34 protein-coding genes are annotated in these 42,009 nt (G+C 66.9%); 12 read left to right on the top strand and 22 right to left on the bottom strand.

Annotated elements, in window-relative coordinates:
- Positions 1-322 precede the first annotated feature (322 nt).
- On the bottom strand, positions 323-1,648 hold the full coding sequence (locus AC1RQC_RS39100) for an amidohydrolase family protein (protein ID WP_492814912.1): 1,326 nt from the start codon (positions 1,646-1,648) through the stop codon (positions 323-325).
- A gap of 211 nt (positions 1,649-1,859) precedes the next feature.
- Here AC1RQC_RS39100 and AC1RQC_RS39095 point away from each other — a divergent pair, with 211 nt between their 5' ends.
- A complete protein-coding gene (locus tag AC1RQC_RS39095) occupies positions 1,860-2,774 on the top strand; it encodes a LysR family transcriptional regulator (RefSeq protein WP_492372867.1) in 915 nt (304 codons plus the stop codon).
- Positions 2,775-2,795: 21 nt separating this feature from the next.
- Here AC1RQC_RS39095 and AC1RQC_RS39090 read toward each other — a convergent pair whose 3' ends face one another.
- Positions 2,796-3,674 carry an NAD(P)-dependent oxidoreductase gene (locus AC1RQC_RS39090; protein WP_416050550.1) on the bottom strand — a complete coding sequence of 293 codons (879 nt, stop codon included), beginning with the start codon at positions 3,672-3,674 and terminating at the stop codon, positions 2,796-2,798.
- Between the two features lie 58 nt (positions 3,675-3,732).
- Positions 3,733-4,800 (bottom strand): maleylacetate reductase, encoded by a 1,068-nt coding sequence (locus AC1RQC_RS39085; protein WP_492886717.1) that lies wholly within the window; start codon positions 4,798-4,800, stop codon positions 3,733-3,735.
- A gap of 323 nt (positions 4,801-5,123) precedes the next feature.
- On the opposite strand from AC1RQC_RS39085, the gene AC1RQC_RS39080 reads away from it, so the two are divergent.
- Positions 5,124-6,116 carry an alpha/beta hydrolase gene (locus AC1RQC_RS39080; protein WP_492886715.1) on the top strand — a complete coding sequence of 331 codons (993 nt, stop codon included), beginning with the start codon at positions 5,124-5,126 and terminating at the stop codon, positions 6,114-6,116.
- Positions 6,117-6,194: 78 nt separating this feature from the next.
- Here the strand turns inward: AC1RQC_RS39080 and AC1RQC_RS39075 are convergent, their stop codons facing one another.
- Complete coding sequence (locus tag AC1RQC_RS39075) at positions 6,195-6,563, bottom strand: type II toxin-antitoxin system VapC family toxin (RefSeq protein WP_492886713.1); 369 nt, start codon at positions 6,561-6,563, stop codon at positions 6,195-6,197.
- Positions 6,557-6,775, bottom strand: coding sequence for a ribbon-helix-helix protein, CopG family (locus AC1RQC_RS39070; RefSeq protein ID WP_183035296.1), 219 nt, complete (start codon positions 6,773-6,775; stop codon positions 6,557-6,559). The genes AC1RQC_RS39075 and AC1RQC_RS39070 overlap by 7 nt, the downstream gene beginning before the upstream one ends.
- Positions 6,776-7,050: 275 nt before the next feature.
- Here AC1RQC_RS39070 and AC1RQC_RS39065 point away from each other — a divergent pair, with 275 nt between their 5' ends.
- Positions 7,051-8,790, top strand: coding sequence for a nitrite/sulfite reductase (locus tag AC1RQC_RS39065; protein WP_492372919.1), 1,740 nt, complete (start codon positions 7,051-7,053; stop codon positions 8,788-8,790).
- On the top strand, positions 8,783-9,367 hold the full coding sequence (locus tag AC1RQC_RS39060) for a DUF934 domain-containing protein (protein WP_492372872.1): 585 nt from the start codon (positions 8,783-8,785) through the stop codon (positions 9,365-9,367). The genes AC1RQC_RS39065 and AC1RQC_RS39060 overlap by 8 nt, the downstream gene beginning before the upstream one ends.
- Here AC1RQC_RS39060 and AC1RQC_RS39055 read toward each other — a convergent pair.
- From AC1RQC_RS39055 to mdlC, 6 genes are all read right to left on the bottom strand, one after another.
- On the bottom strand, positions 9,333-10,187 hold the full coding sequence (locus tag AC1RQC_RS39055; RefSeq protein ID WP_492886711.1) for an alpha/beta fold hydrolase: 855 nt from the start codon (positions 10,185-10,187) through the stop codon (positions 9,333-9,335). The genes AC1RQC_RS39060 and AC1RQC_RS39055 overlap by 35 nt on opposite strands.
- A gap of 95 nt (positions 10,188-10,282) precedes the next feature.
- Positions 10,283-11,410 (bottom strand): alpha-hydroxy-acid oxidizing protein, encoded by a 1,128-nt coding sequence (locus AC1RQC_RS39050; protein WP_492886709.1) that lies wholly within the window; start codon positions 11,408-11,410, stop codon positions 10,283-10,285.
- Between the two features lie 35 nt (positions 11,411-11,445).
- Positions 11,446-12,828 carry an MFS transporter gene (locus AC1RQC_RS39045; RefSeq protein ID WP_492886707.1) on the bottom strand — a complete coding sequence of 461 codons (1,383 nt, stop codon included), beginning with the start codon at positions 12,826-12,828 and terminating at the stop codon, positions 11,446-11,448.
- Positions 12,829-13,095: 267 nt separating this feature from the next.
- The gene (locus AC1RQC_RS39040) at positions 13,096-14,052 is read right to left on the bottom strand and encodes a ketopantoate reductase family protein (RefSeq protein WP_492886719.1); all 957 of its coding nucleotides are present in this window, start codon (positions 14,050-14,052) and stop codon (positions 13,096-13,098) included.
- A 74-nt stretch (positions 14,053-14,126) separates the two neighbouring features.
- Entirely contained in the window at positions 14,127-15,578 is a 1,452-nt protein-coding gene (locus tag AC1RQC_RS39035) for an aldehyde dehydrogenase (protein WP_492886705.1), read from the bottom strand.
- Between the two features lie 219 nt (positions 15,579-15,797).
- Positions 15,798-17,420 carry a benzoylformate decarboxylase gene (gene mdlC / locus AC1RQC_RS39030; protein ID WP_492814892.1) on the bottom strand — a complete coding sequence of 541 codons (1,623 nt, stop codon included), beginning with the start codon at positions 17,418-17,420 and terminating at the stop codon, positions 15,798-15,800.
- A 141-nt stretch (positions 17,421-17,561) separates the two neighbouring features.
- Between mdlC and AC1RQC_RS39025 the strand changes: the two genes are divergently transcribed.
- On the top strand, positions 17,562-18,464 hold the full coding sequence (locus tag AC1RQC_RS39025) for a LysR family transcriptional regulator (protein ID WP_492372878.1): 903 nt from the start codon (positions 17,562-17,564) through the stop codon (positions 18,462-18,464).
- Between the two features lie 49 nt (positions 18,465-18,513).
- Here AC1RQC_RS39025 and mdeB read toward each other — a convergent pair whose 3' ends face one another.
- The 3 genes from mdeB to AC1RQC_RS39010 all read right to left on the bottom strand — a co-directional run bounded on the left by mdeB (position 18,514) and on the right by AC1RQC_RS39010 (position 23,396).
- Positions 18,514-21,216, bottom strand: coding sequence for an alpha-ketoglutarate dehydrogenase (gene mdeB, locus AC1RQC_RS39020; protein WP_492886703.1), 2,703 nt, complete (start codon positions 21,214-21,216; stop codon positions 18,514-18,516).
- A 31-nt stretch (positions 21,217-21,247) separates the two neighbouring features.
- Positions 21,248-22,210 carry a Bug family tripartite tricarboxylate transporter substrate binding protein gene (locus tag AC1RQC_RS39015; protein ID WP_437341704.1) on the bottom strand — a complete coding sequence of 321 codons (963 nt, stop codon included), beginning with the start codon at positions 22,208-22,210 and terminating at the stop codon, positions 21,248-21,250.
- Positions 22,211-22,379: 169 nt separating this feature from the next.
- Positions 22,380-23,396, bottom strand: a complete 1,017-nt coding sequence (locus AC1RQC_RS39010; RefSeq protein WP_492886701.1) for a 1-aminocyclopropane-1-carboxylate deaminase — start codon at positions 23,394-23,396, stop codon at positions 22,380-22,382.
- A gap of 223 nt (positions 23,397-23,619) precedes the next feature.
- Between AC1RQC_RS39010 and AC1RQC_RS39005 the strand changes: the two genes are divergently transcribed.
- The gene (locus AC1RQC_RS39005) at positions 23,620-24,129 is read left to right on the top strand and encodes an Lrp/AsnC family transcriptional regulator (protein ID WP_492814884.1); all 510 of its coding nucleotides are present in this window, start codon (positions 23,620-23,622) and stop codon (positions 24,127-24,129) included.
- 86 nt (positions 24,130-24,215) lie between these two features.
- Here AC1RQC_RS39005 and AC1RQC_RS39000 read toward each other — a convergent pair whose 3' ends face one another.
- On the bottom strand, positions 24,216-25,814 hold the full coding sequence (locus AC1RQC_RS39000) for an EAL domain-containing protein (protein ID WP_492886699.1): 1,599 nt from the start codon (positions 25,812-25,814) through the stop codon (positions 24,216-24,218).
- Between the two features lie 353 nt (positions 25,815-26,167).
- On the opposite strand from AC1RQC_RS39000, the gene AC1RQC_RS38995 reads away from it, so the two are divergent.
- From AC1RQC_RS38995 to AC1RQC_RS38980, 4 genes are all read left to right on the top strand, one after another.
- Complete coding sequence (locus tag AC1RQC_RS38995; protein ID WP_492886697.1) at positions 26,168-26,488, top strand: hypothetical protein; 321 nt, start codon at positions 26,168-26,170, stop codon at positions 26,486-26,488.
- Between the two features lie 141 nt (positions 26,489-26,629).
- A complete protein-coding gene (gene pdhA / locus AC1RQC_RS38990) occupies positions 26,630-27,742 on the top strand; it encodes a pyruvate dehydrogenase (acetyl-transferring) E1 component subunit alpha (protein ID WP_492886695.1) in 1,113 nt (370 codons plus the stop codon).
- Positions 27,735-28,712, top strand: a complete 978-nt coding sequence (locus tag AC1RQC_RS38985; protein WP_492886693.1) for an alpha-ketoacid dehydrogenase subunit beta — start codon at positions 27,735-27,737, stop codon at positions 28,710-28,712. The genes pdhA and AC1RQC_RS38985 overlap by 8 nt, the downstream gene beginning before the upstream one ends.
- Before the next feature lie 21 nt (positions 28,713-28,733).
- Positions 28,734-29,837 (top strand): dihydrolipoamide acetyltransferase family protein, encoded by a 1,104-nt coding sequence (locus AC1RQC_RS38980; protein ID WP_492886691.1) that lies wholly within the window; start codon positions 28,734-28,736, stop codon positions 29,835-29,837.
- A 43-nt stretch (positions 29,838-29,880) separates the two neighbouring features.
- On the opposite strand, the gene AC1RQC_RS38975 is transcribed toward AC1RQC_RS38980, so the two are convergent.
- The 5 genes from AC1RQC_RS38975 to AC1RQC_RS38955 form a co-directional block, all read right to left on the bottom strand.
- Positions 29,881-30,846, bottom strand: coding sequence for a Bug family tripartite tricarboxylate transporter substrate binding protein (locus AC1RQC_RS38975; RefSeq protein WP_492372887.1), 966 nt, complete (start codon positions 30,844-30,846; stop codon positions 29,881-29,883).
- 91 nt (positions 30,847-30,937) lie between these two features.
- Entirely contained in the window at positions 30,938-32,110 is a 1,173-nt protein-coding gene (locus AC1RQC_RS38970) for a mandelate racemase/muconate lactonizing enzyme family protein (protein ID WP_492886689.1), read from the bottom strand.
- Positions 32,111-32,190: 80 nt separating this feature from the next.
- A complete protein-coding gene (locus AC1RQC_RS38965) occupies positions 32,191-32,892 on the bottom strand; it encodes an SDR family NAD(P)-dependent oxidoreductase (RefSeq protein WP_492886688.1) in 702 nt (233 codons plus the stop codon).
- 137 nt (positions 32,893-33,029) lie between these two features.
- The gene (locus AC1RQC_RS38960) at positions 33,030-33,971 is read right to left on the bottom strand and encodes a dihydrodipicolinate synthase family protein (RefSeq protein ID WP_492372890.1); all 942 of its coding nucleotides are present in this window, start codon (positions 33,969-33,971) and stop codon (positions 33,030-33,032) included.
- A 24-nt stretch (positions 33,972-33,995) separates the two neighbouring features.
- A complete protein-coding gene (locus tag AC1RQC_RS38955; RefSeq protein ID WP_492372891.1) occupies positions 33,996-34,862 on the bottom strand; it encodes an IclR family transcriptional regulator in 867 nt (288 codons plus the stop codon).
- Between the two features lie 574 nt (positions 34,863-35,436).
- Here AC1RQC_RS38955 and AC1RQC_RS38950 point away from each other — a divergent pair.
- A complete protein-coding gene (locus AC1RQC_RS38950) occupies positions 35,437-37,656 on the top strand; it encodes a TonB-dependent receptor (protein ID WP_492886686.1) in 2,220 nt (739 codons plus the stop codon).
- Positions 37,657-38,166: 510 nt separating this feature from the next.
- Positions 38,167-38,949: a COG4705 family protein gene (locus AC1RQC_RS38945; RefSeq protein ID WP_492372893.1), complete on the top strand. Its 783-nt coding sequence runs from the start codon at positions 38,167-38,169 to the stop codon at positions 38,947-38,949.
- Between the two features lie 176 nt (positions 38,950-39,125).
- On the opposite strand, the gene fumC is transcribed toward AC1RQC_RS38945, so the two are convergent.
- The gene (fumC, locus tag AC1RQC_RS38940; protein ID WP_150988940.1) at positions 39,126-40,529 is read right to left on the bottom strand and encodes a class II fumarate hydratase; all 1,404 of its coding nucleotides are present in this window, start codon (positions 40,527-40,529) and stop codon (positions 39,126-39,128) included.
- A 391-nt stretch (positions 40,530-40,920) separates the two neighbouring features.
- The coding region (locus AC1RQC_RS38935; RefSeq protein ID WP_492886683.1) for a methylmalonyl-CoA mutase family protein at positions 40,921-42,009 on the bottom strand (1,089 nt) is incomplete at its 5' end.

Genomic DNA, 42,009 nt, shown 5'->3' with positions numbered 1-42,009 from the left:
AAAGAGCGGCCGGGACCCAAACTCGCATCGCCTTAAGGCGATACTCAGACATGGGTCCCTCTTTTCCGCTCTTTTCGTCGAAGCCCGAGGCGCCCCATACGGCCTTGGCACACCTTGACGGCTCGCTTCGCATCGCGCTTGGGTGATTCCCGCCCCTTCGGGCGGGAAACACGGCCACCACAGTTGGTTGATCTTGCCATCGGTTGGCTCCCCTCTCCCACTTGTGGGAGAGGGGCCGGGGGAGAGGGCGGGCGGTCACTCGAAGTGGCCGTGTTCGCCGCTGCCATCGCCCTTCCTTTTGCCTGCGGGACATCGCTTGCGCTCACCGCCCCGCCGCCAGGCGTTCGCCCGACGCGCGCAGCGCTTCAAGCTTGCCCGGCAGCCCGTCCACCAGCAGCCGGCCGTGGCGCTTGCGCGCCTTGCCGGCCACGAACACGCTGTCGATATTGGCCAGGCTGGCCTGCATCACGATGGCGCTCACCGGGTCGTGCAGCGGCATCATGTTGAGCTTGCGGGCGTCGATCATCACCAGGTCGGCCTGCTTGCCCACGGCCAGCGAGCCGATGCGGTCTTGCATGCCGAGCATCCGCGCGCCGGCCAGCGTGATCCAGTCCAGCGCATCGCGGCAGCTCACCGCGTGCGCGGGAGCGATCTCGCCGTGCTGCTGGCGGTACTCGGCATGGTCCAGCGCGCGCTGGATGCCCAGCGCCATGCGCGCAGCGATGAACATCTCGCCGGACAAACCCGATTCCAGGTCCACGCCGAGCGATGGTGCCGCGCCCAGGCGCGTCAGCCGGCCGGTGATGGGAAAACCATGGCCCTGTGTCAGTTCGTTCTCCGGCGTGACGGAGAAGCTCATGCCCAGCCCGACGAAGCGCGCCAGCTGCGCATCCGTGAGGTTGTTGCCGTGCACGATGTTGATATGGGGGCCAAGCAGCCCGGCCTGCTCCAGCCGCTCCCACCCCTGCGGCGTGCGGGCGCTGCCGCCACCCTGGTGCATGCTGGCCAGCAGGCCAAATTCCCGCGCCAGCGCAAAATCGTGCAGCGCGACTTCCAGCGTCGAGTAATGCGGGCCGAGGATGGCCAGGCCGAGGCTTAGCAAGGACGAGCCTTGCAGCCGCCTGGACAGGCGTTCCACCTCGCTGCGCGGGTGCGGCATTTCCCAGAACGGCAGCGCGCCCGGCTTGGGGTCTGGCTTGGGCGAGCCGTGCAGGAACGCGGCGCGGATGCCGGCATGCTCCAGCGCGTCCAGCGCGGCGTCGCTGTGCGCCGGCGTGGGGTTGTTGTGGCACCAGTCCACCAGCGTGGTGGTACCGCAATCGAGCTGGTTCCAGGCGCCGACGAGCGTGGCGATGCCGATGTCATCGGGCGTGAAGCGCGTGGCCAGCCCGGCATGCATCTGCCGGAAATACTCGGTCAGCGTCCAGCCCGAGGCAACGCCGCGCAGCGCGGTCTGCCAGGTGTGCATATGCGCGTTGACAAAGCCTGGGGCGACGATGAAGCCGCGCGCGTCGATCAGCTCGGCGCCGTGCGCTTCGAGATGCGGTGCGATGGCGGCAATGCGCTCGCCGTCGATCAGCAGGTCGCCGGTGAACTCGCCGAGGGCGGGTTCCATGGTGACCAGAGTGGCCCCGCGTACCAGGATCATGGGTGTGTCTCCGTTGCCTGGCGGCGCTGCCTGTGGCCGGCGCGCCGCTCTGGGTTTTGCAGGCATCCTGTCATGCCTGACAGGCGCTGGAACAAACTCTATACTGCCGGCAAATGGAAAAAAACGACGGATAAGGAAATCTTCTTTCCGCCAGGCGAGAGAATCAAAACAGCTCGTGCGGCGGACCAAGGCACACACGGGGAGACAAGGCATGGACCGTTGGACCGAATTCGAACTCTTCGTCCAGATCGCGGAGCTGGGCAGCATCAGCAAGGCCGCCGAGAGCCTGGACATTTCCAACGCGGCGGCAAGTCGCTACCTCACCTCGCTGGAGCAGCGGCTATCGGCGCGGCTGATCGAGCGCAATACGCGCCGTCTTTACCTGACCGATGTGGGACACGAGTTTTTCCGGCGCTGCAAGGGCGTGCTGACGGAAATGAAGGAGGCGGAAGCCGCGGTCAACGCCAATGTGCTGGAGCCGGGCGGCACGCTGACGGTCACCGCATCGCTGTCGTTTTCCATGAAGCACCTCGCGCCGCTGCTGCCGGATTTCACCAGCCTCTATCCCAAGGTGGACGTGAACATCCTTGCGGCCAACCGCTACTACGACATCATGGACAGTGGCATCGACCTGGCCATCCGCACGCGGGAGTTCGAGCCGGATTCCGGCCTGACCGTGCGCCGGCTGGCCGAGACGCGCCGCGTCCTGGCCGCCTCGCCGCGCTACCTGGACCGCATGGGCACGCCGCGCGAAGTCGACGACCTGCTGCGCCACCACATGCTGATCTACTCGTACGCCAACCGGCCGCACGAGCTGGCCTTCACCCGCAATGCAGAGGAGAAGACGGTCACGGTGCGCAGCAAGCTGGAGTCCAACGACGGACAGGTGATCCGCGCGGCCGCGCTGGAAGGCCTGGGCATCCTGGTGCAGCCCAAGTACATCGTCTACGACGATATCGTGGCGGGCCGGCTGATCCCGGTGCTGGACGACTGGGACCTGCCCCGGCTCACCATCAACATCGCCTTCCAGAGCCGGCGCTACCTGGCCGCCAAGGTGCGCCTGTTCATCGACTACCTGGTGGCGCACTTCGAGCGCATGGACTACGAGCGCAAGTGGACGTCGTGACGGTGCGCTTAAGCGCCCTGCCTAGCCGTTGACGCTGGGCAGCCCGGCGGCGAGCCGCGCGGACTTGATCACCGCGGCGTAGTCGTCGCCGGCCATGCCTTGCGCGGCGGCGCCCTGCAGCATCTGGCCCAGCAGCGCGGTAAGCGACAGCGGCACGCGCAGGTCGGCGCCCGCATCCAGGATCAAACCCACGTCCTTGAGCATCTGGTCCACGGTGAAGGTGGGCGTGTAGTCGTTCTCCACCAGTTGCGCGGACTTGGCCTTGACGATGGGCGCGGCCACTGCGCTGGCGGTGATCACGGACCACATGTCCTGCCATTTGAGGCCACCCTTGGCGCCAAGTGCCAGCGCTTCGGCCAGCATGCCGGAGGTCAGGCCGATCATCAGGTTCACCACCAGCTTCATCAGGCGCGCTTGCTCGGCTTCGCCCAGGTAGAACTGGGCCGGCCCGAGCGCGGCCAGCAGCGGCTTGGCCACTGCATAGGCGGCCGCCGGGCCGGATACCAGCGCGGTCAGCTGCGCCGCCTCGGCCATCTTGTTGTTGCCGGATACCGTCACGCGCAGGTACGGGATGTTGCGCTGCGCCAGCAAGGCGGCCACGCGGGCGGATGCTTGCGGCGACACCGTGCTGGTATCGATATACAGCGTGCCGGGCGCGGCCAGCTCCGCCACTTGCGCGCCCACGGCCTCGAAGGCCGCATCGTGCGGCAGCGAGCTGAACACAACGTCCTTGCCGGCGGTTGCCTGCGCGAGCGAGCCGGTCGTCTTCAGCCCGGCCTGGCGCGCGGCTTCCAGCACAGCGGGCGACAGGTCGAAGCCTTCGACAGCGTGCCCGGCGGCGGCCAGGTGACGCCCCATGGGCAAGCCCATCTTGCCGATTCCGATAAAGCCGATTTGCATTGTTTGTCTCCGGTGCGGTGTGTGTTGTGTGTTGTGTGTTTTGTGTTTGCGGGCCCGCTCAGTCGGGGCGCACGCCTTCAAAGGCGGCCTGCAGCAATTCGCGAATCGGCGCGCGCTCGATCGGGCGCGGATTCCAGTACGGGTTGGCCAAGGCGATATCCGCGGCGCGGTCCAGGTCCTCGGCCTTCATGCCGATATCGCGCAGCGCTGTGGCCGCGCCGTGGCGGGCGGCCAGGTCGTAAAGCGCCGCGGCGGCGGAGATGCCTTCGCCGCCCATGGCCCGGCGGATCCGCGCCATGGCATCCGGCGCGGCCAAGGCGTTGTAGGCCATGGCGTGCGGCAGCACCGCCGTGTGCGTCTCGGCATGGGGCAGGTTGAAACTGCCGCCCAGCGTATGGCACAGCTTGTGGTGCAGCGCCATGCCGACGCTGCCCAGCACCGTGCCGCACAGCCATGCGCCGTAGAGGCAATCGGCGCGGGCATCCAGGTCGGTGGGCGCGGCGAACACGCGGGGAATGCCGCTGGCCAGCGCCCGGATGCCCTCCTGCGCCATCAGCGACGTCACCGGGTTGGCATCCTCGGCGTACAGCCCCTCGGCGGCGTGGGCGATGGCGTTCAGGCCGCTGGTCACGCTCAATGCCACCGGCAGGCCCACGGTCAGCGCGGGATCGTAGATCACGGTGCGCGGCAGCACGCGCGGGTCGCGCCCGGTTTTCTTCAGGCCGGCGTCGGTGAGGCCGTAGATCGGCGTCATCTCGGACCCGGCGTAGGTGGTGGGAATCGCCAGGATCGGCAGGCCGGAGGTCAGCGCGATGGCTTTGCCCAGCCCGGTGGTCGACCCGCCGCCAAGGGCGATCATGCAATCCGCGCCCACTTCCTGCGCGTGCGCAATCGCCGCGCGGGCGGATTCCACCGGCACGTGCATCACCGCGCCAGGATAGATGCCGGCGGACAACGGCCCGAGCGCGTCGGACAGCCGCGTTGCGTCTTCGGCCTGGTTGGGCGTGCACAGCACCAGCGCCCGCCTGGCGCCCAGCCGCTCCAGTTCCTGCCCCACCTGGCTCAGGGTACCCGCGCCAAACAGCACGCGCGTGGGCTGGGCCACGTATAAAAATGACGTTGGCATGGCTTTGTCTTCCTCCGCAAGGATCGGGATCTTTACCCGCTTGTCGTGTGTCTTGTCCGGCGCTAGTGGCCTTGCGCAGCCAGAAACCACCGCCAGCGGACGCGCCAATGCACGTTAGCCTTCCGCCGGGCGGAAAGAAATGCCGCGATGGGAAAACACTCTTGACGCATGCGGAAGAATCCACGCCTTGCACGAACGGATGTCGCTCGGTGCCGGATTCAGTGCTAGCTTCCGGGCTGGACTAGCGCACTTTTCGATTCTGTCCTGCCAGCGCGGTCCCTTCCGCTATTCCACCATTCCACCCCTTGCGCAAAGCGAATACCGTGAAACTCCGAACCGCCACGCTCGCCGTCTCCGCCATTCTCTCCGTGGTGCTCGTGGCCCTTGCCGCGGCACTGGCCGCAGGTGGCCCGACCCGGCCAAAGCCGATGCTGAGCATCAGCGATCCGTTCAAGGACGTGGATTTCTCTGCGCTGGCGGCCCCCGCCCATTACGCGGCACGCGATGGCGCGCAGCTTACCTACCGCCGCTATCCCCCCGCCGGCGGCCTGCCCAGCCGGGGCAGCGTGGTATTGGTGCATGGCTCCTCGGCCAACAGCCAGAGCATGCATCCGCTTGCACAAAGCTTCGCGCAGGCCGGCTTCACGGCCTACGCCCTGGATATGCGCGGCCACGGGGCCTCCGGCCCGCGTGGCGACATTGCCTACATCGGGCAGCTCGATGACGACCTGGAAGACTTTGTGAGCGCCGTTCAGCCCGCCGGCCCGAAGACGCTGGTGGGATTTTCATCGGGCGGCGGCTTTGCGCTGCGCGTGGCCGGTGGCGCGCGCCAGGCCCTGTTCGACAACTACCTGTTCATGGCGCCCTATACGAACCGCCGCGCGCCCACGTTCCGCCCCGATGCCGGCGGCTGGGTCTCGGTCGGCGTGCCGCGCGTGATCGCGCTCACGCTGCTGAACCGGATCGGCATCACCGCCTTCAACCACTTGCCGGTACTGGCCTTTGCCATCAACGACGCACCGCGCGCCGAACTGACGCCGTCCTATTCCTATGCGCTGGCGACGAATTTCCAGCCCGATGAGGACTACCAGCGCGACATTCGCGAGATCCACAAGCCGGCGGCGGTATTGGCCGGGCAGGACGATGAAGTGTTTGTCGCCGCCAGGTTTGCACAGGTGTTCACCGATGCGGGCCGCCCGGATATTCCGGTCACGCTGGTGCCCGGCACCGGCCATATCATGCTCACGGTGTCACCGGCTGCCCGCGCGGCAACGGTGCAGGCCGTGGAGCGGCTGGATGGCTTGGCCGGGAGATGACTGGCACGGCAGCGCCGGGCCGCGAGGAGAAAAAAACGGCTGGCGGCGACGGTAGTGCTCTCGCTCTAGCGCTCTCGCTCATTTGAGTTGATAGGGAATCCGCACACCAGGCTCGCTGGCTGAGAAGACTTTGGTATTGCGCGTGACCAGCAACATGGAATGCGCTTGCGCGGACGCCCAGATAATCGCGTCAGGCAGCTTGATTCGAGCGGTGTTTCGAATCTGGACCGCGCGAGAGGAAACCGCATCATCGACTGCAATCAGCCGGAACCCATTGAGCCACGCGCGCAATGTCTGCTCTTCTTCAGCTGTTGCGCCGGCCATCACCTCCATCCAGGTGATGACACTGATCGCCCTTGACGCGTAGCGGCGCATCTCGATCATGGCCTCTTCGATTCCATTCAAGTGGTCGATCAGGATGTTGGTGTCAAAGAGCGCGTTCACCACTCCTCCCGCAGCTTTTCCTGATACGCAAGGCCATCCACCTCGCGGTGCTTCCAAAGCCCGAAGGTGTCAGAGGCCAGCCCAGGCTTGCGCTGCGCTATATACGCTTGAATTGCCTCGCGAATGACTACCGCCCGAGGGCGCTTTTCTGCCTCGACAATGGCTGCCAGCTCCTGGAGCTGGTCTTCCGCAAGGTCGACCAGGATGCGACTCATGATGAACCCATAACGATATCTGATATACACATCGTATATCATCCAATTTGAAACAACAAGGAACCAGCACGGCAAACCGGACCGGAACACGGTGGCGCTGGAAACCGGGTGACGCGCAGGGCTTCGCGACCGGCAAGGCATCTGCTCCGGCCCGAACGGGCCCCGTCTGCTCCTGTTCGGCGCGCGCAAGGGGCGCTAGCCTCAAGGCTACCCACAAGCCCCTCGCCGGCGGGGCGATCTCCCCCCTCCCCGCACGGCACACCTGGAAGTGCTTCATGTATGTGTATGACACCGTCGACCAGCAACTGGTCGACCAGCGCGTTGCGCAGTTCAGCGGCCAGACCGAACGGTTTCTCAACGGCCAGCTCACCGAGGACGAGTTCCGCGTGCTGCGGCTGCAGAACGGCCTCTACATCCAGCGGCATGCGCCCATGCTGCGCGTGGCGATCCCCTACGGCATGCTGGTGTCGCGGCAACTGCGCAAGCTGGCCGAGATAGCGCGCCGCTTTGACCGCGGCTACGGGCACTTCAGCACGCGGCAGAACATGCAGTTCAACTGGCCGCGCCTGGAGGACGCGCCCGCTATCCTGGCGGAGCTGGCGACCGTGCAGATGCACGCCATCCAGACCAGCGGCAATTGCATCCGCAACACCACCACCGACCACTTCGCCGGGCTGGCGCCGGATGAGATCGTGAACCCCCTGGTGTGGTGCGAGATCATCCGCCAGTGGTCGATGCTGCATCCCGAGTTTGCCTTCCTGCCGCGCAAGTTCAAGATCGCGGTGAGCGGCGCCACCACGGACCGCGCTGCGGTGGGCGTGCACGATATCGGCCTGCAGGCCGTGGAGCGCGATGGCGAGCTTGGCTTCCGCGTGTGGGTGGGCGGCGGCATGGGCCGCACGCCCATGGTCGGCAAGCTGATCAACGCCTTCGTGCACTGGTCCGACCTGCTCACCTACCTGCAGGCCACGCTGCGCGTCTACAACCTGCACGGCCGGCGCGACAACAAGTACAAGGCGCGCATCAAGATCCTGGTCAAGGACCTGACGCCGGGCGTGTTCGCGCAACAGGTGGACGAGCAATGGCAGCGGATCCGCGGCGGCCCGGACACGGTCAGCGCGGACTTCGTGGCCGGCGTGGCGGGCCGCTTCACCATGCCGGACCATGATCCCGCGGCGGCGCACGAGGCCGGCCCGGATCCCGAACTGGCGGCGGCGCATCCGCGCTTTGCCCGCTGGCTGCGCAGTAATGTGCATGCGCATCGCGTGCCCGGCTACGCCGCCGTGACCGTCTCGCTGAAGGCCACCGGCATGCCGCCCGGCGACATCACCGCCGACCAGATGGATGCGGTGGCGGACCTGGCGGAGCGCTTCGGCTTTGGCGAGCTGCGGGTCTCGCACGAGCAGAACCTGATCCTGGCCGACGTGCGCCGGGGCGCGCTGTTTGCGCTCTGGCAGGCGCTGGACGCGCTGAACCTGGCCACCGCCAACATCGGCCTGCTCACCAACATCATTGCCTGCCCGGGCGGGGATTTCTGCTCGCTGGCCAACGCGGTGTCGATTCCGCTGGCCGAGGCCATCCAGCGCCGCTTCGACGACCTGGACTATCTGTTCGAGATCGGCGAGCTGGACCTGAACATCTCCGGCTGCATCAACTCCTGCGGGCACCATCACGTGGGCCACATCGGCATCCTTGGCGTGGACAAGGCTGGCGAGGAGTGGTACCAGGTAACCATCGGCGGGCGCCAGAACGGCGCGGCCGGCCATGCGTTGCTGGATCAGCACAAGGGCGGCGGCGCGGCGATCGGCCGCATCATCGGCCCGTCGTTCGCGCGCGATGAAATCCCGGATGTGGTGGCGCTGCTGATCGATACCTACCTGTCCCTGCGCGACAGCGAGGCGGAGCGGTTTATCGACGTGGTGGAGCGGGTTGGCCCGGAGCCCTTCAAGCAGGCGGTCTACCAGGACCCGAGAATCGTCGCGCGGCGGCAGCAAGCGGAGCAAGCCCGTGCCTGATCTCCAATCATTGCCACCGCTGAACAATGTGATTCGCAACGGCCAGCTGGAAGCGGACATCTGGCGCGCCTTCGTGCCGGACGAGAACGCGCCGGCATCGGCATCGGCAACGCACGCGCTGCCGCCGGACGAAAACGGCTGGCTGGTCACCCTTGCCACATGGCGGGCAGCCCGCGATGCCCTGCGCCTGCGCCGCCACCCGGTGGCCGTGTACCTCGGCCCGGATGCGGACCCTGAAGACCTGCTTGAGGCGGGCTCCGCCACCATCGACCCCACTGGCATCGCGCACCTGGCGATCGACTTCCCGGTTTATACCGACGGGCGCGGCTATTCGCTGGCGCAGATGCTGCGCACGCAATATGGCTGGGGCGGCGAGCTGCGCGCGGTAGGCGACGTGATGATCGATACCGTGCACTACATGGCGCGTTGCGGCTTCGATGCCTTCGCCGTCAAGCCGAGCCACGACCCGCAGGCCGCGCTGGCGGCGCTAGGGACGTTCACGGTGCACTACCAGAAAACGTACCCCGCGGCGGCCGCGCCGGCTATTTCGGCAACCAGCCGTCCAGCAATGCGTTGACTGGCTCGTGGGCCTCGTACTGGACCCAGTGGCCCGCGTTGGCAATAACGCGGCCTTCGCGGCGCGGGCTGTCCTGGGTCATTGCCGCGATGGCCGGGACAGGATCCGCCGTGACGTCGTGCTCGCCCCAGGCCAGCAGCACCTCGCCGCCGAAGCGGTCCAGCGCGCCGCGCAGGTCGCCGGAGCGGGAGATGGTCTTGCTGCGAAAGCGCGTGAGGCGGCATGACTCGGTGTGCGCGTACATGGCCATGGCATCGATCTTGGCCGGGTCGGCCATCATGAACGCTTCCAGATTGTAGCGCATGGACAGCGCCAGGACCTCGGCGTCCCCGGCCTTGCGCCAGTCCAGCAGCGCGCGCTGCTGGCGGCGGATGCCGCCATGGCCGCCTGAGCCCATCAGCGCCAGCCGGCGCACGGTGCCGAGCGACGCGGCCACGTTGGCGGCCACCAGCCCGCCGAAGGAGAAGCCGACCAGGCTGAGCGCCTTGTCGCAGCCGGGCAACTGCCTGATGCCCTTGACAAGCGTGCCGGTCATCACCGAAAGATCGCTGGCGATATCGTCCGACTCGCCAAACCCCGGCATGTCCGGTGCCCACACCGTGCGGTACGCGGCCAGCGCTTCGATATTGCGCACCCAGTGCAGCCAGCTGCCGTGCCCGCCATGCAGCAGGACCACGGGTTGCCCCTCGCCAAAACGGCGCCAGACCGTGCGGCAGCCATCGGCATCGGTGACGATCCGTTCGGATTGTTGCGACAGGGCGGCCGCCTGCGCTTCGGGTTGGGCGGAAGCGACAGGCGTTTTGAAGTTTATCCAGGTCATTGGCATAGGCGCGCGCCGTCTGGCCTCCGGGCGCGGCGATCTGCCTCGGCGCACCTGGGGATGCCGGCCACGCGAAAGACGGCTCCGATCCCGGATCATAGCGAATTCCGGATGTACCGGCCCCGGCCAAGCGAGACGACGTCCGGGCAACCAAGCAGCGCCAGGGTCCGGTCGATGTCGGCCACGAACATGGCCAGCACCTCGTCCACGCCGGCCTCGCCACGCGCGGCAAGGCCGTAGAGCAAGGGCCTGCCGAGCATGACGGCGCGTGCCCCTAGCGCCAGCGCCTTGACGACATCCCGGCCGTTGCGAAAGCCGCTGTCCACCAGCGTCTCGCCGCCGCCGACGGCCGCCACCACCTCGGGCAAGACGGACACCGGCGCCGCAAGATCCGCGAGTTGCCGGCCGCCATGATTCGACACGATGACGCCGTCCACGCCGAGCGCCACGCAGCGCGCGGCGTCGCGGGCATTCAGGATGCCCTTGACGTATAGCTTGCGCGGCCACATGTCGCGCAGCGCGGCGAGGTCGTCCCAGGAGAAGCTGGCATCCATGCGGCGCTGGAGCAAGGCAGCCTGGGCGCCGGCACCGGCGCCGCCATCCACGTTAGGCAGCGTCGGCAAGCCATGGCGGCATTGCCGGATCGTCCACGCGGGGTGCAGCGCCGCATCCGCCACGATGCGCGGCGTCAGCCGGTACGGCACCGCGAAGCCGTTGCGCAGGTCGCGCTCGCGCCGCCCGTTCACGGTCACGTCCGTGGTCAGCACCAGGGCCTCATAGCCGGCGGACAACGCGCCCTTGACCAGCGCGCGGGCGTGCTCGCGCTGCACCACATAAAGCTGGAACCACAGCCTGCCGCCGGCACGCCGCGCCACCTCCGCCAGCGCCACGTTGGACGCGGTGGACAGCGTGAACGGAATGCCGGCGCGCGCGGCGGCGCGCGCGAGCATCACGTCACCATCGGGCCGGCAGGCGCCGTTCAGTCCCATGGGCGCGACGACCAGCGGCGCCTCGCTGCGCGCGCCTGCCAGGGTGACCGACAGGTCCCGCGCGCTCACATCGGTCAGGCGCGCCGGATCCAGCAACAGGGCATCGAGCGCATCGCGATTACGCCGGATCCCGGATTCGTCATCCGCGCCGCCTTCGATGTAGTCGAACACGATGCGGGGCAGCCGGCGTTGCGCCAGGCGCCGGTACGCGTCGAGATTGAGGAGCGCCGTCATGCCGTATGCCGGGGAGCTTGCATGGAGCCCGGGCCTCAGGAACGTGCGAGGACCGCGTCACCGCTGGCCGGCGCACGCGCCAGCTTCGGGATATGGCCCTTGACCGCAAGCAGCGCCACCAGCACGGCGGCCATCGCCGCGCCGAGCATGCCGAGGTAGGACGATGCGCCGCCCGCGGTGATCACCGCCGCGCCCGCGAAGGCGCTGAGGATGGCCCCGAGGCGGCCAAAGGCCAGCGCCGAGGCCGTGCCGGTGGCCCGCACTGCCGTGGGGTACACGAAGGCACACAGCGCGTACATGGTCGACTGGACCGCATTGACGAACATGCCGTGCACGCCCAGGCCAACGATCAGCAACCCCGTACTGTGGCGAACATCCACGCCTTGCAGCAACAGCGCGCTGGCCGCCCCGCCGGCGCAACAGATCGCCAGCGGCCAGCGCGAGCCGAAGCGCGCGATGGCAACCGCGCAGCACAGCGCGCCGATGACGCCGCCGAGGTTGTAGGCGGTCAGGCCGGAACCCGCGACCGCCACGTTCAACCCCTCCGACGCCAGCATGGTCGGCAGCCAGCTAAAGGCGCTGTAGACGGCCAGCAGGCACATGAAGAAGGCGCACCAGATCGCCAGCGTGTCGCGCGCCTGCCCGGGCGCGAACAGCGCGCCGAAGCCCTTGCGGCTCTCCGCGCCGCGCTCGGCCAGGTCGGTGAAGACCGCATCCGCCGGCAGCGGCCTGGACATGCGGCCGAGCAGCCGGCGCAGTTCGTCCCACCGGTGCGCTCGGCGCACCAGGAAGCGCGGCGACTCGGGCAGAACCAGCATCAGCAGCACGCCCAGGCCCAGCGGCAGCGCGCCGCCGATAAAGAACAAGCCGCGCCAGCCATAGGCCGGCAGGACCACGCTGGCGAACAGGCCGGCCAGCATGCCGCCCAGCGGCACGCAGACGATGGTGGCCGTCACCGCCAGCGTGCGGCAGCGTGCCGGGGTGAACTCGGCCGTCATGGTGGTGGAGCTTGGCAAAGCGCCGCCGATGCCAAGCCCGGCGATCAGGCGCAGCATGGCGATCGTCGTCGTGTCCGGGGCGAAGCCGATGGCGCAGGTGGCCGCGCCGAACAGGAAGACGCTGCCGATCACGGCCCACCTGCGCCCGAAGCGGTCCGCCAACAGGCCCGCGCACGCGCTGCCGATGCCCATGCCCACCAGCCCGGCCGCCACCGCGGGCGCGAAGGCGCTGCGGGTGATGCCCCACTCCTTGATCAGCACGGGAATCGCGAAGCCGATCAACTGGCCATCGAAGCCGTCCATCACGATGGACAGCGCCGCCAGCATCACGACGATCTTCTGCATGGTCGTGTAAGGGCCATCATCGAGCACGCTGCCCACGTCGACGGGCGTGCCGGCTTGCTGCAGGTTCGCGCTCATGCTGGTGCTCCGTGACGATGCGCGCCGGCCGGGATCGTGGCAAGACGGCGCTTGCGCCGAGCGATGGAAATGCGGCGCGCGGTAATGGCGCGGAACAGATACGTATTCATGCGTGTCTCCTGTCGATGGGCGCTTTGGCCGGGGCCAGCGCTTTTATGTATTGCGTATTGCGTATTGCGTATTGCGTATTGCGTCTTGCGTCTTGCGTCTTGCGTCTTGCGTCTTGCGTCTTGCGTCTTGCGTCTTGAGGCCACGGCGTGCCGTGGCTCAGTGCTGCCGGAGCGGGCTGGCGCCCTGCCCGCCGTCTGCCGCCCGGGCTTCGATCAGCCGGACGAGTTGCAGCAGGCTCTCGGTGCACGGCACCGGCACCCCGTGGCGCCGCGCCGCGGCCACCACGGCGCCGTTGATCGCATCGATCTCGGTGCGCCGGGCGGCAAGGATGTCCTGCAGCATGGAAGGCTTGTGGCCGATGTGGTGGCCGATGGCGTGCAACACGTTGGCGCCGACCTTGTCCGCATCGACAGCCACGCCATGACTCCTGGCCACGGCCAGCACCTCGGCCACCACGGACAAGGCGAGCGCCGTGCCATCCGGGATGTTGCCCAACTGGTCCACGGTGCTGCCAGTGACCGCGCACAGCGGGTTCAGCGCGGCGTTGAATGCCACCTTCTCCCAGATCGCGGCCCACACATCCGCATCGGCGTGGCAGTGCAGCCCGGCGCGCTCCAGCGCCGCCGCCGTCACCGCCACGGCGGGCCGGTCCACGCCATCGGCGCTCATCATCCGGATCCCCCCCTCGCCGTGCGAATGCACGTGCCCGGGGCCAGCCAGGTCGGCCGGCCATGTGGTGACGCCAATCAGGAGCCGCTGCGCCGGCACGAATTCGGAAATCGCATCGACGCTGCCCAGGCCGTTCTGCAACGTCAGCACAATCGTATCCGGCCCCAGCAGGTGGCGCACGCCCGTCATCGCGGCGCGCGTGTGCATGGATTTGGTGAAGACGATCAGCAGATCGGGGATGGCATCCGCCTGTTCCGGGCGCACCGCCCGCATGCCGTGGACCCGCCGGTCCGCCTCATCGGTCTGCAGGCGCAGGCCGAAGCGGCGGATCGCATCGAGATGCGCGTCGTTGATATCGATCAAGGTGACGATATGGCCTGCTTGGGCAAGGCGTGCGCCAAACAGCGAGCCCATGGCCCCGGCCCCGAGAATTGCGATTCTGATCATAGGCGTCGCCGCGGTCCGGCGCAGGTTGGATGGCGTTGTCTGGGCGTGGCGGCAACCCGGCCGCCTGCGGCCTAGAACGGGTAGTGGCGCGGCGTCGTCTGCACGGTGACCCAGCGCAGGTCCGTGAACTCGGCAATGCCGGCCTGCCCGCCAAAGTGGCCAAAGCCGCTGCTCTTCACGCCACCGAACGGCATCTGCGCCTCGTCGTGCACCGTCGGGCCATTGATATGGCAGATGCCGGATTGAATGCGCCTGGCCACGTTCATGGCCCGCGCCACATCGCGGCTGAACACTGCCGACGACAGCCCGTACTCGTTGTCGTTGGCGCAGGCGATGGCCTCGGCTTCGCCGCTAACGCGCACGATGGGCTTGACCGGGCCGAACGACTCTTCCGCATAGATCCGCATCCGCGGCGTGACGTGATCGAGCAGCGTGGCCGGCATCAGGGTGCTGTCCGCCTTGCCGCCGCACAACAGCTTCGCGCCCTTGGCCAAGGCATCGTCGATCAACGAGTTGCAGCGCGCAACGGTGCTCATGTCGACCACGGAGCCCAGCACCACCGGCCCCTTGCGCGGATCGCCCAGCGGCAGCGCGCTGGCCTTGGCCGCCAGTTGCGCGACAAAGGCGTCGGCGATCTTGTTGTCCACGATGATGCGCTCGGTCGACATGCAGATCTGGCCGGAATTGGCAAACGCGCCAAACGCGGCGCCGGCGACGGCGGCATCGATATCGGCATCGTCCAGCACCAGCAACGGGGCCTTGCCGCCGAGCTCGAGCACCACCGGCTTCAAGTGCCTGGCACAGCTAGCGGCGATGACCTTGCCCACGCGCGTGGAGCCGGTGAAGTTCACGCGCCGTACCGCCGGATGGGCGATCATGGCTTCCACCAGTTCGCCCGCATCGGCCGGCGCATTGGTGACGAAGTTCACCACGCCCCTGGGCAGGCCGGCCTCCTGCATGGCTTCGATGATCAACCCGTGCGTGGCCGGGCAGATCTCCGACCCCTTCAGCACGACGGTATTGCCGCAGGCCAGCGGCAAGGCGATGGCGCGCACGGCCAGGATGACCGGGGCGTTCCAGGGCGCCATGCCGAGGACCACACCGGCCGGCTGGCGCACGCCCATGGCCAGGCTGCCCGGCACGTCCGACGGAATGACCTCGCCATGGATCTGCGTGGTCAGGCTGGCCGCTTCAAGCAGGCCGGCCGCGGCCAGGTGCACGTTGAAGCCGGCCCACATGGCGGAGGCGCCGGTCTCGGCGGCCATCGCGGCAGCAAAGGCGTCGCTGCGGGCTTCCAGCGCATGCGCAGCCTTGGTCAGCAGCGCGCGGCGCTCGCTCGGGCCGATGGCGGCCCAGGCGTCGAAGGCCGCCGCGGCGGCGTCCACCGCCGACAGCGCATCGGCGAGCGTCGCGGCCGGGGCAATCGTGGCTACCTCGCCGTCCAGGGGATTGCGGCGCGCGAAGGTGGCGCCGTTGCCTGCCTGGCGTTGTTGGCCGTCGATCAGCAACGAAATCTTCTGCATTCTTGTCTCCTTTGTTTTGCTTGCCTGCGGTTTGCTTCGCTCTGCGCTTGCGGGAGGGATTTCTGTACGCGGAAGAAACCATTGGCTTCGCTTCGAGTGGCTCCTAGCCAAACCGCCCCTCTCCCCAGCCCTCTCCCCATGAGGGGAGAGGGAGTAACGGCCGTCGTCATTGCAGACGGCGCTGGCGCATCCTGTTGGCTTCGGCCTTTGCCTCAGTACTCATGCCACCTCAACCTCCACCAGCATCGCCGTTGGCGAGCGCAACGCGTCGGCCAGGGCATCGCGCAATCGCTCAGCGTCGCGCACCCGCACGCCTTCGCAACCCATCCCCTTGGCCAGCGCCACGAAATCGATCCCTGGCAGGTCCGTGCCCTGCACCGGATCGGCCGGGGCAAAGCCAAATTCCGGCGCGAAGTCCTGCAGTGCGGCGTAGCGCGCGTTGTTGAGGATCACGAAGGTGATCGGCAGCTGGAGCTGGACCGCGCTCCAGATGGCCTGGATCGAGTACATGCTGGAGCCGTCGCCGATCAGCGCGATGACGCGTGCCCCCGGCCGCGCCAGCGCCACGCCAACGGCTGCGGGCATGCCGTAGCCCAGGCCGCCGCTGTCCATGGTGTAGAAGGTGCCGCTTTGCGTGAACGGCAGGTAGCCCTGCATGACGGGACGCGCGCTGGGCGCTTCTTCCACCACGATGTCGGCCGCGTCGCGCACCTCGGCCAGGGTCTGGAGCACATAGGCGGTGGACATCAGCCGCGTCGGTTCGGCATGCGGGCGCGGCGGGCGCGGGGCAGGCAACGGGCGCGCCCTGGGCGCGGGCCGCGCCAGCAGGTCAAGCACGCCGAGCCGGATATTGCCCACCACCGATGCGCCCACCGGCGTCCAGGCCGCGATGGCGGGATCGTCGATCAACTGATACAGCGTGGCGCCCTCCGGCACGTGGGGGCCAGCGCCTTCCACATGGTAGGTAAAGGCCGGCGCGCCCAGCACCAGGATCAGGTCGTGCCCGCCCAGCAGGCCGACGATCTTCTCGCGCATGGCGGGCAGGAAACCGGCGAACAGGCGATGGTCTTCCGGGAACGCGCAGCGCCCGGACATCGGCGCCACATAGACGCGCGCATTGTGCGTCTCGGCCAGGCGCACCACGTCGTCCCATGCGCCGGCGCGGTCGACCTGCCCACCGACGACAAAGGCAGGCCGCTCGCAGGCATCCAGCGCCACGCCAACGCGCGCAATCGCCTCCGGGTCCGGCCGCACCGTATGGCTCACCGTGCGCGCGGCCACCCGCTCCGCCGGCTGGTCCCAGTCGTCCACCGGGATCGAGACCAGCACGGGGCCGCGCGGCTCCTGCATCGCCACGTAATAGGCACGTGCGATGGCCAGCGGCACATCCGCGGCGCGCGCCGGCTCGATGCTCCACTTGACGTAGGGCTTGGCCAGCTCGGTGGCCTGGGCAGACGACAGGAAGGGATCGAACGGCAGGATCGAGCGCGCCTGCTGGCCCGCCGTGACGATCATCGGCGTGCGGTTCTTGAACGCGGTGAAGATATTGCCCATGGCGTTGCCGACACCAGCCGCCGAATGCAGGTTGACCAGCGACGCATTGCGGCTGGCCTGTGCAAACCCATCGGCCATGCCCACCACCACCGCCTCCTGCAGCCCGAGCACGTAGCGGAAGTCGGCGGGGAAATCCCGGAACATCGGCAACTCGGTCGAGCCGGGATTGGCAAACACCGAAGTGATGCCAAGCTGGCGCAGCAGGTCGATCACGGCGTCGCGCACGGTGCTGGCTGTGCTGGTTGCGTTGCGCGCGGCGCCCGCCACGGTTGTCGTGCTACCGGTCATGCAAATCTCTCCCGTCGATGCATTCGGTGGAACGCCTGGCCCAAGGCCGGCGCGTGCTTGGTGTGCAAAGTAGCCCGAAGTATGCGAGCCCGACCCTTAATTGAATATTGCCTTCTTGGTCAAAAGGCATTACTTTTGCGCATGACTTTCGATCTGCGCCAACTCAAGGCCTTCACCACCATCGTCGCCAGCGGCAGCCTGGGCCGGGCCGCCGACGCGCTGCACGTGACCCAGCCCGCACTAAGCCGCACCATCAAGCGGCTGGAGGACGAGCTTGGCGCACCGCTGTTCGAGCGGCACGCCAAGGGCATGCAGCTCACCGCGGTGGGCAGCGCCCTGCTCCCCCATGCCACGCTGCTGCAGCGCGAGGCCGAGCACGCGCGCGAGGAGATCGATGCCATGCGCGGCCTGGCCAAGGGCACCATCAAGGTGGGCGCGGTGGGCAGCATCGCCAGCCTGGTGCTGCCGCTGGCGGTTGGCCGGGTCACCAAGGCGTGGCCGAACCTGCGCGTGGAGATTACGGAGGGCGTGTGGGACCGGCTGGCGCAAAGCCTGATCCGGCATGAGATCGACCTGGCGCTCAGCATCTGCGCGCCGGACACCGACGAGATCGAGGCCATTGCCGACTGCCGGTGGGCGGACAGCAGCTACGTGGTGGCGGCGCCGGGCCACCCGCTGCGGCGCAAGCCGGCACTGACCCTGGCCGATACCCTTGACCAGCAATGGGCCATCCCGCCCCGGGGCACCGGGCCGTTCGAGCATATGCGGCAGGTGTTTGCGGCGCAGGGCCTGGGCCTGCCGAACATCGTCGTGGAGACGCGTTCGGTGACCGCGCTGAAGAGCCTGGTCGCGCAATCCGGCTTTCTGAGCTGGATGGCCGAGCCGATGGTAGAGGCCGAGCGCAAGGCCGGCGTGATCGACATTCTGGACATTCCCGGCGGGGTCGGCACGCGTACGCTGACGGCCTTCCGGCGGCGCCAGGGCATCCTGCCCGGCCCCGCGGTCAAGCTGCTGGAAGCACTACGCCAGCTGACCGCGGCTTGATGAGGGTTGATGATGGCTGCCGGCATGAGAGCCGGCGACCGGTTGCCAGCTAGATCGACGCCAGGGAAATCACCTCGGCAAGGTGCCTTCTTTCGCAAGCCATCTCATCAGCTACGATCTCCGCCATCGCCGCCAGGCTGGCCTGGACGATGGCCGCGGCATCGACCTCGAAATAGCGCCGCAACGCAGCCCGCGAATCGCTGCGTCCGAAGCCATCGGTGCCCAGCGTCACATAGCGCCGCCCCGGCGGGACAAAGGCACGCACCAGCTCCGGCAGCGCGCGCACATAGTCGGTGGCCGCGACAATCGGGCCGCTGCCCGCCCCGAGCTGCCGCCCGAACCAGCTATCGATGGCCGGAACCTCGCCATGGCGCCACAGGCGTTCGCGCTCCACCCCTTCACGCGCCAGCTCGATGTAGCTGGTCACGCTCCAGACATCGGCAGCAATGCCATGCACCTGCTCGAGCTGGCGCGCTGCCTTCAGGACTTCGCCCATGATGGCCCCGCTGCCGAACAACTGCACGCGGTGCTCGAACGCCGCGCCGCGCCGCAGCAGGTACATGCCCCGCACCACGCCTTCGTGCGCTTGGGCCGGCAGGCTCGGATTCTCGACGCTTTCATTGGTGACGGTGACATAGTAGAACTCGTCGGCCTGTTCGCTGACCATGCGCCGCATGCCGTGGTCGACGATGACCGCCAGCTCCCCCGCGAAGGCCGGATCGTAGGCGCGGCAGTTGGGAATGGTCGAAGCCGCCAGGTGGCTGGTGCCGTCCTGGTGCTGCAGGCCCTCGCCCCCCAGGGTGGTACGTCCTGAGGTGGCGCCGATCAGGAACCCGCGTGCGCGCTGGTCGGCCGCCGCCCAGATCAGGTCGCCCACGCGCTGGAAGCCGAACATGCTGTAGTAAATATAGAACGGCAGCATGGTGGTGCCGTGCGTGGCGTAACTGGTGGCCGCCGCGGTCCACGAGGACAGCGCGCCGGCCTCCGTGATCCCCTCCTCCAGGATCTGGCCATCCTTGACTTCCCGGTACGACAGCATCGAGGCTGAATCCTCCGGCTGGTAAAGCTGGCCGAATGGCGCGTAGATGCCGACCTGGCGGAACAGGTTCGCCATGCCGAACGTCCGCGCTTCGTCGGCGACGATCGGGACGATCCGCGGGCCCAGCACAGGATCCTTGAGCAAGGCGCCCAGGTACCGTACCAGGGCCATGGTGGAGCTCATGGCCTTGCCATCGGCATGCAGGGCGAACGCGGCGGTCTTGTCCAGCCCGGGCACCGGCAGCGGCCCCGCGCCGGGATGGCGCGCGGGAAGATAGCCGCCGAGGGCGGCGCGCCTGGCTTGCAGGTAGCGAATTTCGGGGCTGTCCTGCGCCGGGCGGTAGAACGCGGCCTGGGCCACCTGTTCGTCGGTCAGCGGCAACTGGAAGCGGTCCCTGAACGCGAGCAGATCCTCCGGGCCGAGCTTCTTTTGCTGGTGCGTGGTCATCCGGCCTTGCGCGATGGCGCCCATGCCGTAGCCTTTCATGGTCTTGGCCAGCACCACGCAGGGACGCCCATTGCGCCTGGCGGCTTCGGCAAATGCCGCATGGATCTTCGCCGGGTCATGCCCGCCCCGGCGCAGGCCGTCGATCTCGTCGTTGGAGAGATGCGCCACCAGCGAGCGCAGCGCCGGGGTCTTGCTGAAGAAGTTCTCGCGGTTGAACGCGCCATCGTTGGCCGAGAGCGTCTGGAATTCGCCATCCACGGTCTGCGCGAACGCGCGGCTGATGGCGTGATCGTGGTCACGCGCCAGCAGCGCGTCCCACTCCGACCCCCACAAGCACTTGACGACATGCCATCCCGCGCCCGCGAACAAGGCCTCGAGCTCATCGACAATGCGCCCGTTGCCGCGCACCGGCCCGTCCAGGCGCTGGAGATTGCAGTTGATGACGAACGTGCAGTTATCCAGCTTTTCCCGGGCGGCCAGCGTCAGTGCGGCGATCGACTCCGGCTCGTCCATCTCGCCATCGCCGAAGAAGCCCCAGACCCGGCGCTCGCTGGTCGCTTTCAGGCCCCGGTTTTCCAGGTAGCGCATGAAACGCGCCTGGTAGATGGCGTTGAGCGGGCCGATGCCCATCGAGCCGGTGGGGAACTGCCAGAAGTCTGGCATCAGGTAGGGATGCGGGTAAGAACTCAGGCCGCGAATCCCCTTGCCTTCGGCAACGATCTCTTGCCGGTAGTGGCAAAGCGATGCTTCGTCCAGCCGGCCTTCCAGGAAGGCACGCGCATAGACCCCGGGTGCCGAATGGGGCTGGAAGAAGACGAGGTCCCCGCCTTGCGCGGCATCGGGGCCGCGGAAGAAATGCTGATAGCCCACCTCGAACAAATCCGCCGCCGAAGCATAGCTCGCGATGTGGCCGCCAAGCTCGCCATGCGCCTGGTTGGCGCGCACCACCATGGCGAGCGCGTTCCAGCGCAGGATCGCCGACAGGCGCTGCTCCATCGCCAGGTCGCCCGGATAGGCCGGTTGCGCTTCGACCGGTATCGTGTTCAGGTACGGCGTTACCTGTGCCGGCCGCCACCGCAACCGATGCTTGCCAGCATGCGCCAGCAACGCATCCAGGATGGCGCAGGCGCGCTCCCTGCCCTGCTCCGGGCCCCAGGCCGACAACACGCCATCGAGCGCGTCGCACCACTCCTGCAACTCCTGCGGATCCGCCTGCACAATCGGATCGCTCGCCAGGATGGAACCGAATCGGTCACGAGATGCCATCTTGATACGCTCCCGCCGGCAACTGCCCGGCTCAATTTGCCTGGATACCGGCCTTCTGGGCAATGGCCCGCATGCGCGGCAGGTCCTTGTCGATCATGGCGCTGACCTGTTCCGGCGTTGCATAGGAGGGCTCCAGGCCGTTGGCCACCAGTTTTTCCTGGATCTCGTGGTCTTTCATGGTCTGTGCCAGGGCCTTCTCCAGCCGTGACTTGACATCGGGCGGCAAGCCACGCGGGGCCGCGATCGCCACCCATGAATCCGCATCGAAACCCGGGAAGCCGGATTCCGCGACGGTGGGCACCTCCGGCAGCAGCGTCGCGCGCCTGGCGCCTGCCACCGCGATCACCTTGATCTTGCCGCTCTTGATATGCGGCAGGGATGCCGCGATGGTGTCGACCGAGAACGGAATCTGCCCGCCGATCAGGTCGGCAATGGCTGGGGCGCTGCCTTTGTAGGGAATATGCTGGAGCTGCATGCCGGTGGCGCCCAGGATCATCTCGCCCGCGAAGTGGCCGGTGGTGCCGTTGCCGAACGAGCCATAGGCGTATTTGCCCGGCGCGGCCTTCACCGCCGCCATCATCTGCTTGAGGTTGTCCACCGGGACATCGCGATTCGCCAGCAGGATCAGGGGCACGCGCGCGACCAGGCCGATGGGCTCGAAGCTCTTCACGGGATCGTAGGGCAGGTTGGCGTTGATGGCGGGGTTGACCGTGAAGGTCGAGCCGGAACTGATGAACAGCGTATAGCCGTCAGGCGCGGCCTTTGCCACATAGCCGGCGCCAACGATGGTGCCGGCGCCCGCGCGGTTCTCGATGACCACGGGCTGGCCCAGACGTTCGCCCAGCTTCTTGCCTACCAATCGTCCCATGATGTCTACCGCCCCGCCGGGCGGAAACGGCACAACCAGCACGACCGGCCTGGCGGGATATCCCTGGGGCTGCGCATGCGCGGCGCACATGGCAATGCCCAACAGCGACAGCGCCTTCACCGCCATCGAAACGCTTCGTGAAACGACGTTCATGCGCGACTCCTGTGATTGAGCGACGGGGGGCAAACGGAGAGCAAAAAATGGGAAGCAAAACGAGACAGGGGGCTTTGCCGAACAAGCGCCCCTCGATGCCGGCGTTGCGCCACCGGCATCAGGGGGCAGCCATCGTGCGGGATCAGCCGTTGCGGAACAAGAAGCTATAAGCGCTCAGCGCCGGGGCGCCGCCCAGGTGGGCGTAGAGCACCTTGGAGCCTTCCGGAAATTCGCCGCGGCGGACCAGGTCGATCATGCCCTGCATCGATTTCCCTTCGTAGACCGGGTCGGTCATCATGCCTTCTAGCTTGGCACTCATCCGGATGGCTTCGAGCGTCTCTTCGGAAGGCAAGCCGTACTCCGGCCCGCCGTAGCGCGTGTCGAGCACCACGTCTTCGTCGGTGATATCGCGGCCGAGGTCGACCAGATGCGCGGTGTTACGGGCAATGCGCAGGATCTGCGCCCGGGTCTGCGCCGGCTTGGCCGATGCGTCGATGCCGATCACGCGGTTGGCCCGGCCATCGGCGGCGAAGCCGACCACCATGCCAGCCTGCGTGCTGCCGGTGACCGAGCAGACCACGATGTAGTCGAACTTGAAGCCGAGTTCGGCTTCCTGCGCGCGCACTTCTTCGGCGAAGCCGACAAAGCCCAGGCCGCCCAGCGGATGCTCGGAACACCCCGCCGGAATCGGGTAGGGCTTGCCGCCGGCCTGGCGCACGCTCTCCATGGCCTCTTCCCAGCTCTTGCGGATCCCGATATCGAAGCCATCGCTGACCAGGCGCACGTCGGCGCCCATGATGCGAGACATCTGGATATTGCCAACGCGGTCATAGACGGCGTCGGAGTAGTTCACCCAGTCCTCCTGCACCAGCACGCACTTCAGGCCGAGATGCGCCGCCACGGCAGCCACCTGGCGCGTCTGGTTGGACTGGATGCCGCCGATGGACACGAGCGTGTCGCACCCCTGGGCGAGCGCGTCCGGAATGATGTATTCGAGCTTGCGCGTCTTGTTGCCGCCGAACGCCAGGCCGCTGTTGCAGTCCTCACGCTTGGCATAGAGGTCGACCTTGCCGCCGAGATGTGCGCTCAGGCGCTTGAGCGGCTGGATGGGCGTGGGGCCGAACGTCAGCGGGTGGCGGGGAAAGCGTTTGAGATTCATGCTGGCAACTCCTGGGTTTCTTGGATGACTCGGGTTAAGAGCGGGGATCCAGGCATCAAGGCTGGCAAAGAACACTGGCATGTGGCGCCACCTTTCGTTGATGCTGCGACGGACTCAATCCTAGAAAAAAACGCACGAAACATGGTTGCAAATATCAATCCATTTATGCACTATAAAAAATTCATGGCACTCTCTTTTAATTTTTTGTTTTTTATAAAGCATCATGGACGAAACAAAATTGCGCACCAAAACCGAGCACCCCGTGCCACATTCCGAGGCATTGGATCGCACCGATAAAGCCATCCTGCGCGCACTCCAGCGCGACGCGTCCATCTCGAATGTGGCGCTGGCGGCCAAAGTCAGCCTGAGCCCGCCAGCCTGCCTGCGGCGCGTGGAGCGGCTCAAGGAACTCGGGCTGATTCGCGGGATCGTGGCGCTGCTGAACCCGGCCGCGCTGGACGCGGGGATGCTGGTGATGATCGGCGTCGTGCTGGACCGGTCCACGCCGGAATCCTTCTCCGAGTTCGAGAAGGCCGCCCAGCAGGTCTGCGGCTGCATGGAGTGCCACGTGGTGACGGGCGAGTTCGACTACTTCATGATGCTGCGCACCAAAGACAGCGAGAGCTTCAATCGCCTCCATGCGGAGCAACTGCTGTATCTGCCGGGGGTCCGCCAGATACGCTCGTTCATGGTGCTCAAGCAGGTGCTGTCGACGACGCAGTTTCCGATCTGAAGCTGCGCGTTCGCCAGGGCGAATGCGTCCGGGACTTCCTGATTGCGATGCTGTCCAGCCGCCATGGCAGCGGGCCCGGGTGATCGCTATGCCACGTGCGCCGTCAGGGCACGAACCTGGTCCTCCAGGTCTGCGATCCGCCGCTTCATGCAGGCTTGCGCGCTGATATCGCTGATGACGCCATACCAGCGATCGATCGCGCCATTCGTGCCGATATGCGGCTGGGCGCGGCTCAGCATGTGGCGCCAGCTGCCGTCCGGCCACTGGATGCGGAACCGGGTCGCGAACGGCTGGCCATTCGGGATCCAGGCAAGCCACTCCGCCCGGATGCGCAACTGGTCATCAGGATGGACCGTGGCACGCCAGGCGTCGATGCGGTCCTGCATCGCGCACCCGGCGCTGTCGCGGAAGTTCGGGCTGATATAGCACAGCGTGCCATCGGGGTCCGCCGCCCAGGCAATATGGGGGCTCAGCTCGACCGAGCAGCGGAAATGCTCCTCGCTTTCCCGCAAGGCAAGCTCGGCCCGTTTGCGCGCCGAGATGCCAATGGCAACGAGCGAGATGCCGATCACGTCCCCGATGTCATCGTTGACGCGCTGGCCGACCACCAGGTAGACCTCGCCGTTCGCCGTGATCTCGCGCTCCATCGGAGAGCGCGTCTCCATGGCAAGCACGGCATGCGCCAGCGAGCAGACCGATCTGCCGGCTTCGGACATGCAGGCCGCGCAGAGCTGGGCGCCGACAAGGGCGTCCACCTGGGCGCCGAACATTTCCGCATAGCGCCCGTTGACATGCACGTGGCGCAAGCGCGTGTCCAGGAAGCACAGGCCGACGGGCGCGCCGACATAGAGCGCCTCCAGCTGATGCAGGCGCTGATACGGCGACCGGTCCAACGGCCGCGGATCCGGCGCGCGCAAGCCAAGCCGCTGGATAAGCGCGGGAATCCGCTCCGGTTGCAGCGCCGGTGCCCACAGCCATCCCTGGCCGATGTCGCATCCCAGCTTGCGCAGGAGGGTGGCATGCTCTTCGCGCTCCACGCCTTCCGCGACAACACGCATGCCGATGCTGTGGCCCAGCCCCACGATCGCCGTCACGATCCGGCGGCACTCCTGGTCGTCGAGCATGCCGCGCACAAAGCTGGCATCGATCTTGATCTCGTCGAATGGCAGAGCGTGCAGGCGTGTCAGGCTGGCATAGCCGGTACCAAAGTCGTCCAGCGCGATACCAATGCCGAGTGCCTTCAGATCGTCGATGATGGCACGCGCGAGCTCGACATCGGTCTCCATGGCGCCCTCGGTGATTTCGATCTGAATGCGCTCCAGCGGAAATCCCGTCTGCGTGACAGCGTCGGCGATCAGCGCGACGACCGCCTTGTCGCGCAATTGCACCGGAGACACGTTGAACGCCAGCACAAAACCCTGGCCCCAGCCCACAGCCTCCGCGCACGCCGTGCGCACGATATGGGAAGTCAGGCGATCGATAAGCCCGCACGACTCCGCGATCGATATAAAAGTGACGGGGGAAACCGGGCCCGTTGCAGGGTCCGTCCAGCGAGCGAGCACTTCGAAGCCGACGATGGCGCCGGTTTCGAAGCAGATCAATGGCTGGAATGCCGGCCGGAGCAAGCCGCCATCGAGCGCGGCTGCCAGTCTTGCGCAGGTATCGTCCGTGTCTCCCACTTTCATCCTCTCAGATACCGCCGGAAATCCGGATCCTGTCCTATCGAATGGCGCGCCCATGGATCGGGCCCGGCCAACACCTGTGCCGGGCAGTGTTCCGTCAGGTTTGTTCCCTGACCGGGCGCTTGTCGGGCGTAGCGACCTTTTCGCCACTCCCCCCATTGGATATCGACCGGCCTGACGGCAAATTGAGGTCTTGGCTGCCGCGGCGGCCTGGGCCGTGCGGGCGGCGCTGCCTGACAGGTAGCCGAGGTAGCCGGCAGCCTGAAGTGTGTCTCCGCGGGACCCCGTCACCCCCGCAATCGCCCCAACCTCCGCAATAGGGCTACACTGACAACGAGACAACCCTCCGGAGCGCCATGATGGACGCCAATGGCCCTCAAAGCACCTTTCGTGGTCTTCCCCTGACCCCGGAACAGGATGCGGAAGTCAGGCACTACATCAAGAGGAAAAAGCAGCGCAGTGCGCCATGGGATACACCTGAGCTAGCCGCCATGCTCGAGGATATGCTGAGGCCGCCAAGCACCGAGGACGACGACTTCGAATCCCCTGCCGAAGAAGCCAACGCGGACGCCGAGCGCGCGGCGGCTTCGGTGGACGAGGCCATGGATCCGATCGAGGCCGGCGAGGAGCGGATGGCGGCCAGGGAAGCCGAGGCGATGAAGGGCCCCAAGCATTGACATGCAGGTGCAGCGTGCGCGTTGCGCGCTCCATGATCCGGGATGCGCACAAAAGAAGAAAGAGAAGAGAAGAGAAGAGAAAAAAAGAAGAGAAGACAGCCCCCAGTGCAACGACTGGAACACAAGAATAAAGGGCATAGCATGGCGACCGTCGCGACATTCGACATCGAGTACACGCAGTTTCTCGATCCACAAGGTGAGCCGACCCAAGCGCTGCCTGCATTTGCGCTCGATCCCGAGGCGCTTCTCCCGCTCTACCGGGCCATGGTGCTCACCCGCCAGTTCGACCTCAAGGCCATTGCGCTGCAGCGCACCGGCCAGATCGGCACGTTCGCCTCGGCGCTTGGCCAGGAGGCCGTCGGCGTCGGCGTTGCCAGCGCCATGCGCGCGCAGGACGTGCTCGTGCCGTCCTACCGCGATCACGCCGCGCAGTTCCAGCGCGGCGTCTCCATGACCGAGAGCCTGCTGTATTGGGGTGGCGACGAGCGCGGCAATGCGTTCGCGGCGGCGCCGCATGATTTTGCGAACTGCGTGCCCATCGGCAACCAGGTCTGCCACGCTGCCGGCATCGCCTACGCGATGAAGCTGCGCCGCGAGCCGCGCGCCGCGGTTTGCCTGCTCGGGGACGGCGGCACGTCAAAAGGCGATTTCTACGAAGGCATGAATATGGCGGGCGCCTGGCACGCGCCCCTTGTGCTGGTCGTCAACAACAACCAGTGGGCGATCTCCATGCCGCGCAGCCAGCAGACCGCCGCGCAGACGCTCGCGCAAAAGGCCATCGCGGCCGGTATCCCTGGCCTGCAGGTGGATGGCAACGATATCGTGGCGGTGCGCCAGGTCACGCTCGACGCGCTGGAACGGGCGCGCAGCGGTGGCGGCGCCACGCTGATCGAAGCGATCACCTACCGGCTTGGCGACCACACCACGGCGGACGATGCCTCGCGCTACCGCGACAGCGAACAGGTCAGGCAGCACTGGCTGCTGGAGCCGGTGGCCAGGCTGCGCAACTATCTGCTGCGCCTTGGCGCATGGGATGCGGCCCGCGAAGACGCGCTTGCCAAGGATTGCGCGGCGCAAGTGGCGGCCGCGGTGCAGGCCTACCTGGCAACGCCCCTGCCGGAGACGGCAGCGATGTTCGATTACCTGTATGCCGGCCTGCCCAAAGCGCTGGCGGGGCAAGTGGCCACCGCGCATCGCTTTGCCCCGGGGGCCCACCAGGGCAAGGATAACGAGAGCGAGCAGGATCATGGCTGAAATCAATCTGGTCGAAGCCGTCAACCAGGCGCTGGCCCATGCGCTGGAACACGACCCGCGCGTGGTGCTGCTCGGTGAGGACATTGGCGTGAATGGCGGCGTGTTCCGCGCCACGGCGGGGCTGCAAGCCCGTTTTGGCGCGGAGCGCGTGATCGATACGCCGCTGGCCGAGTCCGGTATCGCCGGGGCCGCGATCGGCATGGCGGCAATGGGGCTGGCGCCCGTGGCGGAAATCCAGTTCACCGGTTTTATCTACCCGGCCATCGACCACATCATCAATCATGCCGGCCGCCTGCGCCACCGCACGCGCGGCAGGCTGAGCTGCCCGATGGTGCTGCGCTCGCCTTATGGCGCCGGCATCCATGCGCCGGAGCATCACTCCGAAAGCCCCGAGGCGATGTTTGCCCATATCCCCGGCATCCGGGTGGTCATACCGTCCACCCCGGCGCGCGCCTACGGCCTGCTGCTGGCGGCCATGCGCGACCCCGACCCGGTGGTGTTCCTCGAACCCACCCGGCTCTACCGCCTGTTCCGCGAAGAAGTACCGGACAGTGGCGAGGCGCTGCCGCTCGATACCTGCTTCACACTGCGCGACGGCGACGACATCACGCTGGTGAGCTGGGGGGCGATGCTGCAAGAGACGCAGGCCGCGGCTGACCTGCTGCTGGACGAAGGCATCGCCGCCGCCGTCATCGACGTGGCCACGCTCAAGCCGCTCGACATGGACACCATACTGGAATCGGTCGCCAGGACGGGCCGCTGCGTCATCGTCCACGAGGCGCCCCGCAGCGCCGGCTTCGGTGCCGAGATCGCGGCGAACCTTGCCGATGCGGGGCTGTACTCGCTGGCGGCGCCGGTGCAGCGCGTCACTGGCTACGACACCGTGGTGCCGATGGCCAGGCTCGAGTACACGTACCTGCCCAGCGTGGCGCGGATTGCCGACGCGGCCCGCAAGGCCATGGCCGCCTGACGTTTTTCCCCGGGAGCATTGATGAAGATCTTCAAGTTGCCCGACCTGGGCGAAGGCCTGCAGGAAGCCGAGATCACCGAATGGCACGTCAAACCCGGTGACACGGTGGCGGCCGACCAGCCGCTGGTTTCGGTCGAGACCGCCAAGGCGATCGTCGAGATACCGTCGCCCTACGCCGGGCAGGTCGCCAAGCTGTTTGCCCAGCCGGGCGAGATCGTGCACCTTGGCGCGCCGCTGGCGGGCTTCGAAGGCGCCGGCGGGCAAGAGGACGCGGGCGCGGTGGTGGGCGATGTCAAAGTCGGCACGCAGGTGGTCGCGGAAGCGCCCGCCGCCCTGTCCCGTGGCGGCGGCGCGGTGCGGGCCGTGCCGGCCGTGCGCGCCCTGGCGCGCCAGCTCGACGTGGACCTGGCGATGGTCACTCCAACGGGCGCGGACGGCATCATCAGCGCCGCCGATGTGCGCCGCGTCGCCGCGACGCTGGCGGACCTGGGGCCACCGGAAGTCCTGCGCGGCGTGCGGCGCGCCATGGCGCTGAACATGGCGCGCGCCCAAAGCGAGGTCGCCGCGGCAACCGTGATCGACGACGCCGATATCCACGCCTGGGCGCCCGGCACCGACACCACCATCCGGCTGGTGCGCGCACTGGTTGCGGGCTGCCGCGCCGAGCCCGGCCTCAACGCCTGGTATGAAAGCCAGACCGGGCGCCGCCATGTGCCGGCGCGGATCGACGTGGGGATTGCGGTCGACCTGCCCGAAGGCCTGTTCGTGCCGGTGCTGCGCGATACCGGCAAGCGCGACGCGGCAGACCTGCGGCGCGGCCTGGACCGCATGCGCGCGGATGTACGTGCGCGCACGATCGCCCCCGAGGAGATGCGCGGCAACACCATCACGTTGTCCAACTTCGGCATGATCGCCGGCAAGTACGCGGCGCCGATCGTGGTGCCGCCAACAGTGGCCATCCTGGGCGCCGGCCGTATCCACGATGCGGTGGTTGCGGCCGGCGGCATACCCGTCGTGCACCGGATCCTGCCGCTCAGCCTGACCTTCGATCATCGGGTGGTCACAGGCGGCGAGGCCGCGCGCTTCCTGGCGGCAGTGATCGCGGACCTGGCGCTGGCGGCCTAGGCCTGGGCAGCGCGGCAGCGCGACAGGCGAGTGCGTGGGCGCTTTACTCCGCGCGGATCCTGGCTTCGGCCACGATCTTGGCGGAGCGCTCCATGTCCTCCTTCTGGAAGCGGGCGAAGTCTTCCGGCGTGCCAGGCGAGAGCAGGTAGCCCTGCTCGGCCAGCCTGCCGCGCAGGTCGGACGCCAGCGCCTTGTTGACCTCGGCGTTGAGCCGCCTGGTCACATCGGCCGGCAGCTTGGCCGGACCCCACAGGCCATACCACGAGTAGAACTCATAACCCGGCACCGTCTCGCCGACGGTCGGCACGTCGGGCATGGAAGGCAGCCTGTCCTTGGAGGTCACCGCGACCACGCGCACCATGCCGCTCTTGTGATAGGACAAGGCGCCGAGCACGGGATCGATAAAGCCATCGATGGCGCCACCGATCAGGTCCTGGTAAGCGGGCGCGGAACCCTTGTACGGCACCACCAGGTAGTCGATCTTGCCTGCCCGCTTGAGCAGCTCCGTGGACAAATGCCCCGCGGACGCCTGCGAGCCAATCGCGAACGACATCTTGCCGGGATGCGCCTGCGCGTAGGCGATCAACTCCTTGATGTTCTTCACCGGCAGGTTCTTGTTGACGGAGACCGCCAGCGGCCCCTTGCCGACCAGCGCGATCGGCACGAAATCCTTGGTCACGTCGTAAGGCGACGATCTCAGGGTCATGGGCGTGGTAGTGAAGGTGGAGGCGCTGAACAACAGCGTGTAGCCGTCCGCCGTGCCCTTGGCCACCGCGTCGGCGCCGATGATGCCCTGGCCGCCGGGCCGGTTGTCGACGATAAAGCTCTGGCCGGTTTGCTCGGAGAGCTTTTGCGCCAGCATGCGGCCGACGGTGTCGGTGGGGCCGCCGGGCGGGAACGGAATGATGACGCGCACGGCTTTGTTGGGGTAACCCTGCGCGATGGCGCTGGCGGCGGCGCAGGCCAGCAAGGCGCCAGCGGCACTGCGGAAAATCCGGTGGAACAGCATGGTTTGTCTCCTGTCTCGACTGCAGGTGCGCCCCTATGGGGTGCTCTTATTTCGGTGCGCTTATTTCGGCGCTCTTATTTCTTTCCCGCTCTCAAGGCTGCGCCAGCGCCGACATCTGCGCATACAGATCCGCCTTGCCCTCAAACCCGATGCCCGGCAGCTCCGGCATGGTGATATGGCCGTCGATCACCTTCACGCCATCGGGGAAGCCGCCGTATGGCTGGAACAGGTCGGGGTAGCTCTCGTTACCGCCAAGGCCCAGGCCGGCGGCGATATTGAGCGACATCTGATGGCCACCGTGCGGGATGCAGCGGCTTGACGACCAGCCAAAGGTCTTCAGCACTTCGAGCGTGCGCTCGTACTCCACCAGCCCGTAGGACAGCGCGCAGTCGAACTGCAGGTAGTCGCGGTCCGGGCGCATGGCGCCGTAGCGGATCAGGTTGCGGGCGTCCTGGTGGCTGAACAGGTTTTCGCCGGTGGCCATGGCGCCGGGGTAGTACTCGGCCAGCGTGGCCTGCAGGTGGTAGTCCAGCGGATCGCCGGCTTCCTCGTACCAGAACAGCGGATAGTCGCGCAGCATCTTGGCGTAGGCGATGGCGGTGTCCAGGTCAAAGCGGCCGTTGGCGTCCACGGCAAGCTGCGCGTCCGGGCCGATTTCCTGCAGCACGGCCTCGATGCGCGCGCTGTCTTCTTCCAGGCTGGCGCCGCCGATCTTCATCTTGACCACGTTGTAGCCGCGCTTCAGGTAGGAGCGCATCTCGGCGCGCAGCGCGCCGAGATCCTTGCCCGGATAGTAATAACCGCCGGCGGCGTAGACGAACACGCGCGGGTTGGCGTTGACGCCGTGGCGCTCGGCCAGCAACCGGAACAGCGGCACGCCGGCGATCTTGGACACCGCGTCCCACACCGCCATGTCGATGGTGCCGACCGCGACCGAGCGCTCGCCATGGCCGCCCGGCTTCTCATTGGACATGGTGGCGGCCCACACGCGGTTGGGGTCGAGGTTGGTGCCGGCGTCGTCCAGCAGCGATTCTGGATCGGCCGCCAGGATACGCGGCGCAAAACGCTCGCGGATCAAGCCGCCCTGGCCGTAGCGGCCATTGGAGTTGAAGCCGTAGCCGATCACGCGCTTGCCGTCGCGAAACGCGTCGGTCACCACGGCGACGAGGCTGCTCGTCATCTTCGAGAAATCGATATAGGCATTGCGGATGGGCGACGAAATCGGCTTCGTCACTTCGCGGACGTCAATGATGCGCACGGACATGGCTTGTCTCCAGTGTTCTAGTGTCTTTCGGTAATCAGCTAATCAGCGAATCAGGCGGTTCGATATGTCGGCTGGCGGCACTACAGCGAAGCACCGCCGCAAATCAGGATCTGCTGCCCGGTGATGGCGCCGGCATCGGGCCCGAGCAGGAAGCTCACCATCCCGGCCACTTCATCGGGCCGGATAAAACGCCCGATGGGCGGCGTGCGCGGCGGCGTGCCCTTGCGGCCCGGGTCGTTCAGCATCGGGGTCTCGGTCGCGCCCGGCGCCACCACATTGACGGTGATGCCGCGTGGCGCCAGCTCCGCGGCCCAGGAGCGCGCCATGCCCACCACCGCCGCCTTGGTCGCGGCGTACTGGCTGCGCCCTGGCGCGCCCGCCGCCGTGCGGCTGCCGATCAGCACGATGCGCGCGCCATCCGGCAGGGTTGGCATCAGCGCGTTGGCCAGCACGCAAGCGGCTTGCACATGGATGCGCCACATGCCCTCGCCGTCCTCGGGCTTCAGGTCGCCGAGCACCGCCGTGCGCATGAATCCCGCGGCATGGACAATGGCATCGACCTGGGGCAACGTGGCCACGGCGGCGGCAAGCTTTGCGGCATCGGTCAGGTCGACTTCGATCCCGTTGAAGCCCTCGGCGCTGGGTGCCGGCGAGCGGTCCAGCCCGGTCACCGTCCAACCCGCCGACAGCAGCCGCCGGGCAATGGCCGCGCCGATACCGGAGCTGGCGCCGGTGACCACGGCGTGCCTGGTCCGCGCCGCGGGCGTGTCGTCGTCTTGCATGGATTGGCTCATCAAAGCCCCTTTGGATTGCATGGCCAGCAGCCCGGCCCTCGGCACGCTGGCCGCGGGCCGGGATGGCGCGCCGGTACAGGCCCGGATCAGACGTGGATCAGACGTGGTTCAGACGTGGTTCAGGCTCAGGCGGCCGCTTTCTGCGTCACGCCGGCGTGTTCCAGCGCGGCCTGGATCGCGGCCAGCTCGGCGGCCGACGGTGCGTGGGTCGGCGGGCGCACCGTGCCATCGCGCAGGATGCCGGCCAGCGCCATGGCGGCCTTCATGCGGCCATGGGCTTCGCCCGTGGGCTCGCCCGCGCCGTACACCGCGTCCTTGAGCGGGTTGATCAGGGCCTGCACGCGCATGGCTTCATGCAGGTCGCCGGCCTTGACCGCCTTGAGCAGGTCGTTGATCAGGCCGGGAATCAGCGAGGCAAAGCCGACCAGCGCGCCATCGATGCCCTGCACCATCGACGACAGCAGGTATTCGTCGTGGCAGGTCATCAGCACCTTGGTGGGATCGGCCGCGCGGATCTCCTTGATGTCGCGCGCGTATTTGTTCATTTCGCGCTCGCCCATCTTGAAGGCCTTCACATAGGGCAGCTTCGCCAGTTCCGCGAGCAGCTCCGACGAGTAGGAGCCACGGGTCCAGGCCGGGTAGATATGCACCACCAGGGGCAGCCCGCTGGCCTTGCCGATGGCGTTGAAGTAGTCGAGGCAATGCTCCGGCTTGAAGCCAAAGCGCAGCCAGTGATGCGGCGGCATGATATCGAGCCCGGCGGCGCCCGCTTCCTTGGCCCAGCCAGCTTGTTCCACGGCGTCGTTGATGCCTTCGCAGACCACCGACGAGATCACCGGGCAGATGCCCTGGGTGGCGTCGGCGGTGATGCGGGTCACTTCGGCGCGCTCGCGCGGCGTCAGCGAGAAGACTTCACCGGTATGGCCATTGGTCATCAACGCGGTCACGCCGGCTTGGCCGCCCAGCCACCTGGCAAAACGGCGCAGCTCCGGCTCGTTGATGCTGTAGTCCGCGTTGAAAGGAACCGCGATGGCGGGAATGATGCCGTGGAAATTGATATCAGGCACGTTCGTCTCCTGGTGTGGCTTGCGCTATTTGCGCGTTCGGGTGGGTATCAAGGTGGGCGGAATGAATCCGCCGGAGGGTTGCAGCGCACGGGCCAGCTCGGTAGCGGCATGCACTACCGCCGGGGCCGTGGTCGATTCGAAATCTTCAAGCGAGGTATTCATGGCCGGCGCCGCCACGCTCAGCCCGGCAACCGGCACGCCATCCACATCCAGCACCGGCGCGGCCACCACATAGAGGCCGGACACCGTTTCCTGGTCCGACAACGCATAGCCCTTGGCCCGCACGGTCTTGAGCCGCTCTAGGATGGTGTCGAGCTCGGTGAGCGTGTGGTCGGTCAGCTTCTGCCGGGGCTGGGCGTCCAGCACGCGGGCCTGCATGTCCTGCGGCAGCCACGCCAGGATGGCGTAGCCGACGGCCGTGGAATAAGCCGGCACCCGGCTGCCGATGCGGATATCCACACCAAGCCGCGTCAGCCCGGCCTGGATCCGTTCCGCGTAAAGCACGTCCGGGCCATCCAGCACGCCGATGGAAGCGGCTTCATTGATCTCCCCCACCAGCGCGCGCAGGATCGGCCTTGCCCGCGTGCGCAGGTCGGCATGGGCGATGGCGTCAAAGCCAAGGTCCAGCACCTTGAGCGACAGCCGGAACAGCCGCGTGTCCGGCACGCGCTGCACGTAGCCGATATCCACCAGCGTGTTGAGGAAACGAAAGGCCGTGGCATTGTCCAGCCCGGAGCGGCGCGCGACTTCCGCCATGGTGAGCTCGGGCTCCTGCGCCGTGAACGCTTCAAGAATGCGGAAGCCCTTCGCCAGCGACTGCACCGTGTTCTTGGATGCGTCGGCCGCGCTGCTCGCCTTCGATGCGGTCGGGACGGAGTTCTCGGTAGCCATGTCAATCTCCACTGTCAGTTCTTAGTTCTCGATGCAAACCCGGAATCGAGTTCGGATTCCGAATTTTAATTCGATGAATGGACAGAGGAAAGCCCTCGCTCAAGTTCAAGTTCAAGTTGGGTGGATACGCATCGGCATTGCTGCCGGGTTTTATAAAATTCGGATTACGAATTTTTATTCGAATTGTGGGGCTAAGAAAAAGTGCCAAGCAACGGCACCTCTTTGCTGATCCTGCCCCGCGTCCTGAGACGCTTCTTTTTTATTCGGATTGCGAACTTGTATTCGCGATATGGAATATTCTAGACCTCGTTTCCCGGCCAGGGCAAGAGCGAACTTCCTAGGGTTTTCACTGAACGGGTCACGCCGCCTTGCGCGTCATTCAGCACAATTCCTCTTAAACAGACATTTACAAATAGCAACGGAATCGTTACACTGCCCCTCAATTGCGAATCACTCGCATTCTCGTTCCAGCCCAAGCATTGGTTTTTATTCCTGGCCCCTCCTTTCGTTCCTTGCACGCCAGGTATCTTCCGCGCCCCATGCGCGCATCGACTCCCCTCGCAACACTGAAATCATGACTGCTCCCCTGAAGACGCGCGCGCGTTTGCTCGCGTCCGTTGGTGCTCTTTACTGCACAGGCTTCCTCGCCACCACGCCAGCCTTCGCACAGTCCGCAGCCGACGCCGGCAACGCGAAGGAAGCCACCTTGCCCACCGCCGTGGTCACCGCCGATTCGCCGCTCCAGGCCAAGCGCCTGCCCTCGTACAAGTTCGTCGCACCGTTGCTGGATACACCGCGCTCGGTCACGGTGATTCCCGAGGAACTGCTCAAGCAGACCAATGCGACGACCTTCGCCGATGCGTTGAAGACCGTGCCGGGCATCACCTTCCTGGGCGGCGACGCCGCGGCGAACCCCTCCGCGGATCGTCCGGTGATCCGCGGCTTCGAGTCGCGCAACTCGATCTTTGTCGACGGCATGCGCGACTCCGGCGTGCAGAATCGCGAGACCTTCGCGGTGGAGCAGATCAGCGTCATCAAGGGCCCGGATTCGGTTTATGCGGGCCGTGGCGCGGTTGGCGGCAGCATCGACATCGTCACCAAGATGCCCAAGGCGGATGACTTCACCAATGCCAGCCTGGGGCTTGGCACCGAGGCCTACAAGCGCGCCACGCTCGACGTCAACCGCCGTATCAATGACGAGACCGCGGTGCGCCTGAACGTGATGGGGCACGACGCCAACCAGGCCGGGCGCAACGATGTCTACAGCAAGCGCTGGGGCGTGGCGCCGTCGGTCGCGTTCGGGCTGAACACGCCGACCACGGTGTCGCTGAGCTACTACCACGTCAACACCTACGACATGCCGGACTTCAGCGTGCCGTTCCGCTCGACCGGCGGCACGCCCGGGGCGGGAACCAGCATCCAGCGCTCGCAGTTCTACGGCCTGAACAACCGCGACTACCGCCGCGGGCAGACGGACACCGGCGAGATCCGCATCGAGCACCGCGTGGACGACAACTGGAAGGTGCGCAATACCACCATGTTCGGCCGCTCCACGCTGGACTACATCGCCACCAACCCGCAGTTCCTGAACGCCAGCGCGAACCTCCTCCAGCTGCAAGCCAAGAGCGGCAAGTACGCCACCAACAGCGTCTCCAACCAGACCGAGCTGTCCGGCAAGGCCACGTTGCTTGGCATGCAGCACACGCTCACGGCCGGCGTGGAATTCAGCTGGGAGCGCAGCCTGTACGAGGGCTACCTGGTGAGCGACAGCGCGGGCAACAATATCCGCACGGGCGGCCCCTGCACGATCGCCTACAACTGCACCGCGATCGGTGCCTGGAATGCCAACGCCCCGTGGACCGGCAGCACCGTGCTCAACGGCGACAAGAGCTTCCCCGGCGCGCCCACCAGCACCCGCACCAATGTCTCGTCCGCCTACCTGTTCGACAGCGTGAAGCTGAGCGATCGCTGGCTGTTCAACGCCGGTACGCGCTTCGACCGCTTCGACGTCACCGCCGTGCAGGCCGGCACGCCGGACCTGAAGAACACCGCCAACCTGTTCAGCTACCAGCTTGGCCTGGTGTTCAAGCCGGTCGACACGGTCAGTCTGTATGCCTCATACGGGACCTCCGCCAATCCGCCGGGCGCCAACAGCGGCCTGGGTGGCGGCACCGACCAGATCACCAAGACCAACCAGGACCTGTCGCCCGAGCGCAGCCGCAACATCGAAGTGGGCGCCAAGTGGGACACGCTGGACCGCCGCCTGTCGCTGACCTCGGCGCTGTTCCAGACCGACAAGACCAATGCGCGCGTCAGCGACGGCCTGGGCGGCATCGTCAACGCGGGCAAGCAACGCGTGCGCGGCGCGGAACTGGGCATGGCCGGCAACCTCACCAGCAAGTGGCGCGTGTTCGGCGGCTACTCCTACCTGGATGCCATCACGACCGACGCCGGCGCCGCCAATGCCTCGGCATCCGGCCTGCCGATGGTGATGGTGCCCAAGCACAACGTCACGCTGTGGACCTACTACGACGTGCTGCCCAAGCTGTCGATCGGCGGCGGCGCCACGATCTCCAGCCTGACCTACGCCTCGGTCTCGGCAACGTCGCGTAAATGGACGCCGGGCTACGCGCGTTTCGATGCGGTGGCGACGTATCGCGTCTCCAAGACCGTGGATGTGCAACTGAACGTGCAGAACCTCTTCGACAAGAAGTACTACTCCGCCGCGTACCCGATCTACGCAACGTGGGCGCCGGGTCGTTCAGCGGTGATGACGCTGAACTTCCATATGTGAGTTTTGCCGGCTTTCTTTTGACTTTGATTCATCCGGCTTTCGTGTGGGTCGATGCATCGCTGGGCCAAATCCAGCGCTGCCGTAGCTCCCCTCTCCCGCATGGCGGGAGAGGGGTTGGGGGAGAGGGCGGGCCTGCGCAAGAGCGAGGCGCATCACGTTGAGCGAACGCCCACCCTCTCCCCCGGCCCCTCTCCCATTTCATGGGAGAGGGGAGCAAACCAGCGTGTTGCTTCCCGCCACTTACCCACGCGAAAGTCTGAAGAACCTCTGCTTTTAGCTTTTTACTTTTAGCTTTTCAGTTTTCAGCCTTGAGGGCGCTCCGCGGAGCGCCCTTTTTCATTTGCACGCCGTTGCTGGTGCCTTGTTTTCCACACGGCCTTAATGCTGCCTTAAGCTGCGGTGAAATAACCTTGCGCCACGGACTGCGTAGAGCGGCCGATCCTACGCCAGCCCCCCGAACAACCAACAGGGCAAGCCGCCCCCCAGCGCATAGCAAACCTGGAGCACGCCATGAACACGCTGTCCCCCCGGCCGATGCCAGCCTGGCTCAACAAAGTGCCCGAAGTCACCGTGGGCTTCTGGATCATCAAGATCCTGTCGACCACGGTCGGCGAAACCGGCGCCGATTTCCTCGCGGTCAACGCGGGGCTGGGCCAGGCCGTCACCGGCTGCGCCATGGGCGCCTTGCTGGCCATCGCACTGTTCGCGCAGGTCCGGGTGCATCGCTATGTTCCCTGGATGTACTGGCTGACCGTGGTGCTGGTCAGCGTCGTCGGCACGCAGATCACCGATGCGCTCACCGATGGCCTGGGCGTGAGCCTGTATCTAAGCACGGCCGTCTTCGCCGTCATGCTGGCGGGAATATTCGTGTTCTGGTACCGACGCGAAGGCACGCTCTCCATCCGCACGATCTGCTCGCGCCGCCGCGAGCTCTTCTACTGGGCCGCGATTCTTTGCACCTTTGCCCTCGGCACCGCCGCGGGCGACCTGGCCACCGAAGCCCTGGGCCTGGGATTCCAGTTGGGCACCCTTGTGTTCGGCGCCCTCATTGCCCTCGCCGTGGCGGCGTTCTACTTCGGCGTCAACGCCGTTCTGACCTTCTGGATCGCCTATATCCTGACGCGCCCGCTGGGCGCCTCGCTGGGCGACCTGTTGTCCCAGGCGCAGACCTATGGCGGCCTTGGCTTTGGCGCGGCGCTGACCAGCGGCATCTTCCTGGCCGTCATCGTCGCACTGGTCGCGATGGCCCAGCGCAATGCAAGCCAGGCCGTGGGAGCGACGACGGCGCCATGAATGGCACCGATGGTCCTGCGCCGCTGGACTGCTTGCGCTCGCGGCATTCCTGCCCGGCCATTTCAAAGAGATTCTGGCGTCGTTGCGCGGCCTTGGCCGTACCGCTTGTACGTCTGCGGCCGCGCGCCTGGCCAGAACCGCCTGGCTTCATGTTGAAAGCCGCTTAAGCCGCGCGCTCAATCCTTGTTCGGATGCGTCATCTCGATGGGCACGATCCAGCGCGCGTATTCGTCCTCGGTGAGATAGCCCAGCGCCAGCGCGGCGGCCTTCAGGGTCAGCCCTTCCTTGTGCGCCTTCTTGGCAATGGCGGCGGCCTTGTCGTAGCCGATATGGCGGTTCAGCGCCGTCACCAGCATCAGGTTCTTGTCGAGGTTCTCCGCGATCTTCGGCAGGTTCGGCTCGATGCCGAGCGCGCAATGGTCGTTGAAGGCCAGGCAGGCGTCGGCGATCAGCTCGATGCTCTCCAGCACGTTGTGGACCATCACCGGCTTGTACACGTTGAGCTGGAAATTGCCCTGGCTGCCGGCGAACGCCACCGTGGCATCGTTGCCAAACACCTGCGCGCACACCATGGTCATGGCCTCGCACTGGGTCGGGTTGACCTTGCCGGGCATGATCGACGAGCCCGGCTCGTTCTCGGGGATGTTGAGCTCGCCAATGCCGCAGCGCGGGCCCGAGGCCAGCCAGCGCACATCGTTGGCCATCTTCATCAGGCCGCCGGACAGCGTGCGCAGCGCGGCGGAGGTTTGCACCAGCGCGTCGTGCGCGGAGAGCGCGAAGAACTTGTTGGGCGCATCGACAAACGGATGGCCGGTCAGCGCGGCGATATAGGCGGCCGCGCGCGCGCCAAACTGCGGATGCGCGTTCAGCCCGGTGCCCACCGCCGTGCCGCCGATGGCCAGTTCCAGCAAGCCCGGCTCAGCCAGCTTGACGCCATGCAGTCCGAAATCGATCTGCGCCACCCAGGCGCTGATTTCCTGGCCAAGGGTGATGGGCGTGGCGTCCTGCAGGTGGGTGCGGCCCGTCTTGACGATGTCCTGGTACGCCTGCGCCTTGGCGGCCAGCGTATCGCGCAAGGCGCCTACCGCCGGCAGCAGCTTGGTATGGATCTGCTCGACCACGGCGATGTGCATGGCGGTGGGGAACGTGTCGTTGGAGCTTTGGCCGCGGTTCACGTGATCGTTCGAATGCACCGGCTTCTTGCTGCCGAGCTCCCCGCCGGCAATCTCGATGGCCCGGTTGGAGATCACCTCGTTGGCGTTCATGTTCGATTGCGTGCCGGACCCGGTCTGGAACACCACCAGCGGGAAGTGCTCATCCAGCTTGCCGGAGATGACCTCGTCGGCCGCCTGCACGATCAGCCGGCCGATGTCGGGCGGCAATTCGCCAAGTTCCGCATTGGCCTCGGCGGCCGCGCGCTTGAGGATGCCCAGCGCGCGAATCACCGGCCGCTGCCAGCGGAAGCGGCTCACCCCGATCGGGAAATTAATGGTGGAACGCTGCGTCTGCGCGCCCCAGTAGCGATCTGCGGGCACATCGATGGCGCCCATCGAATCGGTTTCGGAACGGAATGCGGGCATGGAAGACACTCTCCAAACAAACTACGTCAAGGATCGCCCGGTACGGGGCAACCTGGACCTGGAGGCACCCATCACCGAGCCGGAATAAACGCCGGCGCCAGTGGCGGCCAGGGCGTGACATGCGCTGATCTTTTCAGTTGTGCGCTGTAGTGCGCTGTAGTTCGCAATACAGCGGGAGGACGATACGGTCTCTCCGTTTTCCTTTTGCGGGGGCAGCCCAGCCGCATGCGTTCCCGCAGCCGCTTCGAGCCAAGACGAACGATAGCCCAGGCGCCGGCCATGGGCAATGAATCCCGACGAAATGAAAGGGGTTCGCAGGCAGTGCGGCACGCTGGCCATGCGGGCAAAGTGGAAGTGGGCCAGCGGCCCCGGCCCGAGCGCAGCGCGCCCGCTAGCCGGCACTTTCCGGCTGGGCATCGGGCAAGCGCGCTTTGCCCGCATGCCGCAACAACGCGCCCGCGATCCCCATGACGATGGCCGCCATGGTGGCACCCGGCCCGAAGATCGCGCTCACCCCCTGGGCGCGCAGCCGCCGGGCGTGGCTGGCGGGAATCACGCCGCCCGCGAAGACCAACGCGCCTGGCCGGCCTGCGCGCAGGCCATCGATCAGGCAGGGCAGCAACGCCAGGTGCGCGCCGGCCAGGGACGATGCACCCACCGCGTCGACCTGCCCGTGCAGGGCCATCGCCACGGCGTCCTGCGGCGACTGGAACAGCGGCCCCAGCGTGACCGCGAACCCGGCGTCGGAGAGCGCCGCGGCCACGGCCTTGGCGCCGCGGTCATGCCCGTCCTGCCCCAGCTTGGCGATGAGGATGCGCGGCGGCCTGCCCAGGCACGCGGCCAGCGCACGGACCTGCTCGCGAGCCGCGTCCCAGGCCGGGCTGTCGTACAAGGCCTCGCCGTAGGCTTGGCGGGCGTAGCGAGGCGCCATCGCATGGCGCGGCCACACCAGCTCCAGCGCCTGCGTGCACTCGCCGAGGGTCGCGCGGCAGCGGATGGCGTTCATGGTCAGGGTCAGCAGGTTTTGCTCGCCGCTGCGCGCGGCGTGCGCCAGTGCGCGCAGCGCCTGTGCCACGGCCACGCCATCGCGGCTTGCCTTCAGGCAGGCCAGCCGCTCGCCCTGCTGCGCCCGGACCTGTCGCCCATCGATCTCCAGGCAGGCCGGCGCCTCGTCGGCTCCCTCCTGGTACCGGTTGACGCCGACGATCACGCGCCGGCCTTCGTCGATCTCCGCCTGTGTGGCCACAGCGGCGCGATGAATCCGCTCATGGACCCAGCCCGAGCCGATCGCCGCCAGCACGCCGCCGGCAGCGGCAATCTCCGCCATCACCGCGCGCACCTTTTCCACCATTTGCGCCGTGAGCGATTCCATCATGTAGGAGCCCGCCCATGGGTCGGCCACATCGCACAGGCCCATCTCGTGCTGCAGGATCAACTGGGTGTCCCGCGCGAGGCGGGCCGATGCGGCGCTGGGCAATGC

Source organism: Cupriavidus sp. GW822-FHT03E04 (assembly GCF_058801495.1).
Note: the sequence above shows the minus strand (reverse complement) of the source record. Positions and strands in the feature narration are given on the sequence as shown.

Coding starts and splice junctions, on each gene's coding strand:
- AC1RQC_RS39055 (WP_492886711.1), bottom strand. CDS start 10,187: ATGACCTGGATAAACTTCAAAACGCCTGTCGCTTCCGCCCAACCCGAA.
- fumC (WP_150988940.1), bottom strand. CDS start 40,529: ATGCCCGCATTCCGTTCCGAAACCGATTCGATGGGCGCCATCGATGTG.
- AC1RQC_RS38965 (WP_492886688.1), bottom strand. CDS start 32,892: ATGCAAGACGACGACACGCCCGCGGCGCGGACCAGGCACGCCGTGGTC.
- AC1RQC_RS39070 (WP_183035296.1), bottom strand. CDS start 6,775: ATGAGTCGCATCCTGGTCGACCTTGCGGAAGACCAGCTCCAGGAGCTG.
- AC1RQC_RS39050 (WP_492886709.1), bottom strand. CDS start 11,410: ATGACGGCGCTCCTCAATCTCGACGCGTACCGGCGCCTGGCGCAACGC.
- AC1RQC_RS38995 (WP_492886697.1), top strand. CDS start 26,168: ATGATGGACGCCAATGGCCCTCAAAGCACCTTTCGTGGTCTTCCCCTG.
- AC1RQC_RS39025 (WP_492372878.1), top strand. CDS start 17,562: ATGACTTTCGATCTGCGCCAACTCAAGGCCTTCACCACCATCGTCGCC.
- AC1RQC_RS38975 (WP_492372887.1), bottom strand. CDS start 30,846: ATGCTGTTCCACCGGATTTTCCGCAGTGCCGCTGGCGCCTTGCTGGCC.
- AC1RQC_RS39015 (WP_437341704.1), bottom strand. CDS start 22,210: ATGGCGGTGAAGGCGCTGTCGCTGTTGGGCATTGCCATGTGCGCCGCG.
- AC1RQC_RS39095 (WP_492372867.1), top strand. CDS start 1,860: ATGGACCGTTGGACCGAATTCGAACTCTTCGTCCAGATCGCGGAGCTG.
- mdeB (WP_492886703.1), bottom strand. CDS start 21,216: ATGGCATCTCGTGACCGATTCGGTTCCATCCTGGCGAGCGATCCGATT.
- mdlC (WP_492814892.1), bottom strand. CDS start 17,420: ATGACCGGTAGCACGACAACCGTGGCGGGCGCCGCGCGCAACGCAACC.
- AC1RQC_RS38980 (WP_492886691.1), top strand. CDS start 28,734: ATGAAGATCTTCAAGTTGCCCGACCTGGGCGAAGGCCTGCAGGAAGCC.
- AC1RQC_RS39000 (WP_492886699.1), bottom strand. CDS start 25,814: ATGAAAGTGGGAGACACGGACGATACCTGCGCAAGACTGGCAGCCGCG.
- AC1RQC_RS39100 (WP_492814912.1), bottom strand. CDS start 1,648: ATGATCCTGGTACGCGGGGCCACTCTGGTCACCATGGAACCCGCCCTC.
- AC1RQC_RS39085 (WP_492886717.1), bottom strand. CDS start 4,800: ATGCCAACGTCATTTTTATACGTGGCCCAGCCCACGCGCGTGCTGTTT.
- AC1RQC_RS39090 (WP_416050550.1), bottom strand. CDS start 3,674: ATGCAAATCGGCTTTATCGGAATCGGCAAGATGGGCTTGCCCATGGGG.
- AC1RQC_RS39010 (WP_492886701.1), bottom strand. CDS start 23,396: ATGAATCTCAAACGCTTTCCCCGCCACCCGCTGACGTTCGGCCCCACG.
- AC1RQC_RS38985 (WP_492886693.1), top strand. CDS start 27,735: ATGGCTGAAATCAATCTGGTCGAAGCCGTCAACCAGGCGCTGGCCCAT.
- AC1RQC_RS39005 (WP_492814884.1), top strand. CDS start 23,620: ATGGACGAAACAAAATTGCGCACCAAAACCGAGCACCCCGTGCCACAT.
- AC1RQC_RS39045 (WP_492886707.1), bottom strand. CDS start 12,828: ATGAGCGCGAACCTGCAGCAAGCCGGCACGCCCGTCGACGTGGGCAGC.
- AC1RQC_RS38955 (WP_492372891.1), bottom strand. CDS start 34,862: ATGGCTACCGAGAACTCCGTCCCGACCGCATCGAAGGCGAGCAGCGCG.
- AC1RQC_RS38945 (WP_492372893.1), top strand. CDS start 38,167: ATGAACACGCTGTCCCCCCGGCCGATGCCAGCCTGGCTCAACAAAGTG.
- AC1RQC_RS38970 (WP_492886689.1), bottom strand. CDS start 32,110: ATGTCCGTGCGCATCATTGACGTCCGCGAAGTGACGAAGCCGATTTCG.
- AC1RQC_RS38950 (WP_492886686.1), top strand. CDS start 35,437: ATGACTGCTCCCCTGAAGACGCGCGCGCGTTTGCTCGCGTCCGTTGGT.
- AC1RQC_RS39035 (WP_492886705.1), bottom strand. CDS start 15,578: ATGCAGAAGATTTCGTTGCTGATCGACGGCCAACAACGCCAGGCAGGC.
- AC1RQC_RS39065 (WP_492372919.1), top strand. CDS start 7,051: ATGTATGTGTATGACACCGTCGACCAGCAACTGGTCGACCAGCGCGTT.
- pdhA (WP_492886695.1), top strand. CDS start 26,630: ATGGCGACCGTCGCGACATTCGACATCGAGTACACGCAGTTTCTCGAT.